Origin of the sequence: Vreelandella venusta, assembly GCF_007989605.1 — a bacterium.
Lineage (GTDB): Bacteria > Pseudomonadota > Gammaproteobacteria > Pseudomonadales > Halomonadaceae > Vreelandella > Vreelandella venusta.
In genome coordinates this window covers 1-56,883 of the sequence record NZ_BJUL01000012.1, presented here as the reverse complement: position 1 = coordinate 56,883, position 56,883 = coordinate 1, and the positions used below count along the sequence as shown (strand labels likewise).

The following is a 56,883-nucleotide window of genomic DNA, read 5'->3' as shown; positions in this document are numbered from 1 at the left end:
AAGATTAAGATTAATTAGCCAATATCATCGCTTCTAAATCCAGCGACAGCGGATCTAACACTTCCGGCCAGCTAAGATAAGGCGTACTGCCAGTGCCGTTAACTAGCACGCTAAAAACGCCCCAGCGCCCCTGAGCGGTACGGAAGTAGCCCGCCAAGGCGCGAACAGCAAATGGCTGATTGAGTGTGCCTGTTTTCAACATGACATTATTTTGAAACGTTGGAGAACCACGGCGAATAAAGCGCATAACCCCATTGGCTGGCGACTGAAAAGAGGCGACAAAACTGGGGAACAAGGCGCTCTGGTGGAACATATCCTCTAACATCACATTGACGCCGTGAGCGGAGGTACGGTTATCAGTCGTCAGCCCGCTGCCGCTGTGTAACGTTAACGGCCCGTGTCCCGATAAGCTGTTCACATAGGCTTCTATCGCTTCCCCCGCTTGGCGCAGTTGCGCTTGTGGCGTTTCCACCAAGTTCAGCGCCAGCACATCAGCCATGTAATTATTGGAGTAGTTCATTGTTCGCAGCAGTAGCTCCTGCAGCGGTTTGCTGTCAACGGCTGCCAAACGCTGTGCACTGCTGGGCGGACGCGTTGAGCTAACCCGCCAGGTATCTCGCACACTGATACCTGCCTGATTTAGCATGCTTAACAATACTTGCGCCGTTTTTTCTGCCGCATCACCAGCGCCACGGTAAACATCACGAGCCGCGGCATTGGTTGAAATTTGTCCGGTAAGGCGCAGAACATCCCCGCGCTCATCGGTAATCCGCTCAGCACTAATGTCAGTGCCACTATTAGCCGGGCGCGTGATAACTTGGTTATCAATCACAATTAACGGCGTGGGGCTATCGCACAAGCCAACGCGAGCAGGCTCGCCCGCTGCTGCAGCGGGGGCTATATTGGCGCACCAGCTACCAAAGTTGACACCTGCCGAGGTGAGCGGCGCACTGTAAGCATTGGTGACTCGGGTACGCGCATTACAGCGGTCCGTGGTAATACACTCAACAGGGCCAAAGCGCCACTGACTAACCACCAGTGCGCCATCCACCTCGCGTACACCAGCTAACTGCAGACGCTGCACTAACCGCCAAAGGTCTTCAGTTGTGAGGCCCGGATCGCCTCCACCTTCAAATACCAAGTCGCCACTTAATACACCATTTTCCACACTACCGGTGCTGACAAGTTGGCTAGTAAAGCGATGCTGAGGCCCAAAACGATTGAGCGCCGCAGCAGACATATAGGCTTTGGTGACAGACGCTGGCGACAACTGACGCTCAGGATTCAGACTACCCAGCAATGCATTACTGCCAGCATCCCCATCCAGTAAGCGTGCTTCAGCGCTAATTGAGAAGCCTTTGCTTTCCAACTGCCCCAACTGGCTGAAATCGGCATACAGTGCAGGGCTTGCGCACATAGCGGCACCTACCACGGTTGTCATCAACGCCCGATGCCAGCGGCGTAGGGATGATTTAACCGCATGATTGAACGCTGAGAATGCCACCGTAGAATAGCTAACTTCTGAACACTTAATATCTGAAGACCCAATATTTGAAGACCTAGTATTTGAAAACCTAGCATTTGAAAACCTAGTATCTGAGCACGTCACGCTTACTTTCCTCAATGCACGTTCATTTTTGAAAAGACTTGAAGTATGACTACCCCAGCCACGATTAAACTAATGCCGATGACGGCAGGTAAATCAGGTTTCTCACCGAAAACTACAATGCCAACCAGCGTGACCAACACGATACCCAGACCTGCCCAGATGGCATAAGCAATACCAACCGGCAATGTCCGCAACACCAAGCTCAACAGATAAAATGCCACACCGTAGCCCACAACAACCATGATGCTTGGAAGTGGTCGAGTGAACCCCACCGAAGACTTGAGGGCGCTTGTAGCGATAACTTCGGCAACAATCGCCAACACTAGATATACAAACGTCATGCCCGCTCCAATTCGATCTGTAACTGCCAAAGCGGCTGGCCGCTTTGATCATACTTTGCTTCAAATGGCGTTAAATAGCTGCCGTTAGGCGCCAACGCGGCAATCGTTGCCTGCTTTCCCGTTGCTAGAGCAATTGCCAGAGCAAACTCTTCAACATACAGCTGCCAATTGGAGCGAACTTCTAAATGCCCTCCAAGGGCTAGCAGTGTGGGGAAAACAGGATGCCCATGCCAGCGCATTTTTAAATGCGCAGCTTTTGGATAAGGATTGGGGTAAAGCAGAAAATGCCGCTCGGGTGCCCACTCCGCCTGTTCAGCTAGTCGCCAGAAATCGACAAGGTCAGCCCGCACCAACCGTGCATTAGTAGGCAATTCACCATGGTCTCGGCTTAACCGATCTTCGCTTCGATCGACGCCGATCACTGCGTGTGCTGGAAACTGTTCTGCCAAACGGCGTGTCGAAAGCCCTACACCGCAGCCGGCATCGAGAATTAACGGCGCTTGCTGCTTTTGAAGCCACGCATGCGCGCCTTCAAAAGCCTGTTGCGTATGCGCAGCGATTGGCTTTCGCAGTGGGTTTTCCAAGGCACGTGCTACCCGGCGCGCCACATCGTGATGCGGGCCAGGTTGGTTGGAAACCACGGGTCGTGAAGTATGCTGCATGCCATTCCCTGCTTAAAAAAAACGTGATTCTATCAGTCTACCGCGCACGCGGCATGACGCCGTTGCACGCCCGGTGCTATGATCACGTTCAAGAGTATTATTAAGCGCAGATGAGCAGCACTTTTTTGCTATGCCTCTGACAGTAGCTGTTACTAAAAACCACCGCACCACGAGGAACCCGGCTTGTCACACTTACCGGTGATTGTCGGCATGGGCGGCATCAATCCCGCCGGCAGAACCTCGGGCCACCAGGCCTTCCGCCGCACCGTGCTTGATGCTCTTCCAGCTGACCAGCAGCGCCAAACACTGGAAGGCTTGGCAGCGCTTATGCGCCTTGCCGAGCATTCCGCTAACGGCTGGCATAATAGCGCCGGCCAGCCCATTGATTCCCCTGCTCAAACCTTGCGCGATCATGTGCTTAACCACACATTGATTCGGCGCAACGAGGATCCACGCTTTCTCGCCCCGGGCTTGCCAGCCAACCGACGGGCAGAAATGACCCTGTCTGAACCGGTACGTTTTACACTGCGCCGCCGCCAGCTGCCCGAACAGCTGCCTGAAGGATGGCAGGTGGAGGACATCGACGCGAAAGTAGTCGCCGTCACTGTGCCCGCAGGCAACTTTAGTGCTCTGCTGCCTGACGCCTTAGAGCCCAAGGTGCGCGCAGCCGCCCAACTGCCGAGTGGCTTCGATCCCGCTAGCCTTTACCGTAGCGTGCACCATCCGCGCGGGCTGTCGATGGCAGTCTTTAGTGCCAGTGACTGCCTAGGTGCCAGCGGGCTCGCTTGGGAAACAATTCGCCAGCGGCTTGACCCTGACCATATCGCTGTATATGCGGGCAACTCTATTGGCCAATTAGATGACCAAGGCTGGGGCGGCTTACTAAAGAGCTTGGTGAGTGGCCAACGCGCCACCTCTAAGCAGATGCCGCTGGGTTACGGGCAAATGCCCGCTGACTTCCTCAATGCTTACGTATTAGGCAGCGTGGGAAGCACGGGGGCAACCTTAGGCGCCTGCGCAAGCTTTTTATACAACCTGCGCCTGGGGATTGATGATATTCGTACAGGGCGCTGCCGGGTCGTTATGGTAGGCACCGCAGATGCGCCGATTACCCCCGAAATCATCGAAGGCTTCCGCGCCATGGGCGCACTGGCCGATGATGCCAGCCTGAAGGCACTGGATTCTTTAGCGCTACTTACCGACGCTGATTACCAACGCGCTTGTCGCCCATTTGCACGTAACTGTGGCTTCACCATGGCGGAAGCAAGTCAGTTCGTCCTGTTAATGGACGATGCGTTAGCGCTTGAGCTAGGGGCGGATATTCTAGGTTCAGTGCCCGATGTGTTCGTCAATGCCGATGGCTTTAAACGCTCTATCTCTGCACCCGGTATTGGCAACTACATTACCCTGGGCAAGGCAGCCGCTTTGGTAAAAGATATGCTTGGTGAGAAAGCGCTAAAAGAGCGCACTTTCCTGCATGCCCATGGCACCAGTACTCCCAAAAATCGCACTACCGAATCCCATGTTTTTGATGAGATTGCCCGAGCAAATGGCATTGAGAACTGGCCAGTGGTCGCCATTAAAGCGTTTATCGGTCACTCTCAAGGGTCTGCAGCAGGCGATCAATTGGTAAGCGCTTTGGGCAGTTTTGCCCATGGGTTACTGCCAGGTATTCCCACCTTAGACGCAGTCGCAGACGATGTATTCGCTAAGCGGCTGCGTTTTTCCACTACTCCAGTGGCATTTAGCGCCGATGCGGCGTTTATTAATGCAAAAGGGTTCGGTGGTAATAACGCTACTGGCGTTGTGCTCTCCCCTCAGGTCACCGAGCGATTGCTCACTCAGCGCCACGGTAGTGCTGCCATTAGCGCCTGGAAAACACGCCGAGAAGCTGTGCGCGAGAATGCCGCCGCTTATTTAGCCGACGCTGACCATGGGCACTATGCGCCTCGTTATCAGTTTGGTGAAGCCGTTCTAGAAGGCCCTGAACTTGAGATCTACGCCGACCGCATTCATATTCCGGGCTATGATCACGCCGTTTCGCTAACGGCGGACAATCCTTTTGGCCAGCTTGACGAGCAGGAGCCCCCCGAATGAACGATCAACGTGTGAATGTTGCCGTCTACCCCGGGACCTTTGACCCTATCACCAACGGCCACTTTGATCTTATCGAACGCGGCGCCCGGATGTTCGATAAAGTCGTCATTGCCGTCGCGGCGAGCCCCGGCAAGCAGCCTAGCCTTGAGTTAGACACCCGTATCGCGCTGGCCAAAATGGTGTGTGCTTCACTACCGAACGTAGAGGTCATCGGCTTTTCAACACTTCTGACCACTATGATGCGTGAACAGGGGGCCACCATTATTCTACGTGGCCTGCGGGCTGTCTCGGATTTCGAATACGAGCTACAGTTGGCCAATATGAATCGGGCGCAAAACCCTGAGCTTGAGAGCGTATTTCTCACTCCAGCGGTGGAAAACTCCTATATTTCGTCGACCATCGTGCGAGAAATCGCCAAACTGGGCGGCGATATTTCACCGCTCGTTCACCCGCAGGTCGCAGAGGCACTGCGTAAGCACTACACTATCTAGCGATCGATATTGTTGAGTAAAACGCTCAGGTATATAGCTACCTGGGCGAAAAGCCATTCGTGAGGTACGCCCATGGCCCTGATGATCACCGACGAATGCATTAACTGCGACGTCTGCGAACCTGAATGCCCCAATGACGCCATCTCTCCTGGCGAAGAGATTTACGTTATTGACCCCAACTTATGCACGGAATGTGTCGGTCACTTTGACGAGCCACAGTGCCAACAAGTGTGTCCAGTGGACTGCATCCCTCTCGACCCAGAGCGTCCCGAAACCCACGAGAAACTCATGGAGAAGTACCGCATCATTACTGCTGCTTAGGCTCACTGAAACGTGCGTATTTGGACTCTTGCCTGGCCAATTATTCTTTCGAATATAACAGTGCCCTTACTAGGGCTGGTCGATACCGCAGTGGTCGGGCACCTGCCCGATTCTCGCTATCTGGCGGCCGTGACTCTCGGTGCGACACTGTTTAGTTTCCTCTATTGGGGGTTTGGCTTCCTACGTATGGGCACCACGGGGTTGGTTGCCCAGGCAATCGGCCGCGAAGCGCATAGCGATGTGCGCAACTTGCTGGGCCAGTCGCTCATTATGGCGGCCGTCATCGGCGCGCTACTGATTATCTTTGGCTCGCCGCTGATTTCGCTCGGTTTGTGGCTATTAGACGGCAGCGAAGCGGCGACACCACTAGCACGTGAGTATGCCGAAATACGCCTCTGGTCGGCACCAGCGGTGCTGGCGAACTACGCTATTCTCGGTTGGTTTTTGGGTCAACAAAACGCCCGCGTTACGCTGATGATTTTAGTACTGACTAACAGCGTCAATATCGTGCTCGATCTTTGGTTTGTCGTAGGACTAGGGATGACCAGCGGCGGCGTCGCCCTGGCCAGCGTGATTGCCGATTACAGTGCGCTGACTTTTGGCGGCTATTTAGTACTGCGCCAGCTTGGCCACTTGGAAGGCGGCTTTCAACGCCAGCGGCTTTTGGTAGTGTCAGCCTACTCAGCCCTGGTTAATGTTAACGCCAACCTGTTTGTACGCACCTTAGGGCTGCTGTTTGCCATGGCCTTTTTTACCGCTCAAGGGGCACGTCAGGGCGACACCGTGTTAGCCGCTAATGCTGTGCTACTGCAATTTATTATGCTCACCAGCTACGCACTTGATGGCTTCGCCCACGCGGCGGAATCGCTAGTAGGCCGCGCGTATGGCCGGCGTGACTGGCGTGAGTTTGCAGCGACAGTTCGGGCGACAGCACAATTCTCGTTCTGGACAGCCACTGTCGCCACCGTTGCCTTCGCATTAGCTGGAAATTATCTAGTTGCCATGCTGACAGGGCTGGCAGAGGTGCGTGCCACCGCCGCTAGCTACCTGCCTTGGATGATTGTGATGCCATTAATAGCCGTATGGAGCTATTTATTTGATGGCGTTTTTATCGGCACCACCGCTGTGCGCGAAATGCGCAACAGTATTTTTATCGGTTTAGCGGTTTACCTACCGACTTGGTGGCTATCTCAAGGGCTTGGCAACCATGGCCTGTGGTTAGCCTTAACACTCTTTATGCTCACTCGCTCAGTGGTACTGATCGCCTACTACTACCGCTACCGTCAGCGCTACTGGCGCCCTCAGGGCTAAGCCCACATTGCTGAAATTCGCAGCGCTAAACCCATCGTGCCCTCCCACCGTTGAATCCCACCACGCTTAGCGACTGCCAACCGGCCTATCGTAAGAATGATTCTCTGAGTCAGTCGTTGAGCAAGCACTTAATCAAGCCGCTAACAATGGATGAAAAATACGGAGTACCGCCGTATATTAGCCACGCATATCTTAATAACGAATAAAGAGAGCACTCATGTTAAAACTCATATCGAAACCGGCCGTTAAGCTGGTCGAGCGCTATTTGCCTGACCCCTATATCTTTGTTCTGCTGCTTACGTTGATTGCTTCCGTGGCTGCCATCGCCGTTGAGCGCCAAACACCGCTTGCCGTGCTGCGCATGTGGGGCGATGGTTTTTGGGGGCTACTCACCTTCTCAATGCAAATGCTACTAGTACTCGTCACGGGCTTTATGCTGGCAAGCTCACCGCCAGTCAAACGCATTCTGCAGAAAATCGCTAGCACTGCGAAAAGTCCTGGTGGTGCGATCATTTTAGTCACGCTTGTTTCACTCGCGGCTAGTTGGATTAACTGGGGGTTTGGCCTGGTTGTTGGGGCGCTTTTTGCCAAAGAGCTCGCTCGCCTGGTGCGAGTGGACTACCGGCTTCTGGTTGCCAGTGCTTACTCAGGCTTCGTGGTATGGCATGGTGGGCTTGCTGGTTCAATTCCGTTGACCATTGCCACTGAAGGCCACTTCTCCGCTGATCAGATCGGCGTTATCGGTACTGGCTCAACTATTTTTGCTTTCTTTAACCTTGCGATTGTTATTTGCCTGTTTATCGCCGTCCCGTTAGTTAACCGCTTCATGCTGCCGGACGAAAAAGACAGCGTATATGTCGACCCCAACCTGCTAAACGATGAACCTGAACAGCAAGGTCGTATTACCCGTCCAGCCGAAAAGCTCGAAAACAGTATGCCTCTCGCCCTGCTAGTGGGTGTTCCGGGGCTGCTATTCCTGCTCGACCACTTTCTACTCCGCAGCGGCGGCCTGAACCTAAACGTGGTTAATTTCCTGTTCCTATTCTTAGCTATTGTGCTGCACCGGACGCCGCGCAACCTGCTCAACAGTTTGAACGAAGCCATAAAAGGCGGCGCTGGCATTGTCATCCAGTTCCCCTTCTACGCGGGCATTATGGCCATAATGGTGCAATCGGGATTAGCCCAGAGCATGTCTGAATGGTTAGTCTCTTTCGCCACCGCTACGACGCTGCCATTCTGGTCTTTCCTAAGTGCTGGCATCGTAAACTTGTTCGTGCCTTCCGGCGGTGGCCAGTGGGCTGTGCAAGCCCCGGTTATGCTACCTGCCGCAGAAGCGCTGGGTGCTGATATTCCACGTATTGCCATGGCAGTCGCCTGGGGCGATGCCTGGACAAACCTATTGCAGCCTTTCTGGGCATTGCCGGTTCTGGCTATCGCAGGCCTGAAAGCGAAAGACATTATGGGCTTCTGTCTTATCCAGCTATTGGTTACCGGCATTATCATTTCTGTTGGCCTAGTATGGCTCTAGCACTCATGTAGCGGTAGCGTTAGGGCACTAGTTTTAGCACACTAGCCTGACAACACTTGAGACCTGCATAGCGCCCGCCCTCTGGGGCGGGCATTTTAATCTCTAAAGGCTATTATTTATGTCTGACACCCAAGTTGAACATAGCGCCCTGCCCGGCCAGCGAGAACTCTCCATGACGGTGTTAATGACACCCGACATGGCTAATTTCAGTGGCAAAGTACACGGTGGTGCTATTCTTAAAAAACTCGATGAGGTTGCCTATGCCTGCGCTAGTCGTTATTCAGGTCACTATGTCGTCACGCTTTCCGTCGATCAGGTGTTGTTTAAACAACCGATTCACGTCGGCGAGCTGGTGACCTTTCTTGCCAGCGTCAATCATGTGGGGCGCTCTTCTATGGAGATCGGCGTTAAGGTGGTGGCCGAAGATATTCGTGAGAAGCTGATTCGTCACACCAATAGCTGCTATCTCACCATGGTGGCAGTAGATTCAGACGGTAAGCCCGCGTTAGTACCGCCGCTAGCATTGGAAACGTCGCTACAGAAGCTGAGGTTCGAAAAAGCCGCACTACGCAAAAAACTGCGTAAGCAGGCAGAGCAGGAAGAGTTACTAACGCATAAACATCACCATCAGCAGCACTCTTAACGCCTAACCCACACTCCAGAGCAAGGAGTCCTCATGCCCGTTAGGGAGCGCTACCCACAGCTACCTAAAACCGTTGAGTATGCGCATATCGGCTGGGATTTTTTTATTCTCGCCGCGGTTATCATCAACCTTGGCCTACTACTGTTTGACTCGTTATTTCTGATTGGGCCAATTAACGACGCCCTTGCCAGCCTCGCACCTGGCTTTCACGCTTTTTACGACACAGTGATCCACCGCCGTTTTATTACCATCGACTTATTTTTCGTGGGTATTTTTATAACGGATGTGCTGCTGGGCTGGGTGGTAGCGATTGCCGAACGACGCTACCACCGCTGGTTTTTCTACCCGTTTGTTCACTGGTACGACGTGCTTGGCTGCATACCGCTCAGCGGGTTTCGTTTATTACGCGTGCTGCGTGTCGTATCACTCTTACACCGACTGCACCGGCTGCGTTTGATTAATGTAACTCGCTGGACCAGCTACCGTTTTTTTGCCAAGTATTACGACATCCTGTTAGAGGAACTTTCCGATCGCATTGCACTGCGCTTACTAGGTAATGTGCAAGAGCAAATTGTCGCTAGCGATTCGCTTACAGAGCGGGTTATTGATCGCGTTATCCTCCCACGCAAGGCTCAGCTAATTCATGAAATTGCTCAAAGATTAGAAACAACGGTGGGGCAAGCCTATCAACAGAACCGCATCGCTATTATGGCGGCGATTGACGACTTAGTTAGCCGAACACTGCGGGAAAGCCCAGAAATTCAAAAACTACACCGCCTTCCCATGGGAAATACCGCCTCAAATGCTATGCAGGCGTCACTTAGCGGAGTTGCCCAGCGGCTCGTGGATGAACTCGCCCAAGGCATTCACTCAACGGAGTTTCGCCAACTGGTTGAGCGTACAGCCGAAACAGGCCTCAACAGCTGGCTAACCGTGGATGAAACAAGCGCGCATGTCACCGAACAAGTGCTTTACGACATTCTCGAAATGCTCAAAGAGCAGGTACGCCATCAAGGATGGAAAGACCGTTATGAGTAGCTTGGTTACCAATCGCAGGGCTATTCATAGTCCTGCTATACGGTAACGGTCGCCAACGGAGGCTGAGCCAGGCACTGCTTAATAACGTTCAGTGCCTGGGTTAATGCCTGCCTATCAGCAGCAGCGCCAATACAAATCCGAATGGCCTGGGGCGCCGGCGTACTTCCCACACAAAAAGGCTCCGCATTTGACACTTTAACGCCTTGCAGCTGCAAGCGTTCACACAGCTCAATGGCACGACTCCCTTCCGGCAGCGTTAGCCAAACATTGCTGCCATTGTGGCTTCGACCCAGCCTGTAATCAGCAAGCACCTCTGTCACTATTTGCTGTCGCGCGGCCAACTCCTCGGTTTGCCATGCAAGCAGCGATGCTGCCTCGGGCTGAGCGATCCAATAACAGGCAATATCAACCATTAGTGGCGGTACCATCCAGCTCTGCGCCCTTAACCCAGCGGCTAGGCGTTCAAGCAGCTTATTAGGTGCCCGCAAGACTCCGATACGCAGTCCACCTGCCAACACCTTTGCGGTGCTGAAGACAAACAGCGTTCGTTCTGGCGCTAACTGATACAGCGGCGTGCCACGCTGTTCTGCAGGCAAATACTGCACACCATCTTCCAGCAACCAACTATCGTAGCGCCTAGCGAGCGCCACCAACTGCTCTCGCCGCGCCTCGCTGAGACATGCCCCGGTAGGATTATTCTGATCAGGTGTCACATAGATCAACCTGGGTGGCTGGCGGGCGCACTGGGCCTCCAGCGCTTCCATACACATCCCCGACTCATCAAAAGCAATGCCAACCATTTTTAGGTGTGCTTGCTGGGCAGCGCTAATGGCACCTGGATAGGTCAAAGCATCGGTTGCAATCAGTTCACCAGGACGCAGCAACGTACTCAGCACTAAACTAATGCCATGCTGTCCCCCCTGAGTAACCAGTAGCTCATCCACATTCAGCGACATACCTAACTGCGCCAGCCACCCTGCCAACCTTTCGCGATGACCTTCGGTGCCCCTGGCATCAAGATAGGAAACTCCTCGCGTGACTGCAGAAGGCGATTCGCTTATTGCCTTTAATGCAGCACTGAACGCCTGCAAACGAAGCGGATGAGGCGGCGGCAAACTTAAGCTTAAGTCGATGATATCACTATCATCACTGTCGTCACTCGCCCGCCATGCCATATCAAAAACGGTTCTTGGTGCAGGTTGTTTGACGAAGGTTCCACTGCCTACTCGCGCGGTTACCCAGCCATGGTGCTCTGCCTCAGCATACCCCCGAGTAACGGTGCCTACGGTTACCCCTAGCGCATCCGCTAAGCGCCGCTGAGGTGGTAAACGTTCGCCTGGGGAAAGTTCGCCGGCCGAGATGGCTGCGCCAATGGACTGGGCAATCGCGCGATAGCGTGGCCCAGAAAAACACTCAAGTGAAGGCACCCAAATTGTCATGATGACAATAAAACCTTTGACGTAGATTTACCCGCCATTATGCTTACAAAAGCGATCAAAAAACAATTTAAACCACAGAATTGTATGGGTACAAAAATGAATAACGAATGGCTACTGCTTGGCCCGGCTGCGCTGTATATGATGTCAATGACGCTTACCCCTGGGCCAAACAATATTATGCTGACCGCCTCTGGGGCGAATTTTGGGTTTCGCAGAACCATGCCTCATATGTGGGGCATTTTAGGCGGCTGTTTTCTGCTGTTTTCCGGTATCGCGCTGGGGCTAGGCGTCTTGTTTGAACGCTTTCCTATGGTGCAAACGACACTCCGCTGGGTAGGTAGCGCCTATTTGTTGTATTTAGCTTGGAAGATAGCCACTGCGCCACCGCCAAATCTCAACGGAACTCAACACGGGGTACCGCTAACCTTTTTCCAAGCCGCGATGTTTCAATTCGCCAACCCTAAAGCGTGGGTAATGGGGTTGGCGTTGATGGCTGGGTTTCTGCCCGAAAATGGCCAACCGGTGGTAAACGCACTGGTGTTAGCAGGCTTTGCGGAGTTGGTCGCGCTGCCGTGCATTGCCCTGTGGGCAGCGTTTGGCAGCGCGATTGGACAGTGGATCAAAAGTGACCAAGCATGGCGGGCATTTAATATCACTATGGGACTATTAACGGCCGCCTGTGTCGTACTGATTTTACGCTAGCCGCAGCGCAGCGCTTCAATCGTGTCATTAAGTTCAAGAAGAATATTTAAGCGGTCTTCGCGATAATCCATGGTGGCAGCGCCGTTAGGCCTGAGTACCCTAACCTGCTTGGCACCACTCTCACTTTGTAGCGCGGGTACATTGACTTCATCAAAAGGCGTGCCAATGGCGTACTGAACCGCCTCAGCATCGCATGTGGTGCGCATTTCGGCAGAAGGCTGACCAACAGCTGGAGGCTCTGGAGCAGAGACATTATCGGGTGAGCCTGCGCATGCCACCAATAACACCGAGACAGGTAATACCGATGCGAGTAATACCGTGAGGCTGGCCAATTTTTTCTTCGCACAGCGGAATGGATGATTCATTGTGGTGCTTCCTTGTGTTGGCAAATAACTGCCCTGAATGCAAAACGGGCTAGACAACTATGCCTAACCCGCTCATTCACGCCAAGAAACAGGGGAAATAAAGCGTATTAACTCGCCGCATCCTGAACTGCTTGGCCACCTTCTTGAACGTCTTTTCCTGCACCTGCAATGGTATTGCAGCCCGTTAGAGCGCCCGCCGTCATCAACAGAATAAAGCTAATACTTAATAGTTTTTTCATCTGCGTTCTCCTTAACAAATCCTTCAACATCGGGATGCTCCGACGGCAGCCTTGCCGTATGGGAGTGTTTTTAGCGTAACATATTTTAATAATTTCGCCTGTTTTGCCTCCGCCTTCCCAAGCCCTTAACAGGCCTTTGATAAGGGGCAAGGCGAATCATCAACTGCTATGATGATTTTCATTATGTAAAGGAGTACTTACTTGAAAACCTTTGAACTTGACCCACGCCTAGAAGCAGATACCTTGCCACTCGCCGACCTTCCTCTGTGCCGTGCGCTGCTAATGAACGACGCACGCTACCCTTGGGTAGTTCTGGTGCCCAGGCGTGCCTCGGTCAGCGAAGTGTTTGAACTAAGTCAGGATGAGCAAGCCCAGCTATGGCGTGAAACGATAGCGCTAGGCGCAGCGATGAAGGAGATATTTCACGGTGACAAGCTCAATATTGCCACTTTAGGCAATGTGGTCAGCCAGCTGCATATGCATCTAGTAATACGTTATACAGATGATGCCTGCTGGCCAGCGCCGGTATGGGGCAATGGTAGCCCAGAGCCTTATGAGCTAGCCCTACAGGGCAGTCGCCGCGAACAGTTACTGGCCCAAATTGAAGGGTTAAAGCTTTAACTTAATTCCCCAGCAAAGAGCCCTGCCTTGAGGGTGGCTCACTAAGTAATGGACCACTAGCAGGTTGGGCGGCGCCAGCCATAAAAAGTGATACGCCTAGTGCAACAATAAGAGCACCGCCGGCAAGCGCTGCCCAACCCGCCGCTTTTTCGACCACCTGTCGGCTGCTCTGTTGCTGCAACCGCTTAGCGGCCCAGCCTCGAGCCACGATGCTTGCCAGCGCCAGCACAGAAACGGTAATACCGGTACCAAGCGACATGGCAAGCACCGAAGCGACACCGACGTAAAACTGCCCAAGCAGGCTAGCAGCCCCCAGCATCAGCACCGCCCCAGTGCATGGGCGCATTCCAATCGCACCAACGGTCATCAGCGCTGTGCGCCAATCCAGCGCTTGCTGCGGCTCAATATGATGAGCCCCACCGCAGCAGTGGGAATGATCATGGCTGTGACTGTGACCGTGGCCGTGGCCGTGACCGTGACCAACAGCATCACTAGCGCGGCTTGAGTAAGCGTGGCGCAATTGGGTTATCGCCCGCCAGCATAACCAGCCACCTAACAGCGCCACCAATATAAAGCTGGCTTGCTCCACCCAAACCGCGCTCCCCATCGCCTGGCGGGTTACCCAGCCTAGCCCATGTACGAGCACTGCCACCATGGCAATCGCCGTTATTCCCTGCAGCAGAGCTGCCGCAAAAGAGAGCCCCAAGGCGCGACGGGTAGCACCGCCGTGAGACGCTAAATACGTCGCCAATACCGCTTTGCCATGTCCAGGCCCCGCAGCATGGAAAACGCCATAAGCAAAACTTACCCCCAGCAGCGTTAGCCAAGTGTTAGTAGAAGGCGCACGAGAGAGTTCGGTAATAGCAAGCGTTAGGGTGCGGTGTAAATCTCGCTGCCAAGCCAGCAGTTGAAGACTAACCTCCTGAAAATTAGCCTGTACGATGAAGACCAACAGCAGCGCTCCCGACACGGTAAGCGCTCCCCATAACAGTTGTTGCCGCGTTAAAGGCATTGTCCCTCCACCCAAAAGTTATAAAGTAACACTTTATACACGACCTTCCAGGTTTTCCGCTAGTCGCATTCAATCCGCCCTGTTTCTGCAAAATAGCGGCCCAATCCTGGCTCCCCCGTTTCATCCACATCTAACAGCGCGGCTTGCATAACGAGCTCAGGGTCAGGATCAGCAGGTAACACGCTTAAACGGCAGTCAGGCTTGCCGTAGAGAATCAGCGCTTGCTCAGAGGGTGCCCCGTCCTCTTCTTCGTGCACCACTTCGATATAGTAGGTTGGGTCAAAGACCTGATACTCCAGTATTTTCCCGGCTAATGGCTGAGGCGTTGCCAACGGCAGAATAAACATAAAGGTTAACCGACCATCACGCTCTAACGCCGTGTATTCAGACACCTCACCCAGTGCTTGCGGTTCGCCATTGATACTCACTTCGGTAAAGTAGTGCTGGCGCGACAGGTTATCGCGGATGTCGCTGCCTAGTTGGTCAAGCCCTTCTTGCAGGCTACTACCTTGCACCTGCTGTAACTCTTCGAACACCACCAAACTGTAAAAAGGGTCCATTCGCCATGCTTGATGAAGCCCTGTTGCGACCCCTTCATCGTTTGTTATCACCCGCACACTGAGATCAATCCAACCATGGGGATGAGCTAACACAGGGCTGCTGTTTAGCGTGCTACCAACGCCTATTGCCAACACCACCCAGTAAGGACGGAATCTATTCAATAAATGACCGAGTGGAGGGGGGACTCCTATCACGGTAACTCTCCTAATTTATGCTGCAGCTCAACTAGCCAGGGATCTAATACATACGGTGGCAGCGGCTGGTTCCCACGCAATGCCGACAAGCTGACACGGCTACCGCCAACAACGTCACTTATCTGCAGTTGCAAGCGATACTCTGGCCAGCGGGCTAACGTCGCATCTGCTCGCCCTAACGCTAAATCAGCGTGCCGAACGACATAGCCTTGCTCGATCATCAACTCAATGGCTGCGCGTAACGTTTGCTCTGAGGAAGCGCTATAACGTAGCTCTCGCGGCTCTAGTGGCTGCGTGGAGGCACAGCCTGCCAGCATAGTCATCATTAGTACTGTGGCGGCCGTTAAAAAGTGCTTACGTAGTGGTTTCATAACGTCCTCGGGGTAGCTACCGTTTGCTCAAATGCAGTTTGGAAACGTCGACAAAAATCATCATTGCTAGCGCTATAAGATTCACGCAGATCCCCTAAGTGATCAAAGCGGCGAATATCTCGGGAAAGCCGAATATGCCCATCACGTGCCAGTAGCGAGACTCGCTCTACTTCAACAGGCTGATGGTGGAAACCACCTCCAAACCCACTACCAATCCCCAGGCCAACGCTGGAACCGCCACGCCCCAAACCAAAACCACCAAAGACCCGCATGCTTCGCCCATACCCAAAGTCGTTATCATAAGGGTCGTAGTAGCCAATCAAGTCTCGCTGTCGACTAGCGGTCACCAGACCTAAAGCGGTGTCGGTGGTTTCAAGCTCAAACCCCCATGCTTCCAATACATCAATACTTTGCGTCAACACCTCCAACGGCGGTGTCGTTTGGCCAGACGCCCCAGTGGGAAAATAACAGGCTGCAGAAGGCGCAGGCTCGGCTTGCGGAAGGCGCTCTGGCACTGCTTGGCAGCCTGTCAGTATCAACAAGCACGTCATGCTAATCGGTAGTATTGCCTTCATGAGTGATCCTCTCATCTCAGATGCGGCTGGTGTGTCATCGAACGCCGCGCTAAGCTCGCCAGCAGCGATTCATTAAGATAAATGATAAAAAACCACGATAAACAATTATGACAACGCGTTAGGGAGGTTGTGCGATGAATGTTCTGCTTTGCCCCGATAGTTTTAAAGATGCGCTTAGCGCTGAACAAGCAGCAAGCGCCATGGCAGACGGTATTCAACGGGCTGCGCCAACCGCCACGATCCACCTTTGCCCGCTGGCTGATGGCGGTGAAGGCAGCCTGGATGCGCTTATAGCCGCCACCCACGCCGAGCGACGTCACCTTACGGTACAAGATGCCTTGGGGCGGCCGCGCCAAGCATCCTGGGGCTGGCTTAGCGAGCAGCGTACCGCGTTTATCGAACTGGCAGAAGCCAGCGGGCTGCAGCACCTATCCCCCCACCAACGTAATGCCCTGCATACCACCACTTACGGCGTCGGAGAGTTATTTCATGCGGCGCTTAATGCTGGCGCCACGAAAGCGCTGCTCTTTTTAGGTGGCAGCGCCACCAATGACGCAGGCGCAGGCATGCTCCAAGCACTGGGAGCCAAGCTATTAGATGAGCACGGTAATTCGCTTCCCCCTGGTGGCGCAGCACTCCAGCAGCTTGCAACGTTAGACCTATCCACGCTGGATCCTCGTTTAAACAGCTTAGCAGTTGAAGCCGCCGTGGATGTAGATAACCCACTGCTAGGGTCACGCGGGGCGAGCGCTGTCTTTGGCCCGCAAAAAGGCGCATCATCTGACGATGTCGCCACACTTGATCGCGCGATCGGCCACTTTGCTGAGCTAAGCGCCCAGGTGCTGGGGCGCGATGAAAAAGAATTGGCTGGCGCAGGAGCTGCGGGTGGTATGGGATTTGCCGCTCGCAGCTTTCTGAACGCCACTCTCACGCCTGGTATTGAGATAATGATGCAGCAGGCCAAGCTACCCAGCCTGCTTCCTGATATTGACGTAGTGATTACCGGAGAAGGTCGCTTAGATGGCCAAAGCCTTTCGGGTAAAACGCCTATTGGCGTTGCCCGTACCGCCAAGCACCACGGCAAGCCGGTCATCGTACTGGCCGGTAGCCTGGGTGAAGGGTGGCAAGCCTGCTTAGAAGAAGGTGTTACCGCTGCGTTTGCCCTTGCCGACGGGCCGATGACACTTGAGGATGCTTTACCACGCACCGCTGAACTACTCGCTGACCGCTGTGAGAGTATTGCAAGGCTTTGGCTCGCGCGATAAGCGGGTCAGCAGACCGAGGGGTGAAAAGTACTCCCCCCCTTGAAAAACACGCTAGGCGCCTACACCTCTTTTACTAGGTATACATGCAGCGGCAGATCAGATCTGTATACGTTGCGTGAGCGATGAGTCAGCCGTCGCCAGCTCACCGCCAAGGTAATGTTATGACGCTATTGCCGCGATGCAAAAAACTTGTTTTGCAATGCTCGCTAAGCGTCTTAAGCTAAATCAAACGATTTGATGACCGTACTGTTTTCGGAACGGTGACAACCATGGAGGAGCACTACATGAGTGATACAAATAGCATTGGCTTACACGAAGGCAGCGCCAGCCAACTTGCCGAGAAACTTAATCACCTGCTGGCCAATTATCAGATTTTCTATATGAACGTTCGTGGCTACCACTGGAACGTGCGAGGTAGCGACTTCTTTGAGCTACACGCGAAATTTGAAGAGTTTTATACCGACTTGCTCACCAAAGTAGATGAAGTGGCAGAGCGTATTTTGACGTTAGGCCACAAGCCCATTCATGCGTATAGCGACTATGTGAAGATTTCGCGTATTGAAGAAGATAAAGACGTTCATGATGGTCAAACCTGCGTGAAAGGCGTACTCACCGGCTATCAAACACTGATTGAATTACAGCGGGAATTGCTGGCAATTGCATCGGACGCTGACGATGAAGGTACCGCGGCACAAGCCGGTGACTATATTCGCGAGCAAGAAAAAACCGTATGGATGCTCAATGCTTACCTGAGCAAATAATACGATGCTTACCTCGCTGACGGCTAACGTAAGTAGAGGTAAGCACTAACAAAAACGGCACCCTATACGGATGTCGTTTTTTTATGGCAATTTGCCTAACGAGAATTCGCCAGGGTTTCAATGAAATCGCGTAGCAGCACCCAGAACTCGGCCACCGAGGCAATCTCCACTCGCTCGGCTGGCGAATGCGCACCACGAATCAGCGGGCCAAACGAAATCATGTCCAACTGTGGGTATTTACTTCCCAGAATGCCACATTCAAGGCCTGCATGAATCACCTTGACCTCAGGCTCACGACCCATTAGTGCGGCATGCCGAGAGTTAAAGGTAGCCAGTAAGGGGCTTTGTGGATTAGGCGCCCAGCCTGGATAGCCATTTTCCACTTTTACTCTAGCGCCCATCAGGCCAAACAGCGCCTGAAAGCGTCCCGCCATGGCGTCAGTGGCACTGTCATGCAACGAACGCACCAGCGCACAAAGATGGAAACGTCCGTTTTCGACGCTTAATACACCTAAATTGTTCGAAGTTTCCACTACTCCCGGCACATCAGCACTCATGCGTTCGACCCCACAGGGAGCCGCATGCAGCGCAGCCAGCAGCATCGCACTGGCGTCTCGCGTTAGCGGCTCAGCATCAGTCCGTTCCACGCGCTCAGCCGTTAGTACCATAGTGCTATCGCCACTACCCAATTCAGCTTTTAGCGTATCAGCAAGCGTTCCCACCATCGCCAACGCGGCGTCAAGCTCATCAGCAGGCAGGGCAATTTGCGCAAACGCCTCGCGGGGGATGGCATTACGTAGTGTGCCGCCATGGTAATTAATCAGCCGTGCACCAAAAGATTCCAATGTCCACAGTACACGGACCAACAAGCGATTCGCGTTGCCCAGGGGCTTATCAATATCCACCCCCGAGTGGCCGCCTTTTAGCCCCGTCAGCGCCAGCGAAATCACTTGCTCATTATCTTGCAGCGCCGTACTGGGAAGCTGAGCATTTACTACTACGTCTGCGCCTCCCGCACAGCCGATATAAACTTGGCCGCGATCTTCACTGTCTAAATTGAGCAGCAATGACCCTGCCAGCCAATTTTCAGCAAGATTGAGCGCGCCCCCCATAGAGGTCTCTTCCTCTAGCGTAAACAGTGCTTCTAACGGGCCATGAGTAAGCTCTGGGTCTTCCAATACGGCCAGAATAGCGGCGACACCAAGGCCATTATCAGCCCCCAGTGTGGTGCCATCAGCGCATAGCCAACCATCTTTCTCATACGTCTGAATAGGGTCGCGGGTAAAATCGTGGTCATGGCCTGCGTTAGCTTGCGCCACCATATCTAGATGGCCCTGCAGCACGATGCCTGGCTCGCTTTCACAGCCGGGCGTGGCTGGCTTACAAATGCGCAAGTTGCCAAACTCATCACGGTCGTGGGGTAGCCCCTGGGCGTCGGCCCAGGCCTCCAACGTCGCCACCAGCGCGGCTTCATGACCAGAGGGGCGCGGCGTATTACACAGTGTGCGAAAGTGCTGCCACACCAAACGTGGCTCGAGGGCTTCTAGATGTGCGTTCATGGAAACTCTTCATTATCGATAACCAGTTTACTTTACCCGCCTGGGCTACTGGGGAAAAGCGTGCGTTGTTCAATAATTTGTTGAGTCGCGCGACGAATCAGCCGTACTGACTCACCGTGCGCCTTTGCTAACGGTTGGTTTTGGAAGGCCCAGGTGATCAACTGCTGGTGAGCTATTTGTGCCTCTTGCGCTAATGACCAATGGCTAGCCTCTCTGGCCAGCGCCTGAAGCGACGCCCTTGCCAAGGCAGGGTCGCGGTGCGCATACGCCACATCGTCCACCGCCTGAATCTCAGCGTTGCTAAGCGGCAAACGAGGCAAGGATGGCAGCAGTAACGCGACGATCGGCGCAGGCAGTGTCGCTAACTCAAAGGCCAATAGCGTTATCAACGAGGCCGCAAAGGTATCACGCAGCGATGCTAGCACGGCCTGCCCTTCGCTGGTCAGCGCGCGAGCCACCATAATGGCGTACTCGCCGGTAGCCGTTTCTCGGGTGATGCCTAAACGAACAGGCGTAAACCCGAGCGCCAGCCAAAAACGCAGCAGCGATGCTTCGGCACCAAAGGTAGCCCCGTAAAGCGCGACACCCTGCTGACGAGCGTTGGCTATATCCTCTTCTAACAACCTGCGCCCTAATCCTTCACGCCGCCGCTCTGGATGGGTAGCAATGCGTGCTACCCGCCGCCAGCGCGAGGTTAACGCCTCACGGCTACCACTGTGAGCCGCCAACGATTGGGCCAGCAGATGGCCTTGAGGGCGTCGCTCGCCGCGTGCCACTTGCTCAGCAAGTGCGGCATTAAAGCCGCCCTCTTCACGGGTCACCAAAACGGCCTGGGGCTCTTGTGCTGCAATGATTGTACGAATGGCGGTACCAGGGCCATCTAACAGTTGGCGTAAATCACTAGGCGTGGTGCGATAGTGGGACTGCACCAGCAAGCCAAACAGCTTCGCTAACAACTCACGCTGCTTGGCTAACTGGGCCTGAGTCAACAGCATAGAGGCCGTCGGGCAATGAGTACTGGCGTGTGCCTCAGGCAACGGAGCGTTGAGCAGTAGCAACGTTTGAATAGTCGCTTCTAAAGGGTCTCCCACTGACCAGCGAACAGGGGTATCTAACGGTAACTCTCGCCATTGAGGAGCGGTTCGATTGAGCACCTCGCGAAAACGTAGTGCAAAACCGCGCCCTGAGCCTTCATAGCCATGCACGGTAGTTGCAAACGCGATACGTGGAAAGGCAGCAAGCCAGTGGGCTAACATTGCCGCAGGAATGGCCGCTGCCTCATCGACGAGTAAATAGCTGCCGCTACCACCGTGTCTTGCCTGATCAACCTGTTCGTTAAGCGCATCAGGTGCAAGGAAACACAGCGAGCTGCCGTTCGGCAGTTCAAACCGCGCAGGGCTGAGGCGTTGACCTTGCGGACATAGCGCTACTACGCGCGCAAACAAGCTTTCCACGGCACTCAGCCGAGGTGCCGTCACCACCAGTTGCGTTACGCTTTTTTGTAGCAGTCGAGCACAAGCAATACCCAATGCAGCGCTTTTACCCCGCCCACGATCCGCCGTAATAACCAATGGCCGGCGACGCTTTAGTTTTACTAACGCATTCACTGTACGAGCCTGGTCAGCCGTCAAACAGTCTGCATCGTCAAACGGAGTCGCACGCAGGTCTCGAAGCGACAGCCTGGGCAGCGAGAGGCTACCGTTTACCTTCCAGCGAACAATAGTGCTCTCACCCGTTAGTTGAAACGCTAACCGTTTAAGGTAATGGGCACTCAGCGAATCCCATTGCCACGGGTAATCAGCAAAACGGGCATAATCAGGATCAGGCTGTTCACCCCAATTGTCTGGCGTGATAATGACCAATAACCCACCAGCACTGACGGTACCTGCTAATGCGCCGAGCGCATCTGGATCTAACCCTTGGCTACCACTAGCATCTAGGACGATTAGCTGATGCTCCGCACCTAGCCGTGTACGAGCTTTACCGGCTGGTAAACACGCCGCCACTGGCGTCTCATGCTCAGCGCCCACCCACAGCGGTGCTTGCCACGTTTGCGCTTCCCACAACCGTTGCGCCTGCTGGCGGGCCTTATCAGGCGGCCCATATAGCCATACGAGCGCCCGCCAACGGCGGCGCTGCAATCGGATGGCATGATGAACCAAGGCTGATACCTGCTTAATGGCAGCGTTGGGTGTGTCAACGCGGCAGCCTGCTCGCATAGCAACTCCTGAGCTTGTGTTTTGCTTACAACTTTGGTTGTAGATTCGCGTAATTTTCAACGCTCTTAGAACTAACCATAAGGTTAAGAAAGTTACTAAAAAATATACAAATAATTGTTTTTAATGAGCTAAATTTCCCAACAAAACTTCTGCTACGACGTTAAATTCCTTGAGTTACTGATATTGCGCTGCAGCGGGGGGAGTGTGCTAGCTTAGCGAGGCAGCCTAGCGCCGTTTACTTTACGTAAACGTAAGCCACACTCACTGCACTTTCCTGCTTTCAGGTAATAAACACTAATAACGCCAACCGCCAAAGTACCAGGAAACATACAATGAAAAAGACCACTAAATTCGCACTAACCAGCCTCGCCGCTGGTGTCGCTTTCGCCGCCCTCACCTCCACTGCTCAAGCGCAGGAACAGTGGACAATGACGACTACCTGGCCCGAAAACCTTGACCTGATTAAGGTTGATCAGCACTGGGCAGAGCTTGTCAACCAGCTTGCAGGTGACGAAGTACAAATTAACTTCCGTGCAGGCGGCACGCTCATGCCTGGCACTGAAGTGTTCGACGCTACCGAAACCGGCGCTATCCAAGCCTCTGGCGATTGGCCAGGCTACTGGGCCGGCTTGAATCCAGCATTCTCTCCTCTGGCCACCACTACCAGTCTGTTTAACGGCGTGGATTACTTGAACTGGATTCAACAATGGGGCGGTTTTGAGCTCTATCAAGAAATCTACGGCCAGTACAACATGGTGTACTTGCCCTACGGCATTACCAACAACGAATCTGGCTTTATGGGCCGCACACCGATTGAGAGCATCGCAGACCTTGAAGGTAAGCGTTTGCGTCTATCGGGACGCGATCAGGGCCGAGTGCTCGAAGAGCTAGGCGGCTCCCAGGTCACCCTGGCTGGTGGTGAAGTGTATCAAGCGATTGAACGCGGCGTAATTGATGCCGGTGAGTTCTCGACTCCAGGCGTTGATTTTAAAGCCGGTTTTGCTGAAGTTGCTGATTACTGGGCGACACCTGGCTGGCACCAGTCGGCAAGCGTTTTCGGCGTTATGATTAACAAAGACGCTTGGGATGCCCTGTCTGAAGAAACCCAGACTAAGCTAAAAATAGCTGCTGAAGCCACCATGGCTTGGTCACTTTCCTGGTCGGAGCGTGAATCTACCGAAGCGACCCAGAAGTTTATTGATGCGGGCGTCACCATCAACCAATTCTCAGAAGAAGACTTGGCGCGCATCCAGGAAATCACCAACGATGTCATCGTACGTGGCGCGTGTGAAAACTCCGACCACGCGAAGGTCTATCACTCCATGATTACCTATCTACAAGAGTACGCTGTATGGCGTGATGTTACTGCGCCATTCAACATGAGTCGTACGATGGACAACCTGCCCTCATTGGAAGAGATCGAAGCCTGCCTATAAGGCGTTTAAGTGCCGCCCCTGCGCTGTGGGGGCGGTTATTGCTTAGCTGCGGAGACCTTCCATGAACGCGATTGCCAAGGCGATCGATGCAATTAACGAGCTGCTGGGCCGCATCATTGCACCGTTAATTGCCATCATTACTCTAATAGTGCTTTACGACATTGTGTCGCGCTTCTTCTTTGGCCGTCCTAGCGACTGGGCGTTTGATGTCACCAAAATGCTGTTCGGCGCTCACTTTATGCTGATGGCCGCCTATGGGTTGCGCCACCACGCCCACGTGGAAGTCGACGTTATTAAACGTCTGCTATCACGTAAAAAGCAGGCCGTACTAGAGCTACTCGGCTACTTGATATTCTTTGTACCCTTTATCTGGCTGTTATTGACCTACGGCTGGCGCTTTTTCGAGCGTTCATTCAGTCGAGGCGAAACGACCTACGGAATGGTCTCAATCCCGGTGTATCCGGTAAAAGGCGTTATCGTAGTCGCTGCTGTGCTTATCTTGTTGCAGGCGGTTGCTATCGTTCTGCGCGCCATTATGCAGCTGCGTGAGGAGACATCCGCATGAGTGCAGAACTACTGACGCTGATAATGTTTGGTGGCCTTTTAGTTGGCCTGTTTATGGGTCATCCGCTTGCCTTCGTATTGGGTGGCATGGCTGTCATCGGCGCATATTTAGGGCCGGGCATTAATACCTTGGGTATCATCATTAACAACGTCTATGGCAATGCTATGGACAACTATGTACTAGTGGCGATACCACTGTTTATTCTAATGGCGCGTTTCCTGAACGACTCAGGCGTCACCGAAAAAATGTTTGATGCCATGCGCTTGCTGCTGGCGAATCTACGTGGTGGGTTAGCGCTTACTGTGGTGGTTGTCTCTGTCTTACTTGCGGCTACCACCGGCATTGTCGGCGCGTCGATTGCCGTTATGGGCATGATTGCCTTAGTGCCAATGCTTAAGTATGGCTATAACAAAGAGCTAAGCGCGGGCGTCATCATGGCTAGCGGCTGCCTGGGCATTTTAATCCCTCCCAGCATTATGCTGATTTTGATGGCAAGCTACTCGCCTGTCTCAGTGGGCGCCCTCTTCGCTGGTGCGTTAGTCCCTGGCCTGATGTTGGGGGTGATGTATGCCCTATATGTGCTGGTAATCTGCTGGCTCAAACCTAGCTACGGCCCTAAAGTACCGGCAGAAGAGCGCGCCGAAGTCAGCACAAAACAGCTACTGATCATGCTGGGCAAATATGTTGTTCCCCCCATGTCGTTAATTCTCGGCGTCTTGGGGGCACTGTTTACCGGTGTGGCCACGGCGACAGAGGCATCCGCCATTGGTGTTTTTATCGCGTTCCTGCTGTTTTTAATTTTCGGCGACCGCAAACTATCAACCTGTTACAACACGCTAATTGAAGCTGGCAAAACCACGACGATGGTCATGTTAGTGCTCGTCGGGGCCACAGCATTCACTGGGGTATTCTCGATTGGCGGCGGGATGACCGTGATCAGTGACTTTGTACTGGCCATGCCGGGCGGCACCATTGGTGCACTGCTATTAATGCTGTTCCTGGTATTCATTCTCGGCATGTTCCTTGATTGGACTGGCATTGTATTACTTAGCTTCCCTATCATGCTGCCAATCATTTCGCAGATGGGCGTGGATGTACTGTGGTTCGTCGTCATGGTGGCGGTGGTGTTACAAACCTCCTTCTTAACACCGCCTTTTGGTTATGCGCTGTTCTATTTGAAAGGAGTGGCTCCACCAGGAGTCGAAATCATCGACCTATATAAAGCCGTCGTGCCATTTGTGGCCATCATCCTTTTCGCCTGCGTACTAATGGCTCTTTTCCCTAGTTTGATTACGGGATTACCTAGCATGCTGGTGGGCTACCAGTGATACCAAGCGACTGATGCCAAACGCACAACCTCCCCCCGCCTTGCGGGGGGATTTTTTTGATAGCCACAATGTTGGCTGCAGCAGCCTAACGCAAGTGATACTATTTGCAGCCGCTATTTTTTCGCATTGACGAGCCAAGCTGCCCCTCATCCAAGGAGACAACGACGTGTCTACGCCAGCTCGCCGCTCACCATCGGCTCTGCTTTCAGGTTTTGCGTCACGCATTTCACTATCGCTCAACCCTTGGTCAATCGCGCTTTTTTTGATCGCCCTTGTTGTCGCCCTGCCGATTATTGTGGTCCTCAGCCATATTTTTGTGCCGACAGAAGGCGTTTGGCAGCACCTTGCAAGCACGGTATTGCCACGTTATCTCTCTAATACTTTCTGGCTGGTGCTATGGGTTGGCATTGGCACTCTGATTACAGGCGCCGGGACTGCGTGGCTGGTGGTAATGTGCCGTTTTCCAGGCAAGCGCATATTTGAATGGGCGCTGCTGTTACCCCTGGCGGTACCAACGTATGTCATTGCCTACGCCTATACAGACTTTTTCCAAGTAGCCGGACCGCTACAAAGCATGTTACGTGAATGGTTTGACTGGCGAGTGGGCGATTACTATTTCCCCAATGTACGCTCACTCGGTGGCGCGGCCACACTGATTACCTTTGTGCTTTACCCGTACGTGTATTTGTTAGCTAGGGCTTCTTTTCTTGAGCAGTCGGTATGTGTATTAGATGTAGGCCGCACTCTGGGGCGTGGCCCCTGGCGCTTATTTGCCAGCGTGGCGCTGCCCCTCGCCCGCCCGGCATTAGTAGGCGGCGTTTCACTGGTACTGATGGAGACACTTAACGAATTTGGCGCAGTGCAGTTTTTTGGAGTAGATACCTTCACCACGGGGATCTATCGCACTTGGTTTGGCTTAGGTGAACCCGTCGCTGCCGCTCAGTTAGCCGCTTGTCTGCTGACCTTTGTCATTGTATTGGTTCTTCTAGAGCGCTATTCGCGGGGTAAACGGCGCTACTTCCATACCACTAACCGCTATCAGCAACTACCGGAATATCCGCTGCGTGGCTGGCATGCACTCGGTGCTACCCTGGCGTGTTTGCTGCCCATTGTTATCGGCTTTTTACTGCCCAGCGGTATTTTGCTCAATATGGCCATTGAAACGGGCGATAGCTTGTTTGGCACACGATTTATTGGCTTTGCTATGAATAGCCTGAGCCTCGCGACCGTGGCTGCATTGATTGCGGTAGGCTTAGCCGTACTCCTGAGCTACGGGGTTAGGCTCAACAATTCACCAAGCGCACGATTTTTCACCCGTATCGCCGCAATGGGCTATGCCATTCCTGGCTCGGTGGTTGCCGTGGGCATCCTGATTCCGTTTGCCTGGCTGGATAACTCGCTGAACATGTGGCTTCACGAACACTACGGAAAAATCATTGGCCTAGTATTTAGCGGTTCAGCGTTTATTTTGATTTACGCTTATGTCGTACGCTTTCTGGCCGTCTCGTTCAATGCGGTAGAAGCAAGCCTTGGCAAAGTAACACCGAGCATGGATGCCGCATCCCGCACCTTGGGTCAAACCGCTGGCGGTACACTGCGCCATATTCATACGCCGTTGATGCGTAGCAGTCTCCTGGCAGCAGGGATTCTGGTATTTGTCGATGTGATGAAAGAGTTGCCTGCCACGATCATCCTGCGCCCCTTCAACTTTGACACGCTAGCAGTACGCGCTCACAGCCTCGCCTCAGATGAACGCTTAGCTGAAGCGTCAACCGCCTCTCTGACCATTGTGGTCGTCGGCATCTTACCGGTGATTTTACTCAGCCTGGCAATGCGCCGGGCGCGCCCTGGTAGCCAAGCTGAGTAATGGAGGCGAGCAAGCGCTGAACAGCGAACACTTAACGCGGAAAGATAAATACCTGGGAGTGGTCCAAGTCGATATCAATCGGCTGGCCCTCCTGGGGTAAAAACACGCCTGGCACGCGGGCGTGAAGGTGGGCTTCCTGACCATCTTCTCCATGCGCACATAAGTGAATAAGGCTGGAACGCCCTAGCAGCTTGGCCATAACCACATGGCTGTGACTATGCGACTCGACGGGTAAGTCACGCTCTTTAATGCGCAGTGCTTCGGGGCGAATCATCACCTGAACGTGACTACCTTCTGGTAACCAGCTGGCATCTACCGGCCCAACGGGCGTAGCGACAAAGCCCCCTTTCACAATACCGCTTAACTCATTCACCTCGCCAAAAAACGTCACCACAAAGGGAGCCACTGGCGCACAATAAAGCTCACGGGGAGTGCCCGTCTGCACAATTTCGCCATCCCGCATTAGTGCGATGCGGTCCGCCATAAACATGGCTTCTTCAGGATCGTGGGTCACGAGCAGAGTCGCTGAGCCGAGTTTTTTCAACACGTGTAGCGTATCGTCTCGGATGCGATCACGTAGCCGCGCATCAAGGCTCGAAAAGGGTTCATCCAACAACATTAATTTAGGCGTGGGTGCCAGCGCTCGCGCCAGCGCAACGCGCTGCTGCTGTCCACCTGACAACATGTGTGGATAGCTCTCGGCGTAGTCGGCCATGCCAAGTTGAGCCAGCAGTTCCAGCGCACGCTCCCGGCGCTGGCTAGAGGGCAAATTTTTCAGACCGAAGGTAACATTTTCTAGCACGCTAAGATGTGGAAACAAGGCTGAGTCTTGGAAAGCGAGACCAACATTGCGCTTTTCTGGTGGCACATGGCGCTTACCGGGTGCCGCAATGGATAGGCCATCAAGACTAACCGTGCCTTCCTGCACGACCTCTAAGCCCGCAGCAATCCGAAGCAGTGTGGTTTTGCCGCAGCCAGAAGGGCCCAGTAAACACACAACCTCGCCTGGAGCGATATCAAGATCAATGCCTTTCACCACTTTATTAGCCGCGAACGTGTGCTGAATACCACGAAGCGACAGTGCTGATGCAGGCGCCGACACATCGGAAAGTGACACAGTTGCCGTCATTATTTCACCATTGTCTCGTCCACCCGCGACATGATAAACGCATGCCGCTGCGAACACGGTTGAAAGTTATTTGCATTCTATTTTCTATTGAGTAGAGATGCACGTTTCTTGCTAAACAGCGGATGCGTGTCATTAGCATTTGACTTGACGCCAACCAAGAGAAGCGTTTCAATACGTCACGTCGCTAATGCAACTTATTATCATAAACATTCAGGGTATTTGTTATGAACAAAGCACGTCTTACGGCTACCGTAGCTGCCATTATGGCAGGTTCTGCTTTTGCAGGTAGCGCGCTCGCTAACGAGGTCAACATTTACTCCGCCCGCCATTACGACTCTGATGAGATTCTCTACAAAGCGTTCACTGAAGAGACTGGCATCGAAGTTAATGTGCTGGAAGGCGACTCTGACCAGTTGATGGAGCGCATGCAGCGTGAAGGCATTGCTAGCCCTGCCGACGTGATGCTTACCGTTGATGCAGGCCGCTTATGGCGCGCCGAGCAGGACGGCCTTTTTCAAAGCGTAGAGTCTGACGTGCTTAACGAGCGCCTGCCAGAATCAATGCGTCACCCTGAAGGTTTGTGGTTTGGCTTTAGCCAGCGCGCACGGGTTATTTTCTACAACCGTGAGAACTTTGACCCCAGCCAAATCACCTCTTATGAAGACCTGGCCGATCCGCAGTTTGAAGGCCAAGTATGCATTCGCTCTTCCAACAACATTTATAACCAGTCGCTGCTAGCGTCATTGATTGAGCACCACGGCGCAGAAGGTGCGGAAGAGTGGGCCCAAGGTGTTGTAAATAATATGGCGCGCGACCCAGAAGGCGGCGATACCGATCAGATTCTTGGTGTTGCCAGCGGTGAGTGTGACTTAGCGGTTGCAAACCACTATTACTATGTTCGCATGCTGCATTCCGATGAAGATGCCGACCGCGAAGCCGCACGCAAAGTGGGGGTGATTTTCCCCAACCAGGATGACCGTGGTACTCACGTCAACGTTGGCGGCGCTGGCTTAGTAGCGAACGCGCAAAACCCAGAAAACGGCATTCGTTTCCTGGAGTTCTTAGCCTCTGACGAAGCTCAGGAAGTGCTGGCTGACCGTAACTACGAGTTCCCCGTTGTGGAAGGCATCAAGAAAAACCCGGTGCTTGAATCTTGGGGTGATTTCGCTAAAGACGATATCAACATCAGCATCTTGGGTGAAAATAACCCAGAAGCGATCCGTATCTTCGATCGTGTAAGCTGGCGTTAAGCTCTGCGGCTCTTAAGGCTCAGGACTTAAGGGCTTCAAGCCTATCGTTAAAAAACCCCTGCAGCTCAGCTGCAGGGGTTTTTATTGGGTTGTCGGTCACGACCCCGTAACGCCGTTTAAACCTTACCCAGCTTAGTCGGCTTCATGCTAGTGGTTAAGACTAGTGGGCTTCATCCCAGTTGCTGCCGCTTTCGGCTTCAACAATCAGCGGCACACTAAGCGTGGCAGCGGCCTGCATGCGCGTTTGGACCTGCTCAATAAACGCTTCAACTTGCCCTTCAGCCACCTCAAACACTAGCTCATCGTGCACCTGCATAACCATAAGGGCATCAAACTCCCCTTCAGCAAGCCAGGCATCGACATCAATCATCGCCTGCTTGATGATATCCGCCGCCGTGCCCTGCATAGGCGCGTTAATGGCAGTGCGTTCAGCGCCCTGACGGCGGTTGCGGTTTTGCGAGTGGATCTCTGGCAGGTACAGCCGTCGCCCTAGCACGGTTTCAACAAAACCATCTTCCGCGGCTTGGGTGCGAATACGATCCATATAGCGAGCAACGCCAGGATAACGGTCAAAATAGCGGTCGATGTAGGTTTGCGCCTGATTGCGATCAATATGCAGCTGGCGTGACAGGCCCCAAGCGCTCATGCCGTAAATCAGGCCAAAGTTGATCGCTTTAGCGCTGCGCCGCTGGTCGGCGGAGACCTTTTCAAGCGCAGTACCAAATACTTCGGCAGCGGTCGCTGTATGGATATCGCGCCCTTCCGCAAACGCTTCCAGAAGTCCTTTATCTTCAGAAAGGTGCGCCATAATACGCAGCTCAATTTGCGAGTAGTCTGCCGCCACAATGCGGTAGCCTGGGCGCGCCACAAACGCTTGGCGGATTTTACGTCCTTCTTCCGTACGAATCGGGATGTTTTGCAGGTTGGGGTCAGACGACGAAAGACGCCCTGTCGCCGTTACCGCTTGGTGGTAGCTAGTATGCACCCGCCCAGTGGTTTTATTGAGCAAGCGCGGCAGCTTATCGGTATAGGTGGATTTTAGCTTCGCCAGTCCCCGGTGCTGCATAATCACCTTGGGCAAGGGGTAATCCAGCGCCAACTCCTCTAGCACTGCCTCTGCGGTCGAAGGTGCGCCTTTGGGCGTTTTCTTGATCACCGGAATTTTCTGCTCTTCGAACAGAATCTGCCCCAGCTGTTTGGGCGAACCAAGGTTAAATTCACGACCAGCTAACTCGAAGGCTTCGCTTTCAAGCTCACGAATACGGCGCTCTAGTTGCTGGCTTTGCTCGTGCAGACGTTCGGCATCCAGCGCAACGCCATTGCGTTCAATCCGCGACAAGACGTTAATCAGCGGCAGCTCAAGATGATCCAACACGTCCGCCAAACGCCCTTCCCGCTCCACCTGAGGGCGCAGTATTTCTTGCAGCCGCAGCGTGATATCGACATCTTCACAGGCATAAGGAACCGCTTGCTCTAAGGCGATCTGATTAAACGTGAGCTGCTTGGCACCCTTTCCAGCGATCTCTTCGAAAGAGATGGTTTTTTCGCCCAAATACTTCAGCGCCAGCGAATCCATATCATGACGCGTGGCGGTGGAATTCAACACGTACGAGGCTAGCATAGTGTCGGCAAGCGGCCCCACCACGCGAATATCATAGTTTGCCAGCACGGAAATATCGTACTTAAGGTTCTGACCAATTTTGGTTTTTTCAGGATCTTCCAGCAGCGGCTTTAATGCCTGCAGAACCTGTTGACGATCAAGCTGAGCGGGGGCATCCAGGTAGTCATGGGCCAGTGGGATATAGGCGGCTTCACCAGCTTCCAGTGCCAAGCCAACGCCGACAATATCGGCGTCCATATAATTCAGGCTGGTCGTTTCTAAGTCGAAGCAAAAGCGCTTGGCTTTTCTGAGTCGCGCTAGCCATGCATCAAACTCAGCTTGCTCAACGATGACGTGATCATGCCGCTGGCTGGAAGTCGCAGCGCTATCAGCCACCTCATTAGCAGCGTTATCAGGCGCAGGCTCGCCACCCTTTACATCATCGACGCCCTCGTCGCTACCTGCCAGTAGCTCAGCCAACCACTGCTTGAACTCCATTTCTTTATAGAGTTCTACCAGCGCCTCACGGTCGGGATGCGCAATATCCAAGTCATCCAGCCCCACGGGCAGCTCGCAGTCGGTTTTAATGGTTGCTAGCTGATAAGAGAGAAAGGCCTGTTCACGGTGCTCTTCCAGCTTCTTGGGTAACGTTTTCGCACCACGGAAGCTGAGTGTCTTGACGCGCTCAAGATCTCCGTAAATTGTCTCTAAACCACCTTCCATGCCTTGCAACAGGCCAATGGCCGTCTTTTCGCCCACCCCCGGCACACCGGGAATGTTATCAACCTTGTCCCCCATCAGTGCCAAAAAATCAATGATCAGTGAGGGGGGAAGACCAAATTTCTCTTTGACGCCCGTTTCGTCGAGGGTCTCTTCTTTCATGGTGTTGACCAATGTAATGTGGTCATTCACCAGCTGCGCCATATCTTTATCGCCAGTCGAAATCACCGCATCACGACCCGCCTGGGTGGCACGATGGGCCAGAGTGCCAATCACGTCGTCGGCTTCAACGCCTTCAATGCACAGTAGCGGTAAGCCTAGCGCTTTTACACAAGCGTGCAGCGGCTTAATTTGGCTGCGCAGGTCGTCGGGCATAGGTGGCCGATGAGCTTTATAGTCGCTGTACATCTCATCGCGGAAGGTTTTTCCTGGCGCATCAAACACCACCGCCATTGGGCTTTCCGGGTAGTCTTTAATCAGCCGCTTGAGCATATTTAATACGCCTTTCACGGCTCCCGTAGGCTGGCCGTTGGAGGTCGTTAACGGTGGCAACGCATGAAAAGCGCGATATAGGTACGATGAGCCATCGACAAGCACGATTGGGGCACGGGCCATAACCAATTCCATTGTTAGCAACACAGTAAGAAAGTCTATTGGCTATGATACGCGTTCACGGCAATGACTGCAGAAACAACCGCTACGAATAACGCATTTCAAACTCACACAACGCTGCCAACTGACCCTGCAAGCCGCTACAATAATGGGCTTAGCAACCTGGGCGAGATTCTCATGGCTGTATTTACCCCGCTGAGCGACGTTCAGGTCGCCGCGTTTTTGGAAAAGTTTGATGTAGGCAGCTTCGTTTCGCTGCAAGGCGTTGCCGGTGGCACCGAAAACTCAACGTTTTTTGTGACCACCGATCGCCGCGAGCTGGTACTAACCCTGTTTGAACAGGGTGAACATGAAGAGCTGCCGTTTTTTGTCGAGCTGTTGGATTACCTGGATGAGCACCGTTTGCCGGTGCCCGGTACTATTCACGACCGCGAAGGGATTGCGCTACACAGTTTGGCAGGTAAGCCTGCTTTACTGTTTCCACGCTTACCCGGCAAGCATCCTAGCGCCCCTAACCTTGCCCAATGCCAAGCGCTGGGCAATACGTTGGGGCACTTGCATGTTGTCTCTCAGCGTTTTCCTGGCCATCGGCCAAACCCGCGCGACCTTCACTGGCTACGAGCGGTGCATCACAAGGTGCTAACCTATATTAGCCCTGATGACCAAACACTGATGAAAAATGAAGTCGATGACTTCGAAGGTGCCTTTAGCCAACACGGCGAGCTACCGCAAGGAGCGCTTCACGGCGATTTATTCCGTGATAACACGCTGTTTGAGGGCGACCAGCTAGGCGGTATTATCGATTTTTATAACGGCTGTACCGGCGATTTGCTATTTGATCTCGCCATCGTCATTAACGACTGGGCCACCAATGAGGATGGCACGTTGAATGCTGAGCGTTATGAAGCCATTCTGAGCGCTTACCAAGCACGTCGCCCTCTCATCGCTGATGAACGTGAATTATGGCCAGCCATGTTGCGCATGACGGCATTGCGATATTGGCTATCGCGCCTGCTAGTCGTCTATGTTGACCCGCCTGCCCATGACCTAACGCCTCATGACCCTGAGCGTTTCCGAACCATTTTAAAAGCGCGCATTGAATTTGGCGCACTACCGCTCCCAGAGGTTTCTTGATGATCGAATCGGTGACCACCAGCGCCCAGGCCTTACGCGCCCGACGCACATGGAATATTGACCAATGGGGCAGTGGCTACTTTGACGTGGATGACCACGGCCAAGCCTTGGTCCGCCCGCTTGGCAGCGACGCAGAAGGTCCAGCGCTACCGCTTAGCGGGCTTGTCCGTCAGTTGCAGACAGCGGGCCTGCGGTTGCCGGTGCTAGTAAGGTTTAGCGACATTCTGCATGACCGCGTAGAACAGCTGTGCGGTGCGTTTGATGTTGCGATGCAGGACATCGACTATCAGGGCGGCTACACAGCCGTTTATCCGATCAAAGTGAATCAGCAGCGCCGCGTGGTGGAAGAGATCCTCGCTACCTCCGAACGGGGTAATGGTCGCGTAGGCTTAGAAGCAGGCAGTAAACCGGAGCTACTGGCAGTGCTGGCGCTGTCGGATGGCGGCTCTTCGCTGATTGTCTGCAACGGTTATAAAGACCGCGAGTACGTTCGCTTAGCGCTGCTGGGTGAAAAGCTGGGGCATCGCGTTTATCTGGTTGTTGAGAAGCTGTCTGAGCTGGAGCTTATATTAGAAGAAGCTCGTGAGCTGGAAGTCACCCCGCGCATTGGTTTGCGGGCACGGCTTGCCTCAGTAGGAAAAGGTAAATGGCAAAACACCGGTGGCGAGAAGTCAAAATTTGGCCTGACTGCCAGCCAAATTCTTGACGTAGTCGCAACCTTGCGCGCTCAAAATGCGTTGGAAAGCTTGCAGTTAGTACACTTTCACCTCGGCTCGCAAATTGCCAATATTCGCGATATCCAGCGTGGCCTACGGGAGTGCGCCCGTTTTTACCAAAACCTAGTGAGCCTAGGGGCACCGGTTAATACCGTCGATGTTGGCGGCGGTCTAGGCATCGACTACGAAGGCACCCGCTCACGCAGCTACTGCTCAGCCAACTACTCCATGCAGGAGTATGCGCGCAACGTCGTGAGCGCCTTTGCGCAACTGTGTCAGGAGGCGGATCTGCCACAGCCCCACCTGATCAGCGAGTCAGGCCGTGCGCTAACCGCTCATCATGCCGTACTGATCACCAACGTGATTGGCGAAGAGCGCGTTAATGATTCGCCTCCAGAACGTTCCCCCCAGGAAGACCTTCAGGTGGAAGCTCTATGGCGGGTTTTTGAGCAGTTAGCCGAAAGCCAGGAGCCCCGTGTCTTAGTGGAAGCTTGGCATGACCTTCTGCAAGCGGTGAGTGAGCTGCAAGACCGTTTTGTAATGGGTTTAAGTGATATCAAGGCCCGTGCCGAAGGCGAACGGCTTTATATGGCGGCCTGTGCGCGCCTACGCGGCCAGCTCGATACCCGTAATCGCGCACACCGAGAAATTATGGACGAACTGGCTGAAAAGCTAGCCGACAAGCTGTTCGTCAACTTCTCATTATTTCAGTCGGTGCCTGACGTGTGGGGAATCGAACAGATATTCCCTGTTCTGCCGTTGAGCGGGCTAGACCAGCCCCCCACTCGTCGCGCGGTTATTCAGGATATTACCTGCGATTCAGATGGGCGCATTGATAGCTACGTAGATGGTCAAGGCGTGGAGAGCACTCTACCGCTGCCCGAGTGGGCGAGCGACGACGAGCGTTGGCTAGGTTTCTTCCTGGTAGGCGCCTATCAAGAAATTCTCGGCGACTTGCACAACCTGTTCGGCGATACCGATTCCGTCGATGCCGCACTGGGTGACGATGGCGATTGGGTCTTTTCTAACCTACAGGCAGGCGATACGGTGGCCGATGTTTTAGCCTACGTCAATTTTGATGCTCGAGTGCTTAAGCAGAAGCTCACCGAGCAACTGATCACTAGCGGCTTCTCAACCCAAGAACAGGAAAAGTTTGCCGCTAGCCTGAGCGAAGGCCTGGATGGCTACACCTATTTAGAATAGTGCTTATAGAATCGTGCTTATAGAACAGTACTTATAGAATAGGCCAACGAAAAAGCCACTGACGATGTCAGTGGCTTTTCGCATAACGGCTAACGCTTAGCTAGTGTGGTTTTGGCGTCACCGCCATCCAGCTACTCTACTACGCTAGTGGTGATTTCTAACCCACCGGTCAATGTTAAACGCAGCGTAGCTCCACGGGGCAGTTCACCGACGCCAGCAGGCGTACCTGTCAAAATCACGTCACCCGGCTCTAGGGTGAAATGACGACTCATTTCCGCTACCAATGTTGGGATGGCGAAGATCATATCGGCACCTTCTCCGTGCTGACGCTCTTCACCATCAATCTCAAGGGTAAATACCAGCGCGTTCCAATTGGGAATACGGCTTAGTGGCAAAAAAGGAGATAGGGGGCAAGCACCATCAAATGCTTTTGCTATTTCCCATGGGTGCCCCTTCTCTTTCAGCTTGGTTTGCACATCACGCAGCGTTAAATCCATCGCTAGGCCAATGCCCGCAATGGCACGCTCAGCTTCATCCTGGGTCGCGTGGGTCAGGGTCTCTCCCACCAAAAGCGCAAGCTCGGCTTCATAATGTACATCGCCCCGTGAAAACGGCGGATCAAGGGGTTTAGTCAAGTCCACCACACTGGTAGCGGGCTTGATAAATAACAGCGGCTCACTGGGAACTGGGTTATCCAGCTCTTTGGCATGGTCGGCATAGTTGCGGCCAACGCAGACGATTTTGCCCAACGCGTGGGGAAACTCCTGACCATCGGTAAACTGTGGAACAAAACGCATGGCGGTTCCTCTCCTTCTCATTATGCGTGCCGCATTCGCAACAACAGGCGCAACAGTCTACCCCAGCTATGCGTATGTTCCACACCCTCTTCGACAGCATTTTATTTATACCACAAGGGATACCTTAAGCTATGCGTCCGGCGTCCAACGATCATCAGGCTCATGCGCCAAAAAGCTAGGGCGCTGTTTGGGAGCAGCAAACGGAGCAACACAGCGATTATCCGGACGATTAAACACAAAGAATACATTGCTGCGGGGATCAGGCGACAAATTGGCATTAGACGCATGCAGCGTGTTGCAATCAAATAGCAGCAAGCCCCCTGCTTTACCTTTTGGCGCCTCGATACCATATTTTGCTACTAGCTGAGTCAGCGCTTCTGGGCTGGGCACGCCAACCTTCTGTGCTTTAAGCGAGCTTTTGTGGTTATCCTCCGGCGTTTCCCCCAAGCAGGGCACAAATTCCAAATGGGAGCCTGGAATCAGCATAAGCGGACCGTTAAATTCATGGTTGTCGGTCAAGATCAGTGATGCGCTAACAGCATGCATATTCGGCATGCCGTCTTCCGCGTGCCACGTCTCGAAATCCGAGTGCCAATTAAACCCTTTACCTGCAAAGCCTGGTTTATAGTTAATCCGTGACTGATGCACGTAAGGGTCATCACCAACAATCTGCCGGGCAGCCCCCGCTAAGCGCTCGTCACAGGCCAGTTGAGCTAATCGTTTAGAAAGCCTATGCACGGCAAACAGCGAACGAATATCGTGGCTTTCTGGCTCGGTAATGCTGAATTCCTGATCGCGATAGGCCTGATTATTCATTAATAATGTCATTTCATCGCGAAGTGCCTCCAGCTCTTCACCTGAAATGAGGTTTGGAATAAACAAAAAACCTTTGCGTTCAAACTCATCAAGCTGCGCTGAGGATAGTGGCCCTGATAAATTGCGACCTTTAACCACCGCATCGCGGCGCGCTTGCGTTAGCGAAGCTGGGGCTGCTGCTAGGCGCGTTGGGTAGTCATCTTTCACTACGCTACGTTGCGCCGACGGCATATCCAACATTTCACTATATTGCTTATAGGCAGTAATCGTTTTGAGAGCGTTGTTACTGACTGTCATCTAATCTACTCCTTGTATGATTAAATTTCAGACCGATAAAACATGTAGCGATTTTATTTAGTGCATAACACAGGCAGTAGGATAGCTAAGTAGTCAGCCCTTGCAACCCATATAACTTAATTTATAACATGTGTTATGAAACTTTTTCACCACCTCTTAAAAGACATAGCAACAACTTTTAAAAACCAATCCGGAAAACTATACCCACAAACAGAGTCACTATAAAAACTGGCATTTCTTTCACTCCCTTCGGACTAGAAAGCTTGATAGCGCTATGAGCTTTAGGAATTTTTCTATTCAAATGCCGCCATACAGTATGGCGGCACGGTAAATTTAGCCGCCCAACCCGATAGACCAATAGGCCCCAAAGCATCACCAGATGGCTCGGCGCTATGGAAAACTGAAACGCTTACCTCAGAGCCCTATTTGCAATAAAGGCAATGGCAACATAACTAATAATACTTTACTTACTCACATATCTTTCACACCAAATACTGCCCGCAAAAATTGATTCAATCAGCAGGTTATAAAAAAATACAAGAATTCGACTTACTACTTAAATAAAAACTTAAAAATGGGTGAGATAAAACATTCAACAAGTTATCTAACATAAGCCAAGGTAGAAAAAAATTAACGATCCGATTATGATTTCATGACGCAAACCTAGAGAAACGCTTTATGAAAAAATTATCCCTTATCGCATCCACTCTTATTATCCTGCTAGCGAGCGGGTGCCAATCACATTCAGCGCCACAGCAAGCAGCCAAGCCTGACGAAACGCTAACCAATACCTACTGGAAACTGGTCACGCTTGAAGGGCAACCCATCATCACCGCTGAGAACTTTCGCGAGCCTCATCTTGTGCTCCATGAAGAAAATACACGACTAGCTGGCTCAACTGGCTGCAATACCTTGATTGGCAGTTACCGTGTTGATGGTCAGCAGATAGCATTTGAACAAGTTGGCACCACGATGATGGCCTGCCCCGACACACAAATGCGTAACGAGCAGACAATGCTAAACGTTCTTAACAATGTAGACACTTGGCAAGTAGACGGTGGCTCCCTGTCACTTAAAAACGCCAATGGCAAACCAGTGGCAGTATTTGAGGCCGTGCATCTTTATTAGCCATCGATGTACAGGCAAGCTTACTTAATGAAAGCGCCCTCTTGTCGCTGCTGCTCTCTACGCGCAAGTATGTCGACAAATGCACGCACTTTCGCAGGACGAAAACGTGCGAATGGGAAAACGACATGTATGCCGCCGGAGGGCAGACGCCACTGGGGCAAAATATGTATAAGGCGCCCGGCGGCTATGTCGCCTGCAATGACATAATCCGGCAATACCGAGATTCCCGCACCAGCGTACAACGCTTCGCGTACCGCGAGTGTCGCATCAAGAAAAATTGAGGCGCGCACGTGGATGGTTCTGCGCTCCCCCTTACTGAGTGAAAATTCCCACTGCAATGGATGGGGCAGCGCTTTATTAGCAATGAACGGGAATTTCAATAATTCTTCCGGCTGTGAGAGCTGCGCCACCTCTTTTTCAAGGCTTGGCGATGCAACAAGAAATTGCCGAAAAGAGCCTATCTTCCTTGCTTGCACGCTTGTCTCTGTTAGCCAACCAACACGGATAGCCAGTTCGATATCTTCAGCCATTAGATCGACTTTTTGATCCCGCAGCGTGGCATCGACCCGGCAATCGGGATATTGCTGGGTATATGCAGCAATCGCCGGCACCACAAAGGTGACACCGTAATCGAAAGGGGCCGTCAACCGTAATGTGCCTGTCGGCTCCTGGGCTATTTCGCCTAACTCATCAAAAGCATCTTCAGCTTCACGGAGAATCAAGGCACAGCGTTGGTAAAACGCTTTTCCAGCGGAGGTAACCTGTACCGATCTCGTCGTACGCGTGAGGAGAGAGGTTCTAAACTCTTGTTCAAGACGTGCTACCTGCTGGCTAACCACCGCCTTGGTGATACCCAGACGCTCAGCGGCGGCCGTAAAAGACCCTGTTTCAACCACTGCCGCAAAGTAAGTTAAGCGCCGCAAGTTATTAAACCCAGCTAGCTTACTTTCATTGCGATTGTATGCTTTTTCCATACACACAATATGCTTCGTATGTATTTATCCGTCAATACAATCTCTTTAGCATGCGAGTCCATCATGTATAGAGAGATTCGACGATGAATAACACTTTGTATTACCTATTCGATCCTTTGTGTGGCTGGTGCTATGGCGCAACACCATCTGTTTCGGACGTGATCGCGGCAGACGATATAAACGTGGTGCTGTTACCCAGCGGCCTTTTCTCAGACGGTGGCGGAAGGCAAATGGATCAGGAGTTCGCGGCCTATGCCTGGAGTAACGATCAACGGATTGAGCGCCTAACGGGGCAACTATTCACTCAACTATATCGCGCTCAGGTGTTAAGCGATCATCATCAACGGTTTGATAGTAGTGCCGCTACGCTAGCGCTAACGGCAGTATCACTTACCGCACCCGCCAATGAGTTCGAGGCTTTAAAAGCAATCCAATACGCACGCTACGTACAGGGTCGTGACGTGACATCTCAAGTCACGTTGGTTGAAATTCTACAAAGACTTGAGCTGACCCAAGCGGCCGAGCTAATGACTGATGCCAATGAAACACTTATCCATTCCAATCGTTCTCGAATTTCACAGGCTCAAACGCTAATGCAGAAGCTTGACGTTCGAGGAGTGCCCACGTTCATCGCTCAGTCGAGTGAAAGCCTAAAGGTTGTTTCTACGAATGAGTTGTATACCAACCCCAGTGCGCTAGCCCAACAGATACGCGCGCTGTAACGCGCCAACTCAATCAATTGGCTCTCTAAACGAAATTGCAGAAGGAAGAAAAAATGGCTACTCGGCGTATGTTTTTAAAGTCGTTAACTGTCTTGGGATTATCCATTGCTATAAGCACTGGTAATCTAAGCGGCATAAAAAAGAGCCTCGCGTCTGATGACCAATTAAGTTGGCGGCATTTTCCTGCGGGAGAAAATGGCTTTTTCCGGGCGCCCGTATTGGTGACGGGAGCAACAGAGGCAGTATTAATTGACAGCAGCTTTACCTTATCTGATGGTCGTGCAATTGCCGAGGTAATCCAACAGAGCAGTAAGCAGCTAACCACTGTCTATATTAGCCAAAGCGATCCTGATTACTATTTTGGCCTTGGCGCGATACAAGCAGCATTTCCCGATGCTCGAGTTATCGCTGCCCCCGCCACAATTGATGCCATCAAGGGAAATGTAGAGAAAAAAATCTCTACCTGGTCACTCCAGCTCCAAGAAAACGGACCACAATCAGTTGATGAAATCGTTATGCCCGAGGCGTTTGATGGCCAGACATTGCAAGTCGATGGTCAAGACATTCAGATTGTTAACGTAGAGGGTTTGCCCAATCGTCGCTACCTCTGGGCTCCCTCCCTGGATGCTGTTTTTGGTGGTGTGCTGGTATTCTCAGACCTGCATGTGTGGACAGCAGACACCCCTACTGCTGAACAGCGAGCGGCTTGGGTACAAGCGCTTGATGAAATGGCAGCACGTTCTCCTAGGGTCGTTATACCCGGCCACATGCAACCTGACGCAGCGATTGATGCTTCCGCGATTCAATATACACGTGAGTACCTATTAGCATTTGAAGAAGAGCTCGCCAAAGCGAATAACAGCGATGAACTCATTGAAGCAATGACCCGTCGCTACCCAAATGCAAAGCTAAGTGTTGCACTTCAAATTGGCGCTAAGGTAGCTATGGGGGAAATGGACTGGGGATAGTCAGTTCTCTCTATAGTATAGAGGTGAACGATGACTAGCTTTCTGCAATGGCAGCTTGGTCAGCCAACTTGCAAGGTTCAGCTGTGAAAGCGCCCACGCTGTAGACACTTTATAAACACATACGAAAAAGCCGCCCTTTCGGACGGCTTAATCTAATTCTCTAACGCTCTGATTTTAACCACTTTAAAGTGGTGCCGACACCAGGAGTCGAACCCGGGACCTACTGATTACAAGTCAGTTGCTCTACCAACTGAGCTATGTCGGCGCTTCGCGTTTTCTTGAGAATATGATTGCTTCACTGTTAAGCTTCGCAATCAACAAGAAATCTTGTTGACAATGGCTGGGGTACCAGGATTCGAACCTGGGAATGCCGATACCAAAAACCGGTGCCTTACCACTTGGCGATACCCCAACGTTTGGTGGCCAGAGACGGAATCGAACCGCCGACACGGGGATTTTCAATCCCCTGCTCTACCAACTGAGCTATCTGGCCGCTGCCAACGGTGCGTATTAAACTAAAAACTCAGCTTTCCGTCAACACTTTCGTGAAACTTTCTTTCTAGTCACGTGCTTAGGGCACTTCTTTTCAGGGCTAAAAACGTGCAAAAGCCACGCCATCCGTGGGCTGCACCGAGTTTTACTCCTTACAGCCCCGCTACCTAAACGCTTACGCTTGGGTAGGCGGCACGTAACCTTCCGCTTGATCCGTAGCTTCGTTATTTAGAAAACGCTGCATTTGATCCATCAAATAGGCGCGTGCCTCGGGCTCTAACATGTTGAGGTGCTTTTCGTTGATCAAGCGCGTTTGCAACGACTGCCACTCTTCCCAGGCCTGCTTAGACACGGTGTCTTGAATCTCTTGGCCCTGCTTACCTGGCAGTGGTGGAAATGGCAGAGCGGGCAGCTCTTGTTGATACTTGCGGCAGAAAACGGTGTTGCTCATGAGATACTCCTTTTTGAATAACGCTGCGAATATAAAAGTAATAACGCGTGTGAGGTTAGCGTGACGGCCCTGGCGTTGGATCTAAGGAAAAAGGCGCCAGCTGGCTCAGTAACGATTTAACCGGCGCAGCCAAGCCGAGAGCAGGCGGTTCGTCAACGTCATACCAAACGCCGTCTTCTCTTACGCCGTTCAGCCTATCGCAACTGACCGGCTGAGGCGTAATCAATAGCCGAAAATGACTAAACGTATGTGTAAAGCTGGGCAGCGGTGCATGGCGTTCAGGGGACGTCACATGATCAGCCAGCCAATCGTTCAGTTCACCATGTTGCTCAAACTGGGGGAGGCTCCATAGGCCTCCCCACAGGCCGCTGGGTGGTCGTTGCTCTAACCATACCCGGCCTTGCCTGTCTCTTAACATCAGCATAATGGCTTCACGCGTAGGCAAAGCTTTTTTAGGCTTGGATTCGGGATAGCGTTGCGGTTCACCTTGGGCATAGGCACGGCATACGTCGCTAAACGGACAGATCAGGCAATCAGGTTTGCTGCGTTTACATAGCGTGGCGCCGAAATCCATAATGGCCTGGGTATAGTCGGCAAGGCGGGTATTGGGCGTGTAATACTCAGCCAGCGCCCATAGTGAGCGCTCTACTGCTGGCTTGCCTGGCCAGCCAGTAATGGCATGCAAGCGAGTCAGTGATCGTTTTACATTGCCATCTAAAATCGTGGCCTGCTGGCCAGCGCTTTGCGCGATGATCGCGCCAGCCGTGGAACGGCCTATACCTGGCAGCGCCATTAGCGCTTCGAGACTATCCGTTGGCAGCTCGCCCCCATGAGACGCTAACGCCACCTGGGCCGCTTTATGCAAATTACGGGCACGGGCGTAGTAACCCAACCCGGTCCAGAGATGCAGCACGTCGTCTTGGGGTGCGTTGGCCAATGCTTCTAACGTCGGAAAACGCATCATAAAGCGTTTGAAGTAGGGAATGACCGTAGCCACTTGGGTTTGCTGGAGCATGATTTCAGATACCCATACTCGGTAGGCACTTCGAGGCGACTGCCAAGGCAGGTCATGCCGGCCATACTGATCGAACCAAGTAAGCAAGCGGCGTTGAAACTCTTCAGCCGCAAGGCACGGCGTAAACATGTCGGCCATAGAATTTCCTTAAACAGTAAAACGGCACCCTGCAATTAGCCGTCAGTTGGCTTGACTATTATGTGACTAACTAACACGTAAAAAAGCGCCGGCGGTGAGGCCGGCGCGCTTATTGTATCGGTTCAAAACGTGTATGAATGCTCAATTAAATAGACGGCGAATTCCCTCGCGAAGTTCCTGACCAGCGCCTTCTCCTAGGCGTTCATCAATTTGATCAAGCGAATCTCCCAGCCGTTCCCCAAGCGCTTCTTCAAGATGGCCACCTGCTTCATTGCGTAGCAGGTCTACTACCGCTGCCTGGAAAGCCGAACGGTCAAATCGGCACCACTGAGTTTTATCATCGCCCACATGGCCTTCGCAGCGAACGGGAAGTGGCAACTGCTCTAAACGTGGGTTCACGTTACAGGCTGCATCTGCTGTGTCGACCAACCGGGCACTTGCTTCCGTCGTAAAATTCAGCGTATTGAGATTAAATTCGCCTTCACCTTGTACATCAATGCCAGGCAGGGTGATCAGCAAATCGTCGCTGTGTACTACACCATTACGCATCTGGAAGGTCGCGTCAAACTGTTCAAAGCGCGTATCAGGTTCCCAATCGCGCTGGGTGCTTTCGCCCTCTAGCTGCGCCACTATCTCGCACATTTGCTGAGAAATATTCGTTTGCAGAATCGCCCCGTCGCTCAACTGTGCAGTTAGCTCGCCGTTAAGATTATTGGTGAGCACGTCACGGCGATTGCCTTGAGTCGTCAGCGCGCCTTCCAGGTTAAAGCGGCCTCGTAATGGCGATGCCTCTTCACTAAAGGTTTCAATGAGCGGCGCGACCTGAACGTCACTGACACTTGGAGAAATCTGCCATTCCAGTACGTTTGTTGTCGCATCTAGACGGCCCGTTGAAGTAAGTTCGCCCTCATAAAAGCGCGACTCAAAGGCTGTCAATTGGTGTACTCCATTCTCTCCGCGCAAGCTTAGCGAAGTGTCATCGAACGTTAGCCCAGCCAGCACAAGCTGGTCGATGCTTAAGTCCCCCTCCAGCGATAGCGTACTCAGCCATTCCTGAGGTAATAGTGTTCTATCAGTTTGGGCGAAGGCTGAGCGCAGCAAGCCTCGACTAGCTTGTTGAGCGGTTTCCGGACCAGGTAGATAATGGTCAATATTCAGCTGGTCGCCTTCCAGATTAAAGGCGAGTCGAGTACCGTCCAGCGCGGCGGAAACATTACCCGTGAAGGTACTGTCGTCCACTACGAGAGAAAGGCGCGGTAGTGCAATACTCGTCATATCGCCTTCAATTGGGCTAGTCATCGCCACATCTCTCAGGGCACTTTCGTTGGCCGTATTGAGTGTAATACCCGCGCGCGATAACCAAGGCCGCAATGTAAAAGGCGCTGCGGTGAGCTGGCCGCTGTACTGAGGAGAGTCTAAAAACTTTTCGATATTGAGATGGCCACTGACTCTTAACCCATCAGGCCCGGTTAACTGAGCATCTTTAAACTGAGCAGTTTGCGCCGCAAAGTCGCTTTCCAAACCAAATGCCAACGAGACCGCAAGGCTACCCTGCCAGTTATCTGGGTGGCGTAAGCCCGCGTCAACGACACCCTCACGAATCGTAAGCTGTTGTTCACCCATTCGGGCAACTACTTCAGCTGCTTTCAAACTAAGCTGTTGCGGATCACTTTCTCCAGAGCGTCGCGTGCGGGTCGTCAACTGCATGTTTTCAAAAACCAACTGCTCGTCTTTTAAACCTAGACGAAGACGAGTATCGAGATTCACTTCGCTGGTCAGGTCGGGCGTGCGCTCCAACATTTCCGCATCTAAGCGATTATGCTTAGTTAATGTGAACATGGTTTTTAAAGGGAAAGAGCGTAACGGATTGACATTGGCGCCTGAAATATTGAGCGGCTGTACTCGCCAAAGCGCTTGGCTTTGCTCATCGCGGAAACGAATATCAGCATTTTTCACTTCTACACTGGCAATATTCAGCACCACCGACAAATTGCCAGCATCCGCGTTAGGACCAGCGCTTGCAGGGGCCAGTACCGTTTCCGCCGTTTCGTTACCTTGCTCAGCGAGGCGCTCCAGTAACGGCTGCCAATTACCTTCGCCCTGTTCATCCTTTTCAAGGTTCAAGCGCATGCCATCTAGGGTTAAGCCATCAACCGCGATTTCGCCACGTAATAAAGGAGCAAAGGCGACGCTAACTTCAGCCCGCTCAATGGCAGCAAACGCACTCTCGTTTTGAGCTTGCTCAGGCAACCATGCTTTTGCCTGCTCAACACTGACCCCTATACGCGGATAAAATGACCATGTGATTGGGCCTTCCAACGCTAAATTCAGGCCAGTTTGCTCCTCTACCACTGCGGTTAGCCGAGGCTTGAAATCTTCTGGGTCAAGAAAAGTAGTCACATACACCACTGCGGCAACGGCGACGATCGCTAAAATACCTACCGCAGCCAGCAAAATACGTAATAGCTGATTCATTGCCCTTTTCCTTGTGGGTCTAGCTCAACAAAACCACTGGTGATGGCATCATCCGGCTGTGCGGATGATTCATTGGCTGCGGGGCGATAACCAAGCTTGGAGAGCAATACTCGATCTGCTAACGGTAGCGACGACGTTTCGATGCGCAGCACACGCCCTTCTTGTTTTGCCTGCTCCCCTAACAGTGCCATTAGTCGCGTGCCCACACCACGCCGTCGGGTGGGTTTACGCACGCACAGTTCGGAGAGCCACCACGCGTGGTCTGATGCCTCTTTTATCGCCACCGCACCGAGCAGTCGATCGTTAAAATGTGCGCAGGCAAAAAAGTGCTGCCCTTTTAAATGTTGCTCAATAAAAGGGGTGACCGCTGGTGTAGGCATTCGCTCTTGAGGCGCGTCTTCATAGATACGTATTAGGTCAATACGCACCTGCTCCTCAGCTGCCCAACGGGCCTGGTCGACGTACTGCAGTGTCACCGGCATGGTGAAATCCTCTTTGCCAAAGCAGCAAGGCTGCTATTCTACCGCCAGCAAAGGCGGCTACCTTTCGCGCATTGTAGCGGATGGGGGCGCCGATTCACTATAATGGTCGCTTTTGGCACAGGTTATGCTTTGATCTAGCGGTGTTAACATTACCCGACGATCCACCAATATCCCCTCAGAGTGCGCATCAGCGCAGGAGATGCAACATGTCAGCGCGTATTGCCACGGTAAGCCGTGACACCAACGAAACGCAGATTACGGTCAGCGTCAACCTTGATGGCGAAGGCCGTCTCCGCAGCGACACCGGCGTTCCGTTTCTTGACCATATGCTTGATCAAGTAGCTCGTCATGGGATGGTGGATCTCGACATTGACGCAAAAGGCGATCTGCACATCGATGATCACCATACGGTTGAAGATCTAGGCATTACCCTAGGCCAAGCATTTCACCAAGCGATCGGCGATAAGCGTGGCATCTATCGCTACGGGCATGCTTACGTTCCTCTTGATGAAGCGTTGTCCCGTGTGGTCATCGACTTCTCCGGCCGTCCAGGCCTCTATATGAATGTCGACTTCACCCGCGATACCATTGGCCGAATGGATACCCAGCTGTTTTGGGAATTTTTCCAAGGCTTCGTCAACCATGCGCGCGTCACCCTGCATATTGACAATGTAAAAGGCTTTAATGCTCACCATCAGGCTGAGACTATATTTAAAGCGTTTGGCCGCGCGCTGCGCATGGCGGTGGCCGAAGACCCGCGTATGGCGGGACAAATGCCGTCTACCAAAGGAAGCCTATAATGCCGGGTATTGCAGCGAGTGGTAGCTCGCCAACGATCACAAGGAGCGCTTTATGACCATCGCGGTAATCGATTATGGAATGGGCAACCTGCACTCTGTGGCAAAAGCGCTTGAGCACGTCACCCACGAAAATGTGATTATTACTCGCGACCCTCGGCGTATTTTAGGTGCAACGCGCCTAGTACTCCCGGGCCAAGGGGCCATTCGGGACTGTGTAGGCGAACTGGAGCGTACCGAGCTGCGCGGCTTAGTCGATGACATCCTTACCCGCCAAGCGAAACCACTATTGGGTATTTGCGTGGGCCAGCAAATGCTGATGGAACGTAGTGAAGAGAACGGTGGCGTAGATTGCCTAGGCTTTTTCCATGGCAGCGTTGACCGTTTTCCGGCCAATATGCGCGATGACCACGAACAGCGCTTGAAAGTCCCGCACATGGGCTGGAACCTTGTGGCGCAACATCACAACCACCCGCTATGGTCAGGCATTGACGATAACGAACACTTCTATTTTGTACACAGCTACTACGTCAATGCCACTGACGACGCTCAAGTGTTTGGCACTACCCAGTACGGCAAGGTTTGCGCCCATGTAGCGATTGGCCGTGACGCCACCTTCGCTGTGCAGTTCCATCCTGAAAAAAGCTCCCGCGCGGGCCTTCGCCTGCTAGAAAATTTTGTCACCTGGACGCCCTGAGAGGTTTCACTATGTTGGTAATTCCCGCGATTGATCTCAAAGACGGCCAGTGTGTGCGTTTGAAGCAAGGCCGCATGGAAGACTCAACCTCCTACGGCGATGACCCTGTTGCCATGGCTGCTCGCTGGGTAGAAGCGGGTGCTCGCCGCCTGCACTTGGTTGACCTAAACGGCGCCTTTGAAGGCAAGCCGATGAACGGCGAGGCAGTCACCGCAATTGCGCGCGCCTATCCTGAGCTGCCCATCCAAATTGGCGGCGGCATCCGCTCAGCGGAAACCATAGAGCATTATTTAAATGCTGGGGTTTCTTACGTCATTATTGGCACCAAAGCGGTTAAAGAACCGAACTTCGTGGGCGAAATGTGTCGTGCGTTCCCAGGGCACATTATTGTTGGTCTGGATGCCAAAGATGGCTATGTGGCCACCGATGGCTGGGCGGAAGTATCTACGTTGAAGGCGACCGAGCTCGCCAAGCGCTTTGCCAATGACGGCGTTTCCAGCATTGTCTATACCGACATTGCCCGCGATGGCATGATGCAAGGCGTCAATGTAGAAGCCACGGCTGCGCTAGCCCGTGAAGGTGGCTTACCGGTGATTGCTTCCGGCGGCGTCACCAATTTAGATGATATTCGTGCGCTGTGTGATGTCGCTGACAGCGGCATTCTAGGCGCCATTACCGGCCGCGCGATCTATGAAGGCAGCCTCGATGTGGCAGAAGCTCAGCGCTTGAGCGACCAGCTTCGCGGAGGCGACAAATGAGTCTAGCGAAACGCATTATCCCTTGCTTAGATGTCGATGCCGGACGCGTGGTGAAAGGCGTTAACTTTGTTGGCATCCGTGATGCAGGCGACCCGGTCGAAATTGCCCAGCGCTATAACCAGCAGGGTGCCGATGAAATCACCTTCCTCGACATTACCGCCAGCCATGAAAACCGTGACACAACGGTCGACATGGTAGAGCGCATTGCCGGTGAAGTATTTATTCCCCTCACCGTAGGGGGAGGCATCCGCAGCTGCGATGATATTCGTACGATGCTGAATGCAGGGGCTGATAAGGTCTCCATCAATACCGCCGCGGTGACCAACCCTGAGTTTGTTCGCGAAGCCGCCGAGCGCTTTGGTAGCCAATGTATTGTGGTGGCGATCGACGCTAAGAAGGTGTCTAAAGAAGGCGAACCTCCTCGCTGGGAAATATTTACTCATGGTGGACGTCGACCAACGGGACTGGATGCCATCGAGTGGGCCAAAAAGATGGTCGAGTTTGGCGCTGGCGAGCTATTGCTAACCAGCATGGATCGCGATGGCACCAAAGTAGGGTTCGATCTGGGGGTTACCCACGCTATTTCTGAAGCCGTTAGCGTGCCAGTGATTGCTTCTGGCGGGGTGGGCAATTTGGATCACTTAGTAGACGGCGTACTCAAAGGTGGTGCCGATGCGGTATTGGCAGCAAGCATCTTCCACTTTGGTGAATATACGATACCAGAAGCCAAACGCTACATGGCGGAACGCGGCATCGAAATGCGCCTTTAGCGAAAACGCTTAGCAAAAGCCCTTCCCTCAGGAGCAGTTACATGCCTCGTTATTATCAATGGGCAGGAGGGATAGCAGGGATATGGCTGAGCACTACCGTCTCAGCCTTTTCCTTGCCTGATTGGCCTCCCAGCTTAGAGCTCGATCACACACTGGTGCAAACCAGTTTGCTAACGCGCCACTTCGACCCGGACCCTGACCATACTAATCAGCAAAAACTGGTGGGCATTGAACTCCATAATCCAGACCGCTGGTTAGCAGGGACGGCATGGTTTAAAAATTCATTTGATCAACCAACCTGGTATTTTTATGCAGGGCGTGAATTCCCCCTTTGGCAATTTGCCGAAGAGATCAATGTACGCGCCAAGCTAACTGGCGGGCTACTACACGGTTATAAAGGTGAATATCGCGACAAGATTCCCTTTAACCATTTAGACACAGCGCCTGTACTGCTACCCAGCATTGGCGTGCAATGGGGGCGCGTAGAATCGGACCTCATCATCTTCGGCACCGCCGGCATGATGGTGACGGCGGGCCTGCGGTTTTAACCAGTTTCGACAGTTACTCCTCGCCCTCGTCTAAGGTTAAACCAAGATTACTGATGCCGTTATTACGTCCTAATTGACGAATTTCCCTTAGGGAGGCTTTATTAATTGGCTCGCTCACGGCATCCAAAACAGCATCCTGGAAATCATTTTCGTCGGCCATCAAGGGATGGTCGCGAATGATCAACGCAAGTGCCTGGGCATCTTCTTCACCTTCCGTTAGTTCGATAAAAGCACGAACGCCCGCCCGCGAGGTGCGACTGACATCTAACACGGCTTCAGACGACTCCCCCAGCAGCGTGTCCAGCAGTGCGGATACCGACACAACAGCATCTAACGCACGGCGCGCTCCAAAGCTCTCATCATCTTCAGGGGGTTCACATTCAGCCAGTTTTTCCGCTTGCCGAGCAAAGTCTATGCTCGCATTCGAAACGCTCAGCCGTTCCCACACCAGGCTCAGCACAGTACGCAGTGTATGCTCGTCACCTAACCCCGTGGTTTGTTGATAAAGCGCGTAGTTAGGTAGCAGACGTTCACACAAAGCTGCCATAAACGCTTGCTGAGCGGGCAACGGCAACTGTTGAAGCCGTTGGTAAAATCCTAGGGGTTTAGCCACCATGCTGATTTCCTGGGTCACAATATTGGTGAAATGAACGCGATACGTTATCGTCGCACAAACGCGGCAGGAGATCCCTATCGCGTTATTAACATCGGCCGGCGAGGAGATTACCATGCATATCCATCTGCTACAGCACGGCCCTGACCATGGTCCCGCTCGTCTAACTGACTGGCTTGAGAGTATGGGCCATAGTTACACCGTTTTTCATCTTTATGCGGGCGAGCTAACCCCACGACCAGGTGAGTGCGACGCGCTAATACTACTGGATGGCCCTGAACGTCTAGTGAATGACCCACCCGACTGGTTTAAAGCCGAACGCAAGCTGATCAATCGCTACCTGGATGGGCAAAAACCATTATTGGGTATTGGCGTGGGCGCACTGTGGATAGCGGAGGCGCTGGATGCCGTTATTGCCCCAGGTACCTACCCTGAAGTTGGCTGGCACCAAATAACACTTGCCCCAGAAAGCACCTTTGACCTACCCGAACAATTTGAGGCATTTATGAGACACCGGCTAGTGTTTAGCTTACCGGAAAGCGCACTACCGCTAGGCGGCAGCGCAGCAGCACCACTGCAAGGTTTTTCGTGGGACGCCGGGCGTGTCGTCGGTTTGCTGTGTCATTTCGAAGCGACGGCTGCCAGCGTATCACCACTGCTCAATGCCGATGAATGGCCACAGCCTAAAACCGCTGCAGCAGGACGCTTTATACAAACCAATGAACAGATCCTAGCAGATGCTGGGCGCTTCCATCAGTTAGCTCCGCTACTAGACCGTGTGATGACCCAGTGGCTGAAAGCAGCATAATCGATAACCAATACGACGCCGCTAAGCGCTCCATTGCCTAGCGGCTTCCAAGCAGCTCTCCCAATCGCCAACATGCAGCTCCACAGGGCGATTATCTCGCTGCTTTTCAAGGTGATAGCGATAAAGTGGGTCGTAATACTCGGTCAATAGCGGCGCAAGCCATGCTTCGTGGGCTTGAATATTCCCTAGGGCATGAGCATCAAACGCCATGCCTTGTAAGCGCTGTAGACGTTGCAATCGGGCATTGCCTAAGCGTTTCGCCAAACGCTGCAAGGCATTGGCTAATTGAAGTCGCATACGTTGCCAGCCCTCTTGCTGACCATAACGGGCAGTGTAGCGCTGTTCTAGGGCTTCGATATAGTCACGGCGCAACTGCTCTAACCGCCAATCCAGGGGCATCTCAATGCGTATTCGCGGCGCACGTTGTAGGGCATGCCAGAACGTCAGCGGGATATTGGCATTACCGATTTGCCGCGACTCATCTTCTACCACTAAGCTTCCCGTCAGCCCAATTAAGCGCTTAGCCAAGGCATGCTCAAAATTAATTTGTGTTGTCGGTTCTTCCGGCTGCCTCCCAAAAGCCGACCCTTTATGGTTGGCAAACGCCTCCAGATCAACGCCGTTACTCAATTGATTAATTAACGTCGTTTTCGCACAGCCTGTCAGCCCCGCCACGACCAGCATCGGTTGGCTGGCAGCCTCATCAATGCGCTGACATAGCCGTTGTCGCATCGCCTTCCAGCCACCATCAATGCGCGGCCTGTTGATGCCTGCATCAGCAAGCCATTGCTGGGCAATTTGCGAACGCAGTCCTCCGCGAAAACAGTAGACAATAGCGTCTGGTTGACGCGCTACGTATCCCAACCACGCGTCAACGCGTGCTCGCTTAGTATCACCGCTGACTAAACGTTCACCTAATCCGATTGCCGCCTGTTGTCCGTGTTGTTTATAAGCAATGCCCACTTGATGGCGCTCACCATCAACCATTAACGGTAAATTAACCGCACCAGGCAAACTGCCCTGAACAAATTCAACCGGGGCGCGCACATCAATCAGCGGTGTTTTTTGCGCGATTAAACTCAAGGATGCCGGAACAGTCGCTAGCATCAACCAATAACCTCAATCAAAACATCGCCTTGAGCTGCCTTCAGAGTCCCAAACGGTACCAAGTTAAGGCTGTGTTCGCGACCAATACGCTCTACATCATCTTCCCAGGCAGGGTCGACGCTGATCAGCAAACCGCCTGATGTCTGAGGATCACACAGCCATTGCCAGTGAGCGTCGTCCATCACTGGCAACGCTTTACCAAGAGCTTCGCGGTTGCGTAGCGAACCTCCGGGGACAGCGCCCTGCCGACGGTAAGCTTCGGCTTCGGCTAAACGGGGTAAGCGGCGAAAATCAATCTGCGCCATCACACCACTTGCGCTGCACATTTCAGCAAGGTGTCCAGCAAGGCCAAAACCGGTGACATCTGTCATCGCGTTAACGCCTTTCACTTTAGCTAACTCAACACCGATATGATTGGGCTTAAGCATCGTTTCACGGGCAAGGCCATGGTGCCCAGCCTCTAATAAGCCACGCTTTTCGGCTGTGGTTAGTAGCCCTACGCCAAGTGGCTTGGTTAGGAATAACAGGTCACCAGGCTTGGCTTGGCTGTTGAGCTTTAACTGCGCTAAATCGACTAACCCATTGACTGCCAAACCAAACATCGGCTCAGGAGCATCGATCGAGTGACCGCCCGCTAACGCTACCCCTAGCTCACGACAAACAGCCTGGGCACCGGCAACAACATCTCCCGCGATCTCTGCGCTGAGTTTATCCAGCGGCCAACCTAAAATCCCCAATGCCATAACCGGCGTGCCGCCCATGGCATACACATCGCTAATCGCGTTAGTGGCAGCAATACGACCAAAATCAAAGGGATCATCGACAATCGGCATAAAGAAGTCGGTGGTCGCAATCATGCCGCGGCCGTCACCCAAATCATACACCGCTGCGTCTTCGCGCCCCTTGTTCCCGACAATGAGCTGCTTATGGCCTGCAGCAGGGCCAGCTTTGGCAAGAATCCCATCCAGTACATCTGGTGCAATTTTGCAACCGCAACCCGCTCCGTGACTATATTGGGTTAACCGAATTGCACTCATGGCGCCTCTCCTTAGTCTTAACACTTTTCCTTAGCATAGCTTACGCTAAAGCGCTTCCAGGGCATCGCTCAGTTTATCGACAGGAATAACCTCCATCCCCTTCGGGGCCTGCTTGGGTGCGTTGCCGCGCGGAACAATGGCTTTCAAAAAGCCGTGCTTAGCCGCTTCAGCAATACGCTCTTGCCCACTGGGCACTGGTCGAATTTCTCCTGAAAGCCCCACTTCGCCAAACACCACTAGCTCTTTTGGCAATGCGCGATTTTGCAGACTGGACACCACGGCTAACAGCACCGCTAAGTCAGCACTGGTTTCGAGCACTTTCACCCCACCCACCACGTTAAGGAAGACATCTTGATCACCGGTAAATAGACCACCGTGGCGATTTAATACGGCTAGCAGCATGGCAAGCCGGTTTTGATCGACGCCCACGGCAACGCGGCGAGGATTACCCAGAGCAGACTCGTCGACCAATGCCTGTACTTCCACGAGAATCGGCCGAGTGCCCTCCCACACCACCATCACCAAGCTACCGGGTGCCTGCTCTTCTTGGCGTGAGAGGAAAATTGCGCTGGGGTTTTTAACTTCTTTCAACCCCTGCTCAAGCATTGCAAATACACCCAGCTCATTCACCGCGCCGAAGCGGTTTTTTTGGCCGCGGAGCGTTCTAAATCGTGAGTCAGCTCCGCCCTCTAATAGCAACGAAGCATCAATCATATGCTCCAGCACTTTAGGTCCCGCCAGCGTGCCATCTTTGGTCACATGCCCAACCAGTAAAAGAACTGTGTTCGTTTGCTTAGCAAAGCGTGTCAGCGCTGCCGCAGATTCCCTTACCTGGGCCACGCCCCCCGGCGCAGAGCTGATATCTTCCAGGTGCATGGTCTGGATGGAGTCAATCACCAGAATCTCTGGCTTCTCCCGTTCAGACACTGCCAAGATGGTTTCCACGCTAGTCTCGGCCAACATTTTCAAGCCATTAGTAGGCAGCTGTAAGCGGTGGGCACGCATGGCGACTTGGGAAAGCGACTCTTCCCCAGTGACATATAGAATACGCCGCTGCTGGGCAAGCTTGCAGGCGGTTTGCAGCAGCAGTGTCGATTTACCAGCGCCTGGATTCCCCCCCAGCAATACAGCAGAACCCGGCACTAAGCCTCCACCCAGCACACGATCAAACTCGGCAAAGGTTGAAGTGAGGCGAGGAACCTCACTGAGATCCACATTGCCAAGATCCACCACATCTCGCGATAGGTCTCCGGCATAGCCCGCTCGTCCTGTCGCAGCACTACCTCCAGGCCGCGCACTGGCCAAACGAATCTCACTTAGCGTGTTCCACTCCTGGCAGCTGGAGCACTGGCCTTGCCACTTTCGATACTCTGCACCGCACTCGGTGCATACAAAGGCACTCTTCGCTTTCGCCACCGCCCTATTGCTCCTGTTGATATCTTGATGTCGCCACTGAGCGTTATGCCTCAGCTGACTAGAAATGCAAAAGGCGGCCAATGGCCGCCTTTTAGCGTCGCTTCACACTTTATTGACGCTGTAACTGCAGCATCTCACCATTCTCGAAACGGCGACGCTCTGGGTCGATCAGCTCCAACGTGCGATCACTGATGCGCAGGAAGTAGTAAATCTGACCATCGCCATTCGGCGTTAATTCATAGACAGTCGCCGATGGATCAGACGGTGTGCCTGTCAGCACTTCCCAGTTACCTGCATAATTTTCGTCTGGCGGTGTTTGTGGATGATTACGATAAGTGGCGTTTAACGTGAACGTCCGTTCTTCAGGAGCACTCATTTCTTCGCCTATCATCGTCACATCCAAGTCGATACCATCGCAGTTACGGCAAGGTAGCGTACCTTGGTAATTGACTTGAGAAGCGGTCATTCCTGCATCTTCACTCTGGCCCGTCGGGCCAGCTGCACAGCCCGCCAGCAGTGCCAACATAGCCGAGCCGGCTAGCAAACTCCTAAATTGCATTGAGTGTCTCCTTATCGTGTTGGACATACATTTCTTTCGCGCGCTTATGACAGCATAACCGCTACAAGGTGCGACGCCCACCCCCTAGCTTACTTGAATGCTTGCGCTCGGGCGGTCATCGGGTGACCATGGGGTATTAACATTAGGATAATCAGGTTACCCGCATGAGCCAATACTGGAGTCCAGCTGTTCGGGAGCTTACCCCCTATGTGCCAGGTGAGCAGCCCCGTGAACAGGTTATTAAACTCAATACCAATGAAAACCCTTATCCACCCGCACCTGGGGTGAGCAAAGCGCTACGCAATTATGCCACCGATCATTTGCGCTTGTATCCTGACCCTACCTCTTACGCATTGCGTACAGCGCTGGCAGAAAGCTATGGGGTTAGCGTCGCCGAGACCTTCGTCGGCAATGGCTCGGATGAAGTGCTCGCGTTTGCGTTCCAGGCCTTTTTCTGCCATGACGCAGCGCTGGATGTCCCTTCAATCACCTATAGCTTCTACCCTGTTTATGCCAATCTTTATGGCGTCACGCTCCGTAAACACCCGCTAAATGCTCAGTGGGAAGTGGACATTGATGCCCTGGCGAGCGCATCAGAGCGCAGCGGTGTTATTTTTGCCAACCCAAACGCGCCAACTGGACACGCGCACTCCCTCGAAACCATTGAGGCTCTGCTTAAGCGCGTGACAAACCGGGTGGTATTAATTGATGAGGCTTATGTTGATTTCGGCGCAGAAAGCGCTGTCGCCTTAATTAACCGCTACCCTAATCTACTCGTCACGGGAACGTTCTCGAAATCACGTAGTTTGGCGGGGTTACGCTTGGGCTATGCCATTGGCTCCCCCGAGCTGATTGATGGACTGCAGCGGGTCAAAGACTCGTTTAACTCCTATCCCGTTGATAGTCTCGCAAGCCTCATCGGCATTGAAGCTCTTAAGGATGAAGAGCATTTTAACGCCTGCCGCAATAATGTGATCACAACGCGAGAGCGCACACGCCAGCGTCTTGAGCAACTAGGCTTTGAAGTGCTGCCGTCAAAAGCCAACTTCGTGCTTGCTCAACATCCTAACATTGAAGGCGCTCAACTATTTGCAGGCCTCCGCGAGCGAGGAGTGTTGGTGCGTCACTTTAATACCGATGCACTCAACAACTTCTTGCGCATCACCATCGGTACAGATGATGAGATGGATAGTTTAGTAGAGGCACTGGAAGCAATCTGCCGCTAGTTTTTGCCGTTCCATGCATCAAGATCCTCAGTGCACGAGGCTCTAAGGGATTTTTCAGACAGTCCATAACCAATATCACCAACAAAAAACCCCAGCTTCAGTTGAAGCTGGGGTTTTTCTTGATAGGAGCCTGACGAAGCCCTCCGCGCCGCCCTCGTCATTCCCGCAGGCCCTTAGCGGGAATCCATGTTGGGCTGGGGTTTCGGGCTGCTGTAGGCCAAGGTGGATTCCCGATCACCCCACTCGGGAATGACGTGTGGTGGCTCGGGAATGACGGTGCGGAGACCTGGGAACGATTTTCTTTCGCA

At 53.0% G+C, this 56,883-nt stretch carries 54 protein-coding genes and 3 tRNA genes; 28 read left to right on the top strand and 29 right to left on the bottom strand.

The annotated features are described in order from the left end of the window. Positions 1-10: 10 nt before the first annotated feature. The 3 genes from dacB to trmB all read right to left on the bottom strand — a co-directional run bounded on the left by dacB (position 11) and on the right by trmB (position 2,612). On the bottom strand, positions 11-1,441 hold the full coding sequence (gene dacB, locus HVE01_RS14055) for a D-alanyl-D-alanine carboxypeptidase/D-alanyl-D-alanine endopeptidase (RefSeq protein WP_146944822.1): 1,431 nt from the start codon (positions 1,439-1,441) through the stop codon (positions 11-13). A gap of 179 nt (positions 1,442-1,620) precedes the next feature. Continuing rightward, positions 1,621-1,950 carry a DMT family transporter gene (locus HVE01_RS14050; RefSeq protein WP_125751456.1) on the bottom strand — a complete coding sequence of 110 codons (330 nt, stop codon included), beginning with the start codon at positions 1,948-1,950 and terminating at the stop codon, positions 1,621-1,623. Further along, positions 1,947-2,612 carry a tRNA (guanine(46)-N(7))-methyltransferase TrmB gene (gene trmB / locus HVE01_RS14045; protein WP_146944820.1) on the bottom strand — a complete coding sequence of 222 codons (666 nt, stop codon included), beginning with the start codon at positions 2,610-2,612 and terminating at the stop codon, positions 1,947-1,949. The genes HVE01_RS14050 and trmB overlap by 4 nt, the downstream gene beginning before the upstream one ends. A 210-nt stretch (positions 2,613-2,822) precedes the next feature. Between trmB and HVE01_RS14040 the strand changes: the two genes are divergently transcribed. The 7 genes from HVE01_RS14040 to HVE01_RS14010 all read left to right on the top strand — a co-directional run bounded on the left by HVE01_RS14040 (position 2,823) and on the right by HVE01_RS14010 (position 10,041). Beyond that, positions 2,823-4,709 (top strand): beta-ketoacyl synthase, encoded by a 1,887-nt coding sequence (locus HVE01_RS14040; RefSeq protein ID WP_146944856.1) that lies wholly within the window; start codon positions 2,823-2,825, stop codon positions 4,707-4,709. Beyond that, on the top strand, positions 4,706-5,200 hold the full coding sequence (coaD, locus tag HVE01_RS14035) for a pantetheine-phosphate adenylyltransferase (protein WP_089039814.1): 495 nt from the start codon (positions 4,706-4,708) through the stop codon (positions 5,198-5,200). The genes HVE01_RS14040 and coaD overlap by 4 nt, the downstream gene beginning before the upstream one ends. Positions 5,201-5,272: 72 nt before the next feature. Then, positions 5,273-5,521 carry a YfhL family 4Fe-4S dicluster ferredoxin gene (locus HVE01_RS14030; protein ID WP_038478199.1) on the top strand — a complete coding sequence of 83 codons (249 nt, stop codon included), beginning with the start codon at positions 5,273-5,275 and terminating at the stop codon, positions 5,519-5,521. A gap of 12 nt (positions 5,522-5,533) precedes the next feature. Next, positions 5,534-6,832 (top strand): MATE family efflux transporter, encoded by a 1,299-nt coding sequence (locus HVE01_RS14025; protein ID WP_125751462.1) that lies wholly within the window; start codon positions 5,534-5,536, stop codon positions 6,830-6,832. 217 nt (positions 6,833-7,049) lie between these two features. Continuing rightward, entirely contained in the window at positions 7,050-8,360 is a 1,311-nt protein-coding gene (locus HVE01_RS14020) for a short-chain fatty acid transporter (RefSeq protein WP_146944818.1), read from the top strand. A gap of 118 nt (positions 8,361-8,478) precedes the next feature. After that, the gene (locus HVE01_RS14015) at positions 8,479-9,003 is read left to right on the top strand and encodes an acyl-CoA thioesterase (RefSeq protein WP_125751469.1); all 525 of its coding nucleotides are present in this window, start codon (positions 8,479-8,481) and stop codon (positions 9,001-9,003) included. A gap of 33 nt (positions 9,004-9,036) precedes the next feature. Next, a complete protein-coding gene (locus HVE01_RS14010) occupies positions 9,037-10,041 on the top strand; it encodes an ion transporter (protein WP_146944816.1) in 1,005 nt (334 codons plus the stop codon). 35 nt (positions 10,042-10,076) lie between these two features. On the opposite strand, the gene HVE01_RS14005 is transcribed toward HVE01_RS14010, so the two are convergent. Further along, positions 10,077-11,480, bottom strand: a complete 1,404-nt coding sequence (locus HVE01_RS14005; RefSeq protein WP_125751475.1) for an aminotransferase-like domain-containing protein — start codon at positions 11,478-11,480, stop codon at positions 10,077-10,079. Positions 11,481-11,576: 96 nt separating this feature from the next. On the opposite strand from HVE01_RS14005, the gene HVE01_RS14000 reads away from it, so the two are divergent. Continuing rightward, positions 11,577-12,182 carry a LysE family translocator gene (locus HVE01_RS14000; protein ID WP_146944814.1) on the top strand — a complete coding sequence of 202 codons (606 nt, stop codon included), beginning with the start codon at positions 11,577-11,579 and terminating at the stop codon, positions 12,180-12,182. Here HVE01_RS14000 and HVE01_RS13995 read toward each other — a convergent pair. Together HVE01_RS13995 and HVE01_RS13990 are read right to left on the bottom strand one after the other, a co-directional pair. Then, positions 12,179-12,547, bottom strand: coding sequence for an I78 family peptidase inhibitor (locus tag HVE01_RS13995; RefSeq protein WP_146944812.1), 369 nt, complete (start codon positions 12,545-12,547; stop codon positions 12,179-12,181). The two genes, HVE01_RS14000 and HVE01_RS13995, sit on opposite strands and share 4 nt — an antisense overlap. Positions 12,548-12,654: 107 nt before the next feature. Further along, the gene (locus HVE01_RS13990; protein WP_125751484.1) at positions 12,655-12,786 is read right to left on the bottom strand and encodes an entericidin A/B family lipoprotein; all 132 of its coding nucleotides are present in this window, start codon (positions 12,784-12,786) and stop codon (positions 12,655-12,657) included. A 201-nt stretch (positions 12,787-12,987) separates the two neighbouring features. Here HVE01_RS13990 and HVE01_RS13985 point away from each other — a divergent pair, with 201 nt between their 5' ends. Then, positions 12,988-13,407, top strand: a complete 420-nt coding sequence (locus HVE01_RS13985; protein WP_146944810.1) for an HIT domain-containing protein — start codon at positions 12,988-12,990, stop codon at positions 13,405-13,407. A 1-nt stretch (position 13,408) separates the two neighbouring features. On the opposite strand, the gene HVE01_RS13980 is transcribed toward HVE01_RS13985, so the two are convergent. The 4 genes from HVE01_RS13980 to HVE01_RS13965 are packed head-to-tail and all read right to left on the bottom strand — an operon-like array spanning position 13,409 to position 16,120. After that, a complete protein-coding gene (locus tag HVE01_RS13980) occupies positions 13,409-14,419 on the bottom strand; it encodes a nickel/cobalt transporter (RefSeq protein ID WP_146944808.1) in 1,011 nt (336 codons plus the stop codon). 59 nt (positions 14,420-14,478) lie between these two features. Continuing rightward, a complete protein-coding gene (locus tag HVE01_RS13975; RefSeq protein ID WP_146944855.1) occupies positions 14,479-15,117 on the bottom strand; it encodes a DUF1007 family protein in 639 nt (212 codons plus the stop codon). Between the two features lie 53 nt (positions 15,118-15,170). Next, entirely contained in the window at positions 15,171-15,545 is a 375-nt protein-coding gene (locus HVE01_RS13970; RefSeq protein ID WP_146944806.1) for a hypothetical protein, read from the bottom strand. Beyond that, positions 15,542-16,120, bottom strand: coding sequence for a hypothetical protein (locus HVE01_RS13965; protein ID WP_146944804.1), 579 nt, complete (start codon positions 16,118-16,120; stop codon positions 15,542-15,544). The genes HVE01_RS13970 and HVE01_RS13965 overlap by 4 nt, the downstream gene beginning before the upstream one ends. Before the next feature lie 134 nt (positions 16,121-16,254). Here HVE01_RS13965 and HVE01_RS13960 point away from each other — a divergent pair, with 134 nt between their 5' ends. Then, positions 16,255-17,385: a glycerate kinase gene (locus tag HVE01_RS13960; RefSeq protein WP_146944802.1), complete on the top strand. Its 1,131-nt coding sequence runs from the start codon at positions 16,255-16,257 to the stop codon at positions 17,383-17,385. Between the two features lie 284 nt (positions 17,386-17,669). Beyond that, complete coding sequence (locus HVE01_RS13955; RefSeq protein ID WP_009724882.1) at positions 17,670-18,146, top strand: Dps family protein; 477 nt, start codon at positions 17,670-17,672, stop codon at positions 18,144-18,146. Positions 18,147-18,241: 95 nt separating this feature from the next. Here the strand turns inward: HVE01_RS13955 and HVE01_RS13950 are convergent, their stop codons facing one another. After that, positions 18,242-19,705 (bottom strand): aminoacyl-histidine dipeptidase, encoded by a 1,464-nt coding sequence (locus tag HVE01_RS13950; protein ID WP_146944800.1) that lies wholly within the window; start codon positions 19,703-19,705, stop codon positions 18,242-18,244. A 32-nt stretch (positions 19,706-19,737) separates the two neighbouring features. After that, positions 19,738-21,924 carry a tRNA(Met) cytidine acetyltransferase TmcA domain-containing protein gene (locus tag HVE01_RS13945; RefSeq protein WP_146944798.1) on the bottom strand — a complete coding sequence of 729 codons (2,187 nt, stop codon included), beginning with the start codon at positions 21,922-21,924 and terminating at the stop codon, positions 19,738-19,740. Between the two features lie 332 nt (positions 21,925-22,256). Here HVE01_RS13945 and dctP point away from each other — a divergent pair, with 332 nt between their 5' ends. The 4 genes from dctP to HVE01_RS13925 all read left to right on the top strand — a co-directional run bounded on the left by dctP (position 22,257) and on the right by HVE01_RS13925 (position 27,120). After that, the gene (dctP, locus tag HVE01_RS13940; protein ID WP_125751509.1) at positions 22,257-23,360 is read left to right on the top strand and encodes a TRAP transporter substrate-binding protein DctP; all 1,104 of its coding nucleotides are present in this window, start codon (positions 22,257-22,259) and stop codon (positions 23,358-23,360) included. 61 nt (positions 23,361-23,421) lie between these two features. Next, complete coding sequence (locus tag HVE01_RS13935) at positions 23,422-23,925, top strand: TRAP transporter small permease subunit (RefSeq protein WP_146944796.1); 504 nt, start codon at positions 23,422-23,424, stop codon at positions 23,923-23,925. Next, positions 23,922-25,253: a TRAP transporter large permease gene (locus HVE01_RS13930; protein WP_198350412.1), complete on the top strand. Its 1,332-nt coding sequence runs from the start codon at positions 23,922-23,924 to the stop codon at positions 25,251-25,253. The genes HVE01_RS13935 and HVE01_RS13930 overlap by 4 nt, the downstream gene beginning before the upstream one ends. Before the next feature lie 166 nt (positions 25,254-25,419). Continuing rightward, positions 25,420-27,120, top strand: a complete 1,701-nt coding sequence (locus HVE01_RS13925; protein ID WP_146944794.1) for an ABC transporter permease — start codon at positions 25,420-25,422, stop codon at positions 27,118-27,120. Positions 27,121-27,151: 31 nt separating this feature from the next. On the opposite strand, the gene HVE01_RS13920 is transcribed toward HVE01_RS13925, so the two are convergent. Further along, positions 27,152-28,249: an ABC transporter ATP-binding protein gene (locus HVE01_RS13920; RefSeq protein ID WP_125751522.1), complete on the bottom strand. Its 1,098-nt coding sequence runs from the start codon at positions 28,247-28,249 to the stop codon at positions 27,152-27,154. 224 nt (positions 28,250-28,473) lie between these two features. Here HVE01_RS13920 and HVE01_RS13915 point away from each other — a divergent pair, with 224 nt between their 5' ends. Then, the gene (locus tag HVE01_RS13915; RefSeq protein WP_146944792.1) at positions 28,474-29,499 is read left to right on the top strand and encodes a Fe(3+) ABC transporter substrate-binding protein; all 1,026 of its coding nucleotides are present in this window, start codon (positions 28,474-28,476) and stop codon (positions 29,497-29,499) included. Between the two features lie 160 nt (positions 29,500-29,659). On the opposite strand, the gene polA is transcribed toward HVE01_RS13915, so the two are convergent. After that, the gene (gene polA / locus HVE01_RS13910; protein WP_146944790.1) at positions 29,660-32,434 is read right to left on the bottom strand and encodes a DNA polymerase I; all 2,775 of its coding nucleotides are present in this window, start codon (positions 32,432-32,434) and stop codon (positions 29,660-29,662) included. A 174-nt stretch (positions 32,435-32,608) separates the two neighbouring features. Between polA and HVE01_RS13905 the strand changes: the two genes are divergently transcribed. Continuing rightward, on the top strand, positions 32,609-33,565 hold the full coding sequence (locus tag HVE01_RS13905; RefSeq protein WP_146944788.1) for a homoserine kinase: 957 nt from the start codon (positions 32,609-32,611) through the stop codon (positions 33,563-33,565). Continuing rightward, positions 33,565-35,484, top strand: a complete 1,920-nt coding sequence (speA, locus tag HVE01_RS13900) for a biosynthetic arginine decarboxylase (protein ID WP_146944786.1) — start codon at positions 33,565-33,567, stop codon at positions 35,482-35,484. Before HVE01_RS13905 ends, speA begins: the two co-directional genes overlap by 1 nt. Before the next feature lie 131 nt (positions 35,485-35,615). Here speA and HVE01_RS13895 read toward each other — a convergent pair whose 3' ends face one another. Together HVE01_RS13895 and thpD are read right to left on the bottom strand one after the other, a co-directional pair. Continuing rightward, positions 35,616-36,281 carry a fumarylacetoacetate hydrolase family protein gene (locus HVE01_RS13895; RefSeq protein WP_125751531.1) on the bottom strand — a complete coding sequence of 222 codons (666 nt, stop codon included), beginning with the start codon at positions 36,279-36,281 and terminating at the stop codon, positions 35,616-35,618. Positions 36,282-36,410: 129 nt separating this feature from the next. Then, positions 36,411-37,394: an ectoine hydroxylase gene (gene thpD, locus HVE01_RS13890; RefSeq protein ID WP_146944784.1), complete on the bottom strand. Its 984-nt coding sequence runs from the start codon at positions 37,392-37,394 to the stop codon at positions 36,411-36,413. Positions 37,395-38,072: 678 nt separating this feature from the next. Here thpD and HVE01_RS13885 point away from each other — a divergent pair. Then, the gene (locus HVE01_RS13885; protein WP_146944782.1) at positions 38,073-38,522 is read left to right on the top strand and encodes an META domain-containing protein; all 450 of its coding nucleotides are present in this window, start codon (positions 38,073-38,075) and stop codon (positions 38,520-38,522) included. Positions 38,523-38,542: 20 nt separating this feature from the next. Here the strand turns inward: HVE01_RS13885 and HVE01_RS13880 are convergent, their stop codons facing one another. Then, positions 38,543-39,496, bottom strand: coding sequence for a LysR family transcriptional regulator (locus HVE01_RS13880; protein WP_125751540.1), 954 nt, complete (start codon positions 39,494-39,496; stop codon positions 38,543-38,545). Between the two features lie 83 nt (positions 39,497-39,579). Between HVE01_RS13880 and HVE01_RS13875 the strand changes: the two genes are divergently transcribed. Next, on the top strand, positions 39,580-40,218 hold the full coding sequence (locus tag HVE01_RS13875; protein WP_125751543.1) for a DsbA family protein: 639 nt from the start codon (positions 39,580-39,582) through the stop codon (positions 40,216-40,218). A 53-nt stretch (positions 40,219-40,271) separates the two neighbouring features. Further along, the gene (locus HVE01_RS13870; RefSeq protein WP_146944780.1) at positions 40,272-41,186 is read left to right on the top strand and encodes an MBL fold metallo-hydrolase; all 915 of its coding nucleotides are present in this window, start codon (positions 40,272-40,274) and stop codon (positions 41,184-41,186) included. A 189-nt stretch (positions 41,187-41,375) separates the two neighbouring features. Here the strand turns inward: HVE01_RS13870 and HVE01_RS13865 are convergent. The 7 genes from HVE01_RS13865 to HVE01_RS13835 form a co-directional block, all read right to left on the bottom strand. Continuing rightward, positions 41,376-41,451: transfer RNA gene (locus HVE01_RS13865), tRNA-Thr, on the bottom strand. Between the two features lie 72 nt (positions 41,452-41,523). After that, positions 41,524-41,598 (bottom strand) — tRNA-Gln (locus HVE01_RS13860). A 5-nt stretch (positions 41,599-41,603) separates the two neighbouring features. After that, positions 41,604-41,679 (bottom strand) — tRNA-Phe (locus HVE01_RS13855). 174 nt (positions 41,680-41,853) lie between these two features. Then, entirely contained in the window at positions 41,854-42,129 is a 276-nt protein-coding gene (locus HVE01_RS13850) for an oxidative damage protection protein (RefSeq protein WP_125751558.1), read from the bottom strand. 55 nt (positions 42,130-42,184) lie between these two features. Then, a complete protein-coding gene (gene mutY, locus HVE01_RS13845; protein WP_146944778.1) occupies positions 42,185-43,282 on the bottom strand; it encodes an A/G-specific adenine glycosylase in 1,098 nt (365 codons plus the stop codon). A 141-nt stretch (positions 43,283-43,423) separates the two neighbouring features. Continuing rightward, positions 43,424-45,757, bottom strand: a complete 2,334-nt coding sequence (locus tag HVE01_RS13840) for an AsmA family protein (RefSeq protein WP_146944776.1) — start codon at positions 45,755-45,757, stop codon at positions 43,424-43,426. Beyond that, the gene (locus HVE01_RS13835) at positions 45,754-46,239 is read right to left on the bottom strand and encodes a GNAT family N-acetyltransferase (protein ID WP_125751567.1); all 486 of its coding nucleotides are present in this window, start codon (positions 46,237-46,239) and stop codon (positions 45,754-45,756) included. The genes HVE01_RS13840 and HVE01_RS13835 overlap by 4 nt, the downstream gene beginning before the upstream one ends. 206 nt (positions 46,240-46,445) lie before the next feature. On the opposite strand from HVE01_RS13835, the gene hisB reads away from it, so the two are divergent. The 5 genes from hisB to HVE01_RS13810 are packed head-to-tail and all read left to right on the top strand — an operon-like array spanning position 46,446 to position 49,809. Then, positions 46,446-47,039, top strand: coding sequence for an imidazoleglycerol-phosphate dehydratase HisB (gene hisB, locus HVE01_RS13830; protein ID WP_009724907.1), 594 nt, complete (start codon positions 46,446-46,448; stop codon positions 47,037-47,039). Between the two features lie 52 nt (positions 47,040-47,091). Beyond that, entirely contained in the window at positions 47,092-47,733 is a 642-nt protein-coding gene (hisH, locus tag HVE01_RS13825) for an imidazole glycerol phosphate synthase subunit HisH (RefSeq protein ID WP_125751573.1), read from the top strand. A gap of 11 nt (positions 47,734-47,744) precedes the next feature. After that, positions 47,745-48,491, top strand: coding sequence for a 1-(5-phosphoribosyl)-5-[(5-phosphoribosylamino)methylideneamino]imidazole-4-carboxamide isomerase (gene hisA / locus HVE01_RS13820; RefSeq protein WP_125751578.1), 747 nt, complete (start codon positions 47,745-47,747; stop codon positions 48,489-48,491). After that, positions 48,488-49,261 carry an imidazole glycerol phosphate synthase subunit HisF gene (gene hisF, locus HVE01_RS13815; RefSeq protein ID WP_038478299.1) on the top strand — a complete coding sequence of 258 codons (774 nt, stop codon included), beginning with the start codon at positions 48,488-48,490 and terminating at the stop codon, positions 49,259-49,261. Before hisA ends, hisF begins: the two co-directional genes overlap by 4 nt. Before the next feature lie 41 nt (positions 49,262-49,302). Continuing rightward, positions 49,303-49,809 carry a hypothetical protein gene (locus HVE01_RS13810; protein ID WP_125751581.1) on the top strand — a complete coding sequence of 169 codons (507 nt, stop codon included), beginning with the start codon at positions 49,303-49,305 and terminating at the stop codon, positions 49,807-49,809. A gap of 13 nt (positions 49,810-49,822) precedes the next feature. Here HVE01_RS13810 and HVE01_RS13805 read toward each other — a convergent pair whose 3' ends face one another. Then, positions 49,823-50,425 carry a YjaG family protein gene (locus tag HVE01_RS13805; protein ID WP_146944854.1) on the bottom strand — a complete coding sequence of 201 codons (603 nt, stop codon included), beginning with the start codon at positions 50,423-50,425 and terminating at the stop codon, positions 49,823-49,825. A 112-nt stretch (positions 50,426-50,537) separates the two neighbouring features. Between HVE01_RS13805 and HVE01_RS13800 the strand changes: the two genes are divergently transcribed. Continuing rightward, positions 50,538-51,230, top strand: coding sequence for a type 1 glutamine amidotransferase (locus HVE01_RS13800; protein ID WP_146944774.1), 693 nt, complete (start codon positions 50,538-50,540; stop codon positions 51,228-51,230). 21 nt (positions 51,231-51,251) lie between these two features. On the opposite strand, the gene mnmH is transcribed toward HVE01_RS13800, so the two are convergent. The 4 genes from mnmH to HVE01_RS13780 form a co-directional block, all read right to left on the bottom strand. Continuing rightward, entirely contained in the window at positions 51,252-52,337 is a 1,086-nt protein-coding gene (gene mnmH, locus HVE01_RS13795; protein ID WP_146944772.1) for a tRNA 2-selenouridine(34) synthase MnmH, read from the bottom strand. Then, positions 52,337-53,374: a selenide, water dikinase SelD gene (selD, locus tag HVE01_RS13790; RefSeq protein ID WP_125751590.1), complete on the bottom strand. Its 1,038-nt coding sequence runs from the start codon at positions 53,372-53,374 to the stop codon at positions 52,337-52,339. Before selD ends, mnmH begins: the two co-directional genes overlap by 1 nt. A gap of 45 nt (positions 53,375-53,419) precedes the next feature. After that, positions 53,420-54,790 (bottom strand): DNA repair protein RadA, encoded by a 1,371-nt coding sequence (gene radA, locus HVE01_RS13785; RefSeq protein WP_125751593.1) that lies wholly within the window; start codon positions 54,788-54,790, stop codon positions 53,420-53,422. A 109-nt stretch (positions 54,791-54,899) separates the two neighbouring features. Next, positions 54,900-55,349, bottom strand: coding sequence for a copper resistance protein NlpE N-terminal domain-containing protein (locus tag HVE01_RS13780; RefSeq protein WP_125751595.1), 450 nt, complete (start codon positions 55,347-55,349; stop codon positions 54,900-54,902). 164 nt (positions 55,350-55,513) lie between these two features. Here HVE01_RS13780 and hisC point away from each other — a divergent pair, with 164 nt between their 5' ends. Next, positions 55,514-56,575, top strand: coding sequence for a histidinol-phosphate transaminase (gene hisC, locus HVE01_RS13775; RefSeq protein ID WP_146944770.1), 1,062 nt, complete (start codon positions 55,514-55,516; stop codon positions 56,573-56,575). Positions 56,576-56,883 lie beyond the last annotated feature (308 nt).

Coding starts and splice junctions, on each gene's coding strand:
- dacB (WP_146944822.1), bottom strand. CDS start 1,441: ATGACAACCGTGGTAGGTGCCGCTATGTGCGCAAGCCCTGCACTGTAT.
- HVE01_RS14050 (WP_125751456.1), bottom strand. CDS start 1,950: ATGACGTTTGTATATCTAGTGTTGGCGATTGTTGCCGAAGTTATCGCT.
- trmB (WP_146944820.1), bottom strand. CDS start 2,612: ATGCAGCATACTTCACGACCCGTGGTTTCCAACCAACCTGGCCCGCAT.
- HVE01_RS14040 (WP_146944856.1), top strand. CDS start 2,823: ATGGGCGGCATCAATCCCGCCGGCAGAACCTCGGGCCACCAGGCCTTC.
- coaD (WP_089039814.1), top strand. CDS start 4,706: ATGAACGATCAACGTGTGAATGTTGCCGTCTACCCCGGGACCTTTGAC.
- HVE01_RS14030 (WP_038478199.1), top strand. CDS start 5,273: ATGGCCCTGATGATCACCGACGAATGCATTAACTGCGACGTCTGCGAA.
- HVE01_RS14020 (WP_146944818.1), top strand. CDS start 7,050: ATGTTAAAACTCATATCGAAACCGGCCGTTAAGCTGGTCGAGCGCTAT.
- HVE01_RS14015 (WP_125751469.1), top strand. CDS start 8,479: ATGTCTGACACCCAAGTTGAACATAGCGCCCTGCCCGGCCAGCGAGAA.
- HVE01_RS14010 (WP_146944816.1), top strand. CDS start 9,037: ATGCCCGTTAGGGAGCGCTACCCACAGCTACCTAAAACCGTTGAGTAT.
- HVE01_RS14005 (WP_125751475.1), bottom strand. CDS start 11,480: ATGACAATTTGGGTGCCTTCACTTGAGTGTTTTTCTGGGCCACGCTAT.
- HVE01_RS14000 (WP_146944814.1), top strand. CDS start 11,577: ATGAATAACGAATGGCTACTGCTTGGCCCGGCTGCGCTGTATATGATG.
- HVE01_RS13995 (WP_146944812.1), bottom strand. CDS start 12,547: ATGAATCATCCATTCCGCTGTGCGAAGAAAAAATTGGCCAGCCTCACG.
- HVE01_RS13990 (WP_125751484.1), bottom strand. CDS start 12,786: ATGAAAAAACTATTAAGTATTAGCTTTATTCTGTTGATGACGGCGGGC.
- HVE01_RS13980 (WP_146944808.1), bottom strand. CDS start 14,419: ATGCCTTTAACGCGGCAACAACTGTTATGGGGAGCGCTTACCGTGTCG.
- HVE01_RS13970 (WP_146944806.1), bottom strand. CDS start 15,545: ATGAAACCACTACGTAAGCACTTTTTAACGGCCGCCACAGTACTAATG.
- HVE01_RS13965 (WP_146944804.1), bottom strand. CDS start 16,120: ATGAAGGCAATACTACCGATTAGCATGACGTGCTTGTTGATACTGACA.
- HVE01_RS13960 (WP_146944802.1), top strand. CDS start 16,255: ATGAATGTTCTGCTTTGCCCCGATAGTTTTAAAGATGCGCTTAGCGCT.
- HVE01_RS13955 (WP_009724882.1), top strand. CDS start 17,670: ATGAGTGATACAAATAGCATTGGCTTACACGAAGGCAGCGCCAGCCAA.
- HVE01_RS13950 (WP_146944800.1), bottom strand. CDS start 19,705: ATGAACGCACATCTAGAAGCCCTCGAGCCACGTTTGGTGTGGCAGCAC.
- HVE01_RS13945 (WP_146944798.1), bottom strand. CDS start 21,924: ATGCGAGCAGGCTGCCGCGTTGACACACCCAACGCTGCCATTAAGCAG.
- dctP (WP_125751509.1), top strand. CDS start 22,257: ATGAAAAAGACCACTAAATTCGCACTAACCAGCCTCGCCGCTGGTGTC.
- HVE01_RS13935 (WP_146944796.1), top strand. CDS start 23,422: ATGAACGCGATTGCCAAGGCGATCGATGCAATTAACGAGCTGCTGGGC.
- HVE01_RS13930 (WP_198350412.1), top strand. CDS start 23,922: ATGAGTGCAGAACTACTGACGCTGATAATGTTTGGTGGCCTTTTAGTT.
- HVE01_RS13920 (WP_125751522.1), bottom strand. CDS start 28,249: ATGACGGCAACTGTGTCACTTTCCGATGTGTCGGCGCCTGCATCAGCA.
- HVE01_RS13915 (WP_146944792.1), top strand. CDS start 28,474: ATGAACAAAGCACGTCTTACGGCTACCGTAGCTGCCATTATGGCAGGT.
- polA (WP_146944790.1), bottom strand. CDS start 32,434: ATGGCCCGTGCCCCAATCGTGCTTGTCGATGGCTCATCGTACCTATAT.
- HVE01_RS13905 (WP_146944788.1), top strand. CDS start 32,609: ATGGCTGTATTTACCCCGCTGAGCGACGTTCAGGTCGCCGCGTTTTTG.
- speA (WP_146944786.1), top strand. CDS start 33,565: ATGATCGAATCGGTGACCACCAGCGCCCAGGCCTTACGCGCCCGACGC.
- HVE01_RS13895 (WP_125751531.1), bottom strand. CDS start 36,281: ATGCGTTTTGTTCCACAGTTTACCGATGGTCAGGAGTTTCCCCACGCG.
- thpD (WP_146944784.1), bottom strand. CDS start 37,394: ATGACAGTCAGTAACAACGCTCTCAAAACGATTACTGCCTATAAGCAA.
- HVE01_RS13885 (WP_146944782.1), top strand. CDS start 38,073: ATGAAAAAATTATCCCTTATCGCATCCACTCTTATTATCCTGCTAGCG.
- HVE01_RS13880 (WP_125751540.1), bottom strand. CDS start 39,496: ATGGAAAAAGCATACAATCGCAATGAAAGTAAGCTAGCTGGGTTTAAT.
- HVE01_RS13875 (WP_125751543.1), top strand. CDS start 39,580: ATGAATAACACTTTGTATTACCTATTCGATCCTTTGTGTGGCTGGTGC.
- HVE01_RS13870 (WP_146944780.1), top strand. CDS start 40,272: ATGGCTACTCGGCGTATGTTTTTAAAGTCGTTAACTGTCTTGGGATTA.
- HVE01_RS13850 (WP_125751558.1), bottom strand. CDS start 42,129: ATGAGCAACACCGTTTTCTGCCGCAAGTATCAACAAGAGCTGCCCGCT.
- mutY (WP_146944778.1), bottom strand. CDS start 43,282: ATGGCCGACATGTTTACGCCGTGCCTTGCGGCTGAAGAGTTTCAACGC.
- HVE01_RS13840 (WP_146944776.1), bottom strand. CDS start 45,757: ATGAATCAGCTATTACGTATTTTGCTGGCTGCGGTAGGTATTTTAGCG.
- HVE01_RS13835 (WP_125751567.1), bottom strand. CDS start 46,239: ATGCCGGTGACACTGCAGTACGTCGACCAGGCCCGTTGGGCAGCTGAG.
- hisB (WP_009724907.1), top strand. CDS start 46,446: ATGTCAGCGCGTATTGCCACGGTAAGCCGTGACACCAACGAAACGCAG.
- hisH (WP_125751573.1), top strand. CDS start 47,092: ATGACCATCGCGGTAATCGATTATGGAATGGGCAACCTGCACTCTGTG.
- hisA (WP_125751578.1), top strand. CDS start 47,745: ATGTTGGTAATTCCCGCGATTGATCTCAAAGACGGCCAGTGTGTGCGT.
- hisF (WP_038478299.1), top strand. CDS start 48,488: ATGAGTCTAGCGAAACGCATTATCCCTTGCTTAGATGTCGATGCCGGA.
- HVE01_RS13810 (WP_125751581.1), top strand. CDS start 49,303: ATGCCTCGTTATTATCAATGGGCAGGAGGGATAGCAGGGATATGGCTG.
- HVE01_RS13805 (WP_146944854.1), bottom strand. CDS start 50,425: ATGGTGGCTAAACCCCTAGGATTTTACCAACGGCTTCAACAGTTGCCG.
- HVE01_RS13800 (WP_146944774.1), top strand. CDS start 50,538: ATGCATATCCATCTGCTACAGCACGGCCCTGACCATGGTCCCGCTCGT.
- mnmH (WP_146944772.1), bottom strand. CDS start 52,337: ATGCTAGCGACTGTTCCGGCATCCTTGAGTTTAATCGCGCAAAAAACA.
- selD (WP_125751590.1), bottom strand. CDS start 53,374: ATGAGTGCAATTCGGTTAACCCAATATAGTCACGGAGCGGGTTGCGGT.
- HVE01_RS13780 (WP_125751595.1), bottom strand. CDS start 55,349: ATGCAATTTAGGAGTTTGCTAGCCGGCTCGGCTATGTTGGCACTGCTG.
- hisC (WP_146944770.1), top strand. CDS start 55,514: ATGAGCCAATACTGGAGTCCAGCTGTTCGGGAGCTTACCCCCTATGTG.